The organism is Mesorhizobium sp. P2_C7 (genome assembly GCF_056404515.1).
Map to the genome: position 1 here is coordinate 1 of NZ_JBFUDW010000004.1, position 55,848 is coordinate 55,848.

Sequence of the window (55,848 nt, forward strand, 5' to 3'; positions counted from 1 at the left end):
GACGCGCGTCTCCAGCAGGTGCGACGACGCTTCCATCTGGTCCGCGAACTCGAGGACCTCCTCGCCCGCAGCCGTCAGGCGGTAGCCCGACGGCAGCTTTTCGAACATGTGCACCCCGAGGCGTTCCTCGAGCTGGGCGATGCGTCGCAGCACGGTCGAGTGGTTCACACCGAGGCGCTCGGCGGCAGCCCTCACCGAGCCTCCACGCGCGACGGCAAGAAAGTAGCGAACGTCATCCCAGTCGATCATGGTGCAATCTCGCACCGCGCGGTGCGCCTTTCCAAAGCCCACATCTACCACATCGAACAGCATCTCGTTTGCGGTAGCACGGCGATGATCATAACCCGTGCCGACCAGCGCGGCCCAATCCTGAATGACGGACACCAGTCGTCGCGGCTGGCGTCCGTCGTCCAGCCGGATCGATTTTGCACCACCGATGTGCGCGTTTCCGCACTCAAAGCCTTACCCTGGCAGACCTATTTCGAGGCTCTCGGGGTTCTTCCCGAACGACCAAAGGCAGAGCCTGAAAGGAAAAATCGTGGGAAAACTAGACGGTAAGGTTGCGGTCATCACGGGTGGATCGAGCGGCATGGCGCTGGCGAGCGCCAAGCGGTTCGTTGAAGAAGGCGCCTATGTTTTCATCACGGGACGAAGGCAGGAGGCGCTCGACGAGGCGGTCAAGCTGATTGGCCGGAACGTGACCGGCGTGCGCGGCGACGCGGCCAATCTCGACGACCTCGACCGTCTGTTCGGCATGGTCAAGCGGGAAAAGGGCAGGATCGACGTCCTGTACGCGAGCGCCGGCACGGGCGAAGCCGTCCCACTGAGCGAGATTACCGAGCAGCATTTCGATGCGGCCTTCGACCTGAATACGCGCGGCACGCTGTTTACGGTTCAAAAGGCGCTGCCGCTGTTCAACGATGGCGGATCGATCTTCATGACCGGGTCAGTTGCTTCGGTGAAAGGCTTTCCTGGTTACGGCGTGTATGCGGCAAGCAAGGCGGCGTTGCGCTCATTCGCACGCACCTGGCTCAACGAACTGAAGGGCAGGAATATCCGGGTGAACGTGCTGAGCCCGGGGCCGATCGCTACACCGATGCAGGACCAAGTTCTCACGGAGGAGGCGAAGCGGATGTTCGAATCTCTGATCCCGCGGGGAAAGATGGGGCGTCCTGAGGAAATTGCAGCAGTCGCGCTGTTTCTTGCTTCAGACGATTCGAGCTTCGTGAACGGGGTGGAGTTGTCTGTCGACGGCGGCTTCTCGGCCATCTGAAATCGCGCCCGATCGCCGGAAGTGGTTGACCGTCCGGGCGCGCGGAAGTCGTCACGGCAGGACGACTACGCGTCAATTCAGGAATTCGAACCGATGTCACGCGTCGCTTGCGGTGGCGGTCCGAAGATCTCGCGAAGGTCGCCATGCGGCGAAACGGATAACCCAGCGCTGTCGAAGGCCGGGGTAATCAGTATCAACACCTATAGGAGAAGCATTATGAGCTACGCGATTGTAGGATTCGGTAAGATAGGCCAGGCCCTCGCCCACGCCTTCGCCCGTAAAAGCATCGACGTGACCGTCGCGAGCCGCCGGCCGCCCGAGGCGTTGGCGCCGCACGCTCGGGCGATTGGACCCACGGTCGTCGCCAAATCGCTGCGGGATGCACTCGAGGCCGACACAATCATCTTGGCGGTCCCGTTCGGGGAACATCGCGAGGTTGCGAAGGCCCTGCCGAGCTGGAAAGGCAAGACGATCATCGACGCGATGAACGCGTTAGTTCCCCTTGAGGAACTAGACGGCCTCCCGTCCTCCGCCTTCGTTGCGAAGTCCTTCCCCGGCGCCAAGTTTGTGAAAGGTTTCAATCACCTGGTTGCGGCCACCCTGGCTGCCGATCCGATCGTCGAGGGCGGCCACCGGGTGGTCTTTCTGTCGAGCGACGACGAGGACGCGATCGCTCCCGTGGCGGATTTGGCCAAACAGCTCGGGTTCGCACCCGTCAAGCTGGGAAAGCTCAACGAGGGTGGCGCGCTGGTGCACGCACGCGGCCGCACTTGGGGCCGGCTGATCTTCCAGGACCTGTTCAAGAACGAGCAGTAACGGATTTACTGTCCACTGTCGAAACGCCAGCCGCTCAGTTCACCCGGCTGATGCAGAAATCGATGACGTCGATGAGCGCCGATTTCTGTGGCGTCGCTTCCAGCGGCGCCAGCGCGTCGCGGGCGATCTCGCCGAAATGGCGGGCACGCCCGATCGTGTCGGCGATCGCGCCGTGGCGGGTCATCAGGCCGATCGCCTTTTCCAGGCCGGCGTCATCGACGACATTGTCCTCGATGGCGCGCTTCCAGAAGGTACGCTCGGCCTTGGTGCCGCGCCGGTAGGCGAGGATGACCGGCAAGGTAACCTTGCCCTCGCGGAAGTCGTCGCCGACATTCTTGCCCAGATCCTTGCTGGTGCCGCCATAGTCCAACGCATCGTCGATCAGCTGAAAGGCAAGGCCGAGGTTCATGCCGTAGGAGCGCAGTGCGGCACGGTCGTTGCGTGTCGCCTGGGCAATGACCGGGCCGACCTCGGCAGCGGCCGAAAACAGCGCCGCGGTCTTGGCCTTGATGACGGCGAAATGCTCGTCCTCGGTGGTATCGAGGTTCTTGGCGGCGGCGAGCTGCATCACCTCGCCCTCGGCGATGATCGAGGCCGCACTCGACAGGATGTCCAGCGCTTCGAGCGAGCCGACGTCGACCATCATGCGGAAGGCCTGGCCGAGCAGGAAGTCACCCACCAGGACGCTGGCCTGGTTGCCCCAGATCATGCGGGCGGTCTTCTTGCCGCGCCGCATGCCGCTTTCGTCGACGACGTCGTCGTGGAGAAGCGTTGCCGTGTGCATGAATTCGACCGCCGTTGCGAGCTTGACGTGGCCCTCGCCGGCATAGCCGAACATCTGCGCGGCGGCGAGCGTCAGCATCGGCCGCAGCCGCTTGCCGCCGGACGAGATCAGATGGTTGGCAACCTCCGGAATCATCTCTACGTCAGAGCCGGCCTTGGACAGGATCAATTCGTTGACGCGTCCCATATCGGCCGCCGTCAGATCGATCAAATCCTTGATGGAGGCGGGTTCCCGCTTCCCGTTTTCGATGTTGAGAACGACACCCACGACAATCACTCCCGTCTTGGTATAACGCGTGCGACGGCACCCTTGGTCCCTGCAGGGACTCTAGGGCGCTAGACACGGCCACGGCAAGTGGCGAATTGGCGCGGCGGCGATGACAGCCTGTCAACCCTGCCGAAAGAGCAGGTCTGCTTGATGACGGAAATCCGCCTGCCCGTTTACATATGCGCCGCAAACTGAGAGTTTCGCCCGATGATAGAGCTCATTCGCACCAACGACGCCGTCATCATCTCCTTTGTCGAATCGCTGATGCGCGATGCCGGCATCGGCTGCTTCGTCGCCGACCAGAATATGAGCGTGCTCGACGGCTCGCTCGGCATCCTGCCGCGACGCATCATGGTCGATGCCGACCAGGCCGACGCGGCACGACGCATCCTGACGGATGCCGGCATCGCCAACGAGATCCGCGGGAAATAATGTCCGCCGCGCCGGCCACTCTTGCCCCGGACACGCCGGCCCATACGGTCGATGCCTTCCATCGCGGCCGGTTCTGGCTCGTGCAGCCCAAACAAGGCGGCCATCGCGCCGGCATGGATGCCATGATGCTGGCGGCGTCCGTGCCATCCTCCTTTGGCGGACGTCTCGCCGATTTCGGCGCTGGCGCCGGGGCCGCCGGCCTGGCGGTGCTGTCGCGCTGCCCAGCGGCCGCTGCCGTGCTCGTCGAACGGGCGCCGGAAATGGCTGCCTTCGCCGCAGCAACGCTTGCCCATCCCGGCAATGCCCATCTCAGTGACCGTGCCTCTGTGCTCATCGCCGATGTCACCGTATCGGGACGGGCGCGGGCGGCGGCGGGCCTCGCTGACAACGACTTCGACTTCGTCATCATGAACCCGCCTTTCAACGCCGCACGGGATCGTGCCACGCCCGATCGCCTGAGAAAGGAAGCCCACGTCACGGAGGACGGACTGTTCGAGAGCTGGATCAGAAGTGCTGCCGCCGTGGTCAGGCCGCGCGGTGGGCTTGCCGTGATCGCCCGACCCGAGCAGCTCGGCTCCATTCTCGACGCGATCTCCGGCCGCTTCGGCGATGCCGAGATCCTCGCTGTCCATCCCCGCCCCGACGCGGCGGCGATCCGCATCGTCGTCAGGGCTGCGCTCGGGGCGCGGGGGAAGCTCGCCATTCGCCCTCCGCTGATGCTTCATTCGCAATCGGGCGACGGTCCTGATGAGCGCAGCGAAATGATCGCCAACGGCCTCGCCTCGCTGTTCGGAGATTGAGCTATTCTTACCGGCCACATTGCCGTTGGCTGGGGAGTTCCTACATGCCTGCAACCTATCGACCGGAGACCGCGCCCTCGTGAAACGACTTATCAACCGCCTGCTGCCGAAGTCCTGGCGCTCGACCGTCGTCACCATTCCGGTCATCCGGCTGCACGGCACCATCATGCCCGGGGGTGGCCAGTTCCGGCCGAGCCTGTCGCTGGCTTCGACCGCCGGCCTCATCGAGAAAGCGTTTTCCTACGACGCGCCGGCGGTCGCCATCTCGATCAATTCGCCGGGCGGCTCGCCTGTGCAATCGCGACTGATCTTCAAGCGTATCCGCGACCTGGCGAGCGAAAAGAACAAGAAAGTGCTGGTCTTCGTCGAAGACGTCGCGGCATCGGGCGGCTACATGATCGCGGTCGCCGGCGACGAGATCTTCGCCGATCCGTCCTCCATCGTCGGTTCGATCGGCGTGGTGTCGGCCTCGTTCGGTTTCCCGGAACTGATGAAGAAGATCGGGGTCGAGCGCCGTGTCCACACCGCCGGGCAGAACAAGGCTGTGCTCGATCCGTTCAAGCCCGAGAAGAAGGAAGACGTCGAGCGCCTGAAAGCGCTGCAACTCGAGGTGCACGGCACATTCATCGACCTCGTCAAGGAAAGGCGCGGCACGAAGCTGAAGGACGATCCGGACCTGTTCACCGGTCTGTTCTGGACCGGCATGAAGGGTCTCGAACTCGGCCTGGTCGATGCACTCGGCGACATGCGCACAGTGCTCAAGACCCGGTTCGGAGCGAAGACCCAGCTCAGGCTGGTCACGGCGCCGCGCGGTTTCCTCAGCCGCTTCGGCCTGTTCGGCTCGAGCAAGGGCTTTTCAGCGCCCGATATCGCCGCGGCAGCCGCCAGCGGCGTGATCGATGCGGCGGAAGAGCGCGCGTTGTGGGCACGGTTCGGGCTTTGAAAAACCGGCAAAACCGTCTAGCATGAGGGCTTAAAGCGCGTCACGTTGAAACGGATCGAGCTTTAAGCCTTTGTTTTTATGCATGTCGTTGTCCCAGGGCTACTTTTTGGCGACATGCATCGACCGACCCGACCGGCCGCCGCCCAGCGTGGGAGGAGTTTTGACATGCCGCAGATCATTTTCTTCACCGTCGTTGGCGTCGCCGCCTATTTCGGCTACCGCACCTTCATCCGGGAAGCCGAGCGCGTGACCGCCAAGGTGCGGCGCACGGAAAAGCAGGCGGCCAACGGCGCGATGGGTACGCTGGTCAAGGATCCGAAGACCGGCGAATACCGGCTGGCCAAGGACTGAGCATCATCCCGCATACGACTGACGCCGTGGACACCGAGATCGGGTCGCGCACCTGGCATGCGCACGCCAAGATCAATCTGGCGCTGCATGTCACCGGCAGGCGCCCTGACGGCTATCACCTGATCGAAAGCCTGGCGGTGTTCACGCGTTTTGGCGACCGGGTCGAAATCACACTTGCCGACAGCGATGATCTTACCGTGTCTGGCCGCTATGCGCAGGCCGTTCCCCTCGACGCCAGCAATCTCGTGCTCAAGGCCCGCGATGCGCTGCGAAGAGAGGCTGGCCCCAAGAAAACCCCGCCGGTCGCGATCCGGCTCGAAAAGAACCTGCCGGTTGCCTCCGGCGTCGGCGGCGGCTCGAGCGATGCGGCAGCCGTGCTGCGCGGGCTGGCAGAGACATGGGGCTTGGATATCGATGCCGCCGAGCTGGCGCGGATAGGCCTTTCGCTTGGCGCCGATGTGCCGATGTGCCTGGCGGCCAAGCCGCTGATCGCGCGGGGCATCGGGGACGAGCTGTCGATGGTGCCGGATTTTTCGGCGCTGGGGCTGGTGCTGGTCAATCCCGGAACGGCCATCTCGACCGCCGAGGTGTTTGCAGCGCTTTCCCGTCGCGACAATGAGCCACTGCCGCCTTTGCCGCGCAGCATCGACTTCCATAGCCTGCGCAACTGGTTGGAGATCACCCGCAATGATCTTGAGCCTGCGGCGCTGGCGATGCAGCCCGCCATCGGCAGAGCGCTTTCCTGGCTTAACAAGGCTGGATCGGGATTCTCCCGGATGTCCGGATCCGGCGCGACATGCTTCGGCCTGTTCGAGACCGGCAATGTCGCCAAGCGCGCAGCCGCCGACATCCGCAGCCGCCAGCCCGACTGGTTCGTCGCCGCGACGCGCAGCATGGCATCGGAGGCTGACTGAGATGGCCAGGATTGACGAGAGCCGGCCTTTCATCCCGATCCGCATTGCGGTGCTGACCGTCTCGGACACACGCAGCCTCGCCGACGACAAATCCGGCCAGACACTGGCCGACCGCATCACTGAAGCCGGCCACGTCCTCGCCGCCCGCGATATCGTCACCGATGACCGCGAAAAGATCCGCGACAAGGTGCTCGGCTGGTCGCGGGAAGCTGCGATCGACGTCGTCATCACCACTGGCGGCACCGGGTTTACCGGCCGCGACGTGACGCCGGAAGCGCTGGAGCCGATCTTCGAAAAGCGCATGGACGGCTTTTCGGAAGTCTTCCACCGCATCTCCTACGACAAGATCGGCACCTCGACGATCCAGAGCCGGGCGACCGGCGGGGTCGTCAACGCCACCTTCGTCTTCGTGCTGCCGGGCTCGCCCGGCGCCTGCAGGGACGCTTGGGACGGCATCCTCAAGGCACAGCTCGACTACCGGCACATGCCCTGCAACTTCGTCGAGATCATGCCGCGTCTGGATGAGCATCTGCGGCGCGGAAAATCGGCTCCGTAAAAGTCGAGGCAAAGCGCCCGTTCCACGCCGCATTTGCGAGCCAGAATAATACCGGCGCGCCTTCGAAACCCTATTCAAACCAAAAGTACCCTTGCGTGAAGGCGATCATCGAGCTTCGTTCAGCGGATGACCGGCTCGCCGTGAAAGCGCCGGCGTGAGGGCGGCGACACGCCGAAGCCGACCTCCATCATCAATCTCGGCGTGCGCGCCGGCACCGTGCCCATGTGGAAGCCAAACGGATCCTCGACGAAGCCGAGACCGGCTTCACCGGTCAGCGTCACCGGGCTGTGCTCGCCATAGACATCCAGAACCTCTTGTGCGGGATGGCCGACCAGCAAGGTCAGCTGATGCTTGAGGCTGCGGCGCTTGTGACTGCCCCGGACATAGACATGCGGGCCGGTGTCGGCGTCGACCGGCTTGAGATAGAAGAAGAATTTCAGCATGCGCCAGTCGTCGAGGTCGAAATGATACTTGCCGAGCGAGGCAAGGTTCTTGTCGGCGTCCGAAGCCTCACCCGTCGGAAAACTCCACCAGACGCGCGTGGTGATGAGTTTTGCCTGGCCGCCGAGATAGTGCGCCGCAATATCCAGAAGCAGCGGATCGCGCTGGATGGCGAGTGCCGCCCGGCAGTCGAGGATGCGCTCGAAAAAATGTCCGCTGAGCAGCGAGCGGCCGAAGCGCTTTTCGGCCTCGGCATGTTCACCCGGCATGAATTCGAGACGGCGGTCGAAATTGCCGAAGCAAGGCGTGCGCTGGGCGAAACTGGCGATCTCTTCGTGGATCGCGCGCGGCAGCACCAGGCCCGAAAAAAGCCCGTCGGAGCGCAGTGCGTCGACCACGGCTTCGCGGTCGACGCCGGCAAACATCGTATCCTCCGAATTTTGGGCCGAACGAGCGCGTTTTGCACCCAGCCAATGCATGCGGCGTCCTGGCATTGTGCGCGCCAGCACGAACATCGGCAGCCAGGCAGGGTTTTCGCGCAGGTCCGTCAGATAGGTCGGAATGCGCACGGCGATGCGGCGCAGCAGACTGCCGTTTCGCGCAACGGCCTCAAGACTGGCAGCGCCGGATTTGTCGGGGGTTGAAAGCTTCATCGGGTCCTCGGCTATGAGCGTGGGCGCCGATGCCGCATCGGTGCTCATCACTCGGCATGACCCAAACCCAATCCACCCGTCTGATCAGGAAACTAACCTCGCGTCAGATTTTGTGCAATGCACAATGAAGGCAGCAGCTGCAAAAAAATCACTCCGGGGAGCGCTGCTTCGGCGGCGCCACCCAGATTTCGGCGTCGAGCCGCTTTGTCGCGAGGCCGCGTGCAATGGTCTCGGCGCTGCCGGCCCGCTTCGACGCTGCCGCGGCCTGAAGCTTGCTGATCAGCAATCCATCGGCCATGGCGCGGTTTCCCGAAAACACCCGGGCCAGGAACGGTGTGCGGCTGCCCCGCGCCCGCGAGAAGCGTGCCGCCATGGTCTGCCTGGCCGTGTGGGCAACGACCGCATCGATCCAGCCGTCCACCAGTCGCGAGCCCGGCTCCATGAGCAGCAGCCAGTCACCCTTGGCCTGGCGGATGCCGGCAGCGATACCGCCAGTTACGAACTGACAGCCGGCATGCTCGGCAACACGATGTGTCTGGTCGGTGGAACCCGTGTCACAGACGATGACGTCACGCACCACGCCCTCGACCGCACCGCCAATCAGCGAGGCGAGCGTGCGGGCGAGGCCCTCCTCGTCATTGCGGGTTTCGATCAGGACACTGAGCATCATTAGCCGAATAGCGGAAAGCCGAACGCAGCGCCAGTTTTTGCAGCGCACCATAAAAAGTTCTTGCTTTGTTCTCATCGGCGAAATAGGAATAATTTCATGAACAGAGCGATTCGACACAACATGGACAGTCCCTGGGAGCGGGCGAAGATGGAACAGATCGTGCGCGCCGACATTGCAGCTTTCGGAGCTGGAAGAGCCGAGATGGCCAATGCGATGATCGAGCAGAGTGGCGTGCGTGTCCGTCCGGACCGCAATCGCGGCAGGTCGGCGGGCATCAATCCATCCGGCCGGTTCGAGCCGGTCAGCCGGCATGTCTTCGATGATGGCTGGAATTCGCTGGAGGAACTGCCGCCCTTCAAGACCGAGGTGCAGGTCGAGAAGCCACGCACCATCATCACCCGCAACGAATCGCCCGACATCTCCTTCGACCGGTCGATCAATCCCTATCGTGGTTGCGAACATGGCTGCGTCTATTGCTTTGCCCGGCCAACGCACAGTTTCATGGGCCTGTCGCCGGGCCTCGATTTCGAATCGAAGCTGTTCGCCAAGCCGGATGCGGCGCGACTGCTCGACAAGGAACTGTCGAAGGACAGCTACCAGCCGCGCACCATCGCGATCGGCACCAACACCGATCCGTACCAGCCGATCGAGAAGCAATACCGGATCATGCGCGAGATCCTCGAAGTGCTGGAAGCGCGCGGCCATCCGGTCGGCATCGTCACCAAGTCCGCATTGGTGACGCGCGACATCGATATCCTGTCGCGCATGGCCGAGCGCGGGCTGGCCAAGGTGGCGCTGTCGGTGACGACGCTCGACCGCATGCTGGCCAGAACGATGGAGCCCCGCGCCTCGACGCCGACCAAGCGGCTGGAGGCGATCCGACAGCTTTCGGATGCCGGTATTCCGGCCTCGGTCATGGTGGCGCCGATCATCCCCGGCCTGACCGACCAGGAGATGGAACGCATCCTCGATTCGGCACGCGCCGCTGGTGCGCGCGAAGCGGGTTATGTCGTGCTGCGCCTGCCGCTGGAGGTCAGTCCGATCTTCAAGGACTGGCTGCTGCGCCACTATCCCGACCGCTACCGCCACGTGATGTCGCTGATCCGCTCGATGCGCGACGGCAAGGACTACGATTCGGAATGGGGCAAGCGCATGAAGGGTGCTGGTCCCTACGCCTGGCAGATCGGCCGGCGCTTCGAGATCACCGCCAAGCGGCTCGGCCTCAACGTCGAACGGCGCACGCTTCGGACCGATCAGTTCGTGGCCGGCGGCAAGGACCAGGTGCAGCTGACCCTGCTTTGAAAACAATTCACCGCGGCGGTTTGACCTGTCGCGACACAAGAATCCCGTCCGGCCTGCCCCGGCCTGCAGACGGTGCCCTCCCGGTCCGGCGCCCCACCCGACCCGGAGGGACTTGCGGAGAATCGGAGCCGATGCGAACCTCGCCGCAACATGGCTCGCGCGCGTTCCGATTCTCCGCTTCTCTTTGAGATCATCGAGAAACCCGATTTCTCCTTCGAGACGAAGGCGATGGCCGATGGACTGTGGCCGGTGGCGGGCATGGACGAGGCCGGCCGCGGTCCGCTGGCCGGGCCGGTGGTCGCGGCGGCGGTGGTGCTCGACCCCGCCAACATTCCGGACGGGCTCGACGATTCCAAACGTCTCAGCCATCTGCAACGCGAAGCGCTGTTCGTACGAATTCTTGGCTCGGCGCTGGGCGTTTCGATGGCGTCCATCAGCGCCGAGGGCATCGACGGCAGCAACATCCTCAAGGCCAGCCTGGAAGCGATGCGTCGCGCCCTGGTCGGGCTGTCGGTCCAACCGAAGCTCGCGCTCGCCGACGGGCGCGACGTGCCGCCAGGGTTGCCCTGCGCGGGGCGCGCACTGATCAAGGGCGACCAGCGCTCGCAATCGATCGCCGCCGCCTCGATCGTCGCCAAGGTGATGCGCGACCGCATGATGTGCGGCTGCGGCAACCATCACGATCGCTACGGGTTCGAGGTCCACATGGGCTACGCCACGGCCCGCCATCGCACGGCGATCGAAGCACATGGGCCGGTGGCGCGGCTGCACCGCGTTTCCTTCGCGCCGTTCAGGCTTGGCGGGACGGAAGTGGCGGAAGACGAGAGCCTCGCCGGCCTGGATTGAGCGGATAGTTTTCCACAACAAAAAAGCCGCCAGGTTGCCCGGGCGGCTTTTAATTAGACTGCGTCTTCTAAGGCCTAATTCAGCTTGGATTTCACATCCGCCAGCGATGCCTTGAAGAGGTCGGCGCCGGCCTTGGCGTCCATCTTGCCGGCGAGCAGCGCACGCGCAGCCTCGACAGCGATGTCGACGGCGCTGGCACGGACTTCGCTGATGGCGTCGCGCTCGGCCTGACCGATCTTCTGTTCGGCAAGTGCTGTGCGCCGAGCGACATAGTCCTCGGTCTTCTTGTGCGCTTCCGCGGCAAGCATGTCGGCTTCGCGCTTGGCGGCCGCAACAATGTCGGCGGCCTCCTGCTCGGCTTCCTTGCGCTTGCGCTGGTACTGGCCGAGCAGTTGCTGGGCCTCCTCGCGCAGCCGGCGCGCTTCATCCAGCTCGTTGCTGATCCTGGCGGCGCGGGCGTCGAGCGCCTTGGCGATCATGCCAGGCACCTTGATGTAGACGGCAACGCCGAGGAAGATGATGAGGGCTATCGTTGCCCAGAGCGTCGCGAGAGATGTGTAGTCCATGATGAGCTCCTCACCGGGCCACGGATTTGACCGCGGCCGCGATCTCGGCCTTGCTGACCTTGCCGCCGACCAGTGCCTCGACGATCGCCGAAGCGGTGTCCTCGGCAATGCTGCCGACTTCCTTCATGGCATCGGCCTTGATGGAAGAAATGCGGGCTTCGGCCTCGCCAAGCTTCTCGTCGAGGGCCGCCTCGACCTTCTTGCGTGCGGTCTCGGCTTCGGCCTTGGCCGCATCGCCGGCCTGCTGGCCGATCGCGTTGGCCTTGGTCTTGGCTGCCGCCAGTTCCTGCTCGTAGGCAGCAACGGCAGCGTCGGCCTCGCCCTTCAACTTGCTCGCCTGGTCGAGGTCCTGGGTGATGCGGTCGTTGCGGACCTCGATGATGCCCGCGACGCGCGGCATCGCGACCCGCTTCAGGAAGAGGTAGAACAGCCCGAAAGTGATCGCCAGCCACAGAAGCTGCGACGGGAACGTCGCAGGATCGAATGGTGGAAACGTGCCGTGCGGTTCGGCAGGCACGCTGGTGCCGGAATGCGTGTCGCCTTCCGTCGCAGCGTGGCTGGTGTCGGCTGCAGGTGCGGACTCTTGCGCGAAGGCAGATGTCACGAACATGGACTATCCCCGAAATTCAGGCCTGCCGCTCGCGCGGCCGACCTGTCCAATCTTCCCAACGCTTAGCTCAGCCGAACAGGGCCAGAAGCGCGATGAGAAGCGAGAAAATGCCCAGAGCTTCGGTCACGGCGAAGCCGAAGATCAGACGGCCGAACTGGCCATCAGCAGCCGACGGGTTGCGCAGAGCGCCCGCCAGGTAGCTGCCGAAGATGTTGCCGAGGCCAATGCCCGCGCCACCCATGCCCAGGCAAGCGATGCCGGCGCCGATGTACTTTGCTGCTTCTGCGTCCATTTGTTCAACTCCTTTGGATCTAAAATTCCGTTGCGATTCAATCCGGCGCCAATGTTGGAAACTCTTGGGCCGGAAACTCTTGCTCAGTGCCCGGGGTGCAGGGCGTCGTTCAGGTACATGCAGGTCAACACCGCAAAGACGTAAGCCTGCAGGAAAGCGACCAGCAGTTCCAGTGCCGTCAGCGCCACCGCCATTGCCAGCGGCAGGACCGAGCCAGCCACACCGACCGCGCCCAGCGCGCTCAGGCTGACGACAAATCCAGAAAACACCTTCAGGGTGATGTGGCCGGCGAGCATGTTGGCGAACAGACGAACCGAGAGGCTGACCGGGCGCGACACGAAAGAGATGACCTCGATCAGCACCACCAGCGGCAGCAGGAAAACCGGCACGCCATGCGGCACGAACAGCTTCAGGAAGCCCAGACCGTGCTTCATGAACCCGTAGACGACCACGGTTCCGATCACCAGGGCGGCGAGGCCGAAGGTGACGATGATGTGGCTGGTGACGGTGAAGAAATACGGGAACAGGCCAAGCAGATTGGCGACCAGCACGAACATGAACAGCGAGAACACGAACGGGAAGAACTTCATGCCCTGCGTGCCGGCGGCATCGCGCAACATGTTGCCGACGAACTCATAGGCCATCTCGGAGACCGACTGAAGCCGGCCCGGAACCAGGCTGCGGCTCGAGGTGGTGAGAAACAGAAATGCCGCCGCAACGACCACGGTTGCGACCATGAACAGTGCGGAATTGGTGAAAGACAGGTCGTAGCCGCCGATCTCGATCGGTATCAGCTTGTTGATATGGAACTGGTGGATCGGATCGACCTTGTCAGCTGCCACGTTCAAACCCCGTCAATGCCGCGTACGGCTTCGTTACCATTACCACACATGAAGCGCGGTCATTTCCTGTCGTCCTGGTCACGGCGCGATTTATCGCCCTGTCCGAATTCTGCCACAACGCCCGCGGAACGCATCACATTGAGCACGCCGGCGCCAAAACCCAGCAGCAGAAACACGATCAGACCCCATGGCGATGTTCCCGCCAGACGGTCGATGATCCAGCCGATGCCGGCACCCACCACCACCCCGGCGATGAACTCGCTGGAGAGTTTGAGCGCCTGGCCATAACCGGCCACACTGCTCGCTTTCGCGTCGTCTTTCCCCTCGAGCCGGTCCGGCCGCCTTGTCGCAAGCGATGCTTCAAGTTCACGCCGGCGGCGCTCAAGATCGTCGTCGCGGATTTCGGCTTCATGCTGCTTGCCGCGGCCGGTTTCTCCGGTTCCGTCTGGCCTGTTTTTATCGGCCATCGCAACCCCCCTGCCCGGTCAGACCGTCACCGTCCGTCCGCTTCTAAAGTCGCCGGCAACATAGTTAGAGGGTTTGCGCCAGTCAAGCCACGGGCGGAAGTTCATTGTCATGTATTTTAGGCAACAAAATCAATTGGTTATAAAGGTGCGACATCGTGCCCGCCACGGCGACGGGGATGCGCTGCACGAATCCCCCCGGCATTGGCTCTTCGATCGGCTGCACGCAGCGCGAAAAGATCGGTGACTGTGCGGTGCTCAGCTCCAGCCGCCGCCATAGGTGCGGTAGAAGATATGCAGGCCGATCTTGGTCATCTTCTGCATCGTGCGCGCCCAGCCGGGATGGACATATTGGGCGTAGTAGTGGGTCGACGATCCGACTTCGGGGATGAAGATCTTGCCCGCGGTGACGGCCATGGCGATATCCTGCGCGGTCTTGTAGGCGGCGGGACTGTCGATGCGCTTCCTCCTGCCGTCGCAAGCGAAGGAGAACTGGCAGCGGTTGAACCAGCTGTCGTTCTGGTAGACGACGCCGCAGATCGAATTGGGATAGGCCGGGTTGCGGACGCGATTGAGGATGACCTGAGCGACGGCGGCCTGGCCGCGCACGGATTCGCTTCTCGCCTCGAAATAGATGCCGTTGGCAAGGCATGCCTGCTCCTTCTTGGAGAAGACACTCGCCGGCAGCGGGTTCTGGATCCAGGAATGGTCGCCCTTGGCCATCGGCGGGATGAAGCGACCGTCATTGGGCTGCTCGTCCTGAAGCAGGGCTTCGAAGGGCGATGCCTTGGCATAGTCGGGCTCGGCCTGCGCATAGGCGGTCGCCAGCACATCGGGATGGTCGTTGTTGACCAGCGCGGCAAGCATGGCCGGCACGCCGGGATCCGGCTTCTTGTCCTCACGCGCATGGAATGCCGCGGCGATCTGGATTTCCTTGCCTTTGATCTGCGGTTTGGCGAAAGCCATCTTCAAGCCGCTATCCATGCTGGGCCGCAGCAAGGAGGAGGTGCGCTCGAAGATCGAGCCGGCATTGAAATTCTTCGGCGGCGCGACGGGAGAAACCTGGACGATGCGGCCCTTCTTGTCGGCCCGCACGATGCGATCCTCGTCGGGCGTGCCGCTGACCTTGCCGCCCTTGCCACGAAACGACACGTTGCCGACGCCGGCCAGATGGACGCCCGATCCGGAGATGGAGCCGGTGACGTCGGAATCGACAAAGGGCATCTCGGCCGCATGGGTCGAGCCGGCGACGGATTTCTCGACATAGGAATTCCAGCGGGTGTTCGACGCTTCGAGGCCCGAGACAAAGCTGGTCATGTCCTGGTAGGCGGCGACGGTCGGAAAGCCGATCCAGATGCCGAGACCGATGACGAACGGGGTCAGAAAGCCACGTTTTTTCTCACCGGCGGCGGCCGCAAGCCGCTTCAACACACGTCGATGCACGGAACTCTCTCCAGGAACGCGACTGACCCCACTGGAGAGCAAAATGATGCATTAACCTTGATGGGACGTTAACAGGTTCGATCGGGTTTTCTCAGTCGGCTCAAGGTCGTGGTTCCGAAGTCGGGCGATTTTGCGGCCGGCCAACGAAGTCAGGCCGGCCGCAGGAAGATCGGCCGGGCGATCAGCGCGCAGATGGCGGCCGAAAGCCAGACGCCCGTCCATGATCCGACAACCAGAAGCCCGGGGATGGCGATCGGCACCAGGAAGAAGGCGACGAAGACAAAGCTGTTGGCCAGACCGAGCGCCGTCCCGGCATTGCTGGCGCCGGCAAGCGTGGCGATCTCGGTATAGGCAACGCCGTGCCACGCTGAAACACAGATGCCGGCGACGATCAGGATGGCAACGATCGTTGTCGCGAGCATAGGCTGCCAGCCGGGTACGGTGGTCACGACAAACACAAGCAACGTGAGGGTGGCGAAGGCCGCCGCGCTCAGCATGCTGAAAAAGCGGAGGAACGAGCGGCGGTTGCCGCGTCGATCGGTGAAGCGGCCGCTCCAGACGCGCATGACCATGGCGCCGACCTGCACGGCTGCCAGGCTGGCGCTGATCACTGCCGTTCCCATGCGGCCGAAATCATGCAGGAAGACGGAGGCGAAGGTGAGCACCGCCACTTGCGGGACGCAGAGCAGGCCGATGGCCATTGTGATGCGCCAGACGTCCGGATTGCGCAGCGGCGCCGGTCCGGCCGACACGATGGCGTCGCTGGCGGACGTTGCGTCTTCGCCGATTGGTGGCTGATGCAACCAGCGCCATGCGAAAAGCGCCGTGACGGCGGAGAATGCGGCCAGCAGGCCGTAGACCGCTGCAAAGCCATGCGCCGAGGCAAGCGACGGCAGGACAAGGGCGCCGAGCCCGCCGCCGAGCGGCACCGCGGTCTGCCTGATGCTCATGGCGAAGCCGCGCTCGCCTTCACGGAACCAGGCCATGATGGCGCGGCCGCTTGAGCCATTGACGCTGCCGCCAAGCAGGCCAGTGACAAGCAACACGGCGGCCAAAAGCACAACCCCGGGAAGGCGTGCCGGCGACGGCACGACCAGCAATGCCATGAGAAGCAGCCATGCCGCGGTGGCACCGAGTCCGGTCAGCAGCACGCGGCGATCGCCCCAGCGATCGGTGAGCAATCCCCACGGCAGTTCGCTCAGCGCCACACCCAGGCCAAGCAGACCGAGAACCAGCCCGAGCTGACCATTGCCGAGCTGGTAGCCAGAGCGCAAGAAGACCGCCGTCGCCGGGATGCCGGAGAAGGTCGCGGAAAAGCTGGCATTGGCGGCAACACCGATGCCCAGCACCTTCCAGCGATGGTTGGAGCGGACTGTCGCGGCACCAGCGGCGGCTGCGCCAGCCTGTTGCCGAGGCCTGCCCTGGCTGCATTTCAAATCCGTAGCGACGAGCGACATGGCTGAGTTTCCCTTGATGGTCCGACTGCATCCGGACCTTGACGCCTCGTCTTTACCGCCATAGGTTCATGCTGAATATCGGGAAGTTTTTTACTTACTATCCTGAAAATCGGGACTATTGCCATGCGACGCGTGACATTCGACCTCGACGTTCTTCGCAGTTTCGTCACCGGCATGGAGCTGGGCAGCTTCGCCAAGGCTGCCGACCGGCTTGGCCGATCGACGTCGGCGGTCAGCGCGCAGTTGAAGAAACTGGAGGAGCAGGCGGCGACGCCGATCTTCCGCAAGTCGGGACGTGGCCTCGCCTTGACCGAGGCCGGCGAGACCATGCTCGGCTATGCGCGGCGGCTGATCGAGCTCAATGACGAGGCGGCATCCGCCATCCATGACGTCGAACTGGAAGGCTGGGTACGGCTTGGGCTGCAGGAGGATTTCGGCGAGGCGGTRCTGCCTGACGTGCTCGGGCGCTTCGCCCGCGCCCATCCCAAGGTCAAGATCGAAGCCAGGATCGCGCGCAGCTACGAACTTGCCGAGCGCGTCACTTCAGGCAATCTCGACATCGCGCTCGCCTGGCACAGCGGCGAGACCCTGCCCTACAGCGAGCACGTCGCCGACGTGCAGATGCGCTGGATCGGCCCGGCAAAGCGCATCGCGACCAGCCTACGCAACGGCGAGCCGCTGCCGCTTGTGGCGCTTGAAGCACCCTGCCTTTTGCGCACGGTGGCAACCGAAACGCTCGACCGCGCCGGTCTGTCGTGGCGGATGGCCTTTTCCAGCCCAAGCCTTGGCGGCATCTGGGCAGCCGTTGCGGCGGGACTGGGGCTGACCATCCGCACCGACATCGGCCTGCCGGCCAGCGTCAGAGCGATGACACCTGAGATCGCCGGGCTGCCGGCACTGCCCAAAATGGCGTTGTTCCTGCACCGCAAGGATGCCGAACCCGAGCCGGTGGTCGCGCGCCTCGCCGAGATATTGCTGCAGGCGGCACGGCAGGCGCTTCCCGACAATACGCGGACCAACGAAAACGGTTTGCGCGAGGTGGCGTGATCGTAGCGCCAGGCAGGCGCCGACGCTCAGCTGCGTTTCTTGGCCCTGCCGGCGAACGGGTTGTCCGAGGTGCGCAACGCGATGCGGATCGGCACGCCGGGCATGTCGAAGGCTTCACGCAGACTGTTGGAGAGATAGCGGACATAGGATTGCGGCATCGCCTCCGGCCGTGAGCACTGGACGACGAAGCCCGGCGGCCGCGTCTTGGCCTGGGTGACGTATTTGACCTTCAGCCGGCGGCCGGCGACGGCAGGCGGTGGATGATGCGCCAGGATGCTTTCCAGCCAGCGGTTGAGCTTGCCTGTCGAGACGCGGCTGTTCCACACCTTGTGGGTCTTCAGCACCGCATCCATAAGCTTGTCGAGGCCGCGCCCGGTTTCGGCCGAGACAGGCACCGCCTGGATGCCGCGGACCTGCGGCAGCAGCCGCTCGGTCTTCTCACGCAGTTCCGCCAGAAGCTCCTGGGGATGGTCGATCAGGTCCCATTTGTTGAAGGCGATCACCGGCGCCCGCCCCTCGCGGATGATCAGGTCGGCGATCTGCAGATCCTGCTTCTCGAAAGGAATGGTGGCGTCGAGCACGATGATGACGATCTCGGCGAAGCGGATGGCGCGCAAGCCATCCTGCACCGACATCACTTCCAGCTTTTCGTGGATCCTCGCCTTGCGGCGCATGCCGGCCGTGTCGAACAGTTTCAGACGACGGCCATGCCAGTCCCAGTCGACGGAGATGGAATCACGGGTGATGCCGGCTTCCGGCCCGGTCAACAACCGCTCCTCGCCGATCAGCGCGTTGATCAGTGTCGATTTGCCGGCATTCGGGCGGCCGACCACGGCGATGCGCATCGGCTTGGTGTCGTCGTATGAAGGCACATCCTCCGCATCCGGGTCGACGATGTCCTCGCCGATCAGCACCTCACCGGCGACGACCTCTTCGCCTTCGCCGTCTTCTTCTTCACCAAAGGCGCGCGCCTCGCCAAGCGCTCCGATCACCGCGTCGCGCAGGTCGGGCATGCCCTGGCCGTGTTCGGCCGATACCGGGATCGGCTCACCGAGGCCGAGCTCCCAGGCCTCCAGCATGCCGCCCTGGGCGCCTTTCGCCTCGGCCTTGTTGGCGACCAGCACGACCGGCTTGCCGGACTTGCGCACGATCTCGGCGAAAGTCTTGTCATCGGGCATCAGGCCGGACTTGGCATCGACCGTGAAGAAGATCAGGTCGGCCTCTCGGATGGCAATCTCGGTCTGCGCCCGCATGCGGCCCGGCAAGGTCGAGGCGGCGGCATCCTCGAAGCCGGCGGTGTCGATGACGTCGAAATGCAGATCGTAAAGCTTGGCGGCATGAACACGGCGATCGCGGGTGACGCCCGGCGTGTCGTCGACAAGCGCCAGCTTCCTTCCCACCAGCCGATTGAAAAGAGTCGATTTGCCGACGTTAGGTCTGCCGATGATGGCGACTTTGAAGGTCACGACGCACTGCCCGACCCGCGGATCAGCTCGGACATCAAGGTTGCCCGCTCACGGGTGTTGCGCGGGGCGCCGTCATCGGCGGCAATCTGGTCGAACAGCTTCAGCGCATCCTGGGTCTTGCCTTCCTTCCAGGCGGAAAGACCGAGCGCCTCGCGCGCCGTGTGGCGCAGCGTGTTGGTGTCCGACGTAAGCGCCTCGACCCGGCTGGAGACATCGGCGAAGGAGCCATGGTCGACAAGCAGGAGCGCTGCCCTGAGGCGGGCCATGTCGCGAATGCCTGAAGGAATGGCCGTGTCGGCGGCGACATCGTCGAAGTCCTTGACGGCAGCGTCGACGTCGCCCTTGCTGGCCTTGACGGTCGCGGCGCGCATGCGGGCAAGCAGCGGATAAGCGCCGTAGCCATCCTTCTCCAACTGGTCGAGAGCGGTCAGCGCTTCGTCGTTCTTGCCGTCATTGGCAAGCTTCAGCGCCTGCGAGAACGCATCGCCGGAGCGGTTGGCGCGCGTCTCGTCCCAATAGCGATAGCCGACGAAGGCGGCTGTGCCGAGCACCACGAGGATCGCGAGGACAAGCAAGGCGGGACCGAAACGGTCCCATAGCTTCTGCGCCTGTTCGCGACGCATCTCGTCGTTGACTTCACGGATAAAACTGTCGTCGGACATCAATCAAACCATTCCTGCCCTCTCGGGCCGTTGTCAGCCCGCGTTTTAGCGAAATTTTGTCGGCATGGAAGGGGTTCGACGGGAAAATCGCCCAATCCCAGGGCCGGCCGCCCAAAAGGCCAATCGTACCCGCGCCACATTTGCGCGATAGCCGGCTTCCAGACATCCTCCGAGTTAAGATCAGATTGCCGATGTATCGTCCGTTCCGCGCTGTAGCGTTTTCCCTCGCTTCGCTCGCCACTGCCGGTGTGGCTTTGGCCGATCCGCCGGCGCCACCGACGCCGGCAAAGCCCAGGCAGGTCGTCATCATCTCGTTCGACAGCGCCCGCGACATTTCGCAATGGAAGCGCAGCCGCGCGCTGGCGCAGCGCACCGGCGCGCATTTCACCTACTTTCTGTCCTGTGTGTTCCTCCTGTCGCCGGAGACGCGCAAGGAATACACGGCGCCCGGCAAGACATCAGGCAAATCCAACATCGGCTTTGCCGCCTCCAAGCAGGAAGTGGGCGAGCGGCTCGAGCAGATCGGACTTGCCGCGCGTGAGGGCCACGACATCGCCAGCCACGGCTGCGGCCATTTCGACGGCAAGGACTGGAGCAAGGCCGACTGGCTGAAGGAGTTCGGCTCGTTCGAGCACATTCTCGAGAACGCCTACGCGATCAACGGCATCGCGCCCGAGCCGGAGGGCTGGCGGGATTTCGCAAGGCATGCAGTGGTCGGGTTCCGCGCGCCGTATTTGTCGACGGGCAAGGCGCTCTACGAGGCGTTGCCGGCGGCCGGCTATCAATTCGACGCCAGCGGTGTCTCACAGGGCCCTGCCCGGCCGACGGCCAGCCACGGCATCATGTACTTTTCACTGCCGCAGATTCCGGAAGGACCGAAATCGAGGCCGGTGATCGCCATGGATTACAATCTCTATGTCAGACATTCCGGCGGCTTCGAGCGGCCGAGCAAGGCGGACGAGTTCGCCAACCGAACCTATGATGCCTTTCGCGCCGCCTTCGATGCGCAATATCAGGGCAAGCGCATTCCGCTGGAACTCGGCTTCCACTTCGCCCTGATGAATGACGGCGCCTACTGGAACGCGCTGGAGCGCTTCGCCGGCGAGGTCTGCGTCAAGGCCGATGTCGAATGCATCAGTTTTCGCGACTATGTTTCGCGGCAGAAAGCCGGCGAGACACAGGCATCGGTTGGCGGCTGAGCCGCCAACCCGGTTCCAAACCTGAGCTCTTTAAGCCGGGTCCTCGGCGCCTTGGCGTTCCAGATAGCGCTGATCGATCGGCGGCAGCGGCTCGCCTTGCAGCGTCGCTTCAAAGGCGCGCAGGCGTTTGTGGACCGATTGCAGCTCGACGATGGTCGACCAGGAGGTGAGCAGAAACTGCAGCGAACTCGTCACTTTGCCGAATGCGTTCGAGATCTGGTTCAGTGCGCCGAAGGTTATCTTGTGCGCCACCAGTGACGGCCCCAGGATCAGCAGCGAGAAGATGTTGTCGGCCTGCAGATACGTATACCGGACCACGTTGAAATATATGTAGTGGAAATAGAGCCTGAAATAGTTGTGACGAACGTTCGCGAACAGCTCGGCGGTGGTAGCTGGCTGGGCCCTCTCCGCATGATCCTCGCCATAGACAAGTTCCTTGCGATAGGCGGCCTCAACACGCTGGTTGCGAAACTGCAGTCCCGGAAGTTTCAGCCCGGCAATCATCACCGAGATCGTCCCGAACAGACACCAGGCCAGGGCTGCGACAACCAATGGCTGCGGGATCGCGCCGACAATCGGCAACTCGCTGATGTGAGCCTGCAACTGGATCATGACCGGCAGGAATGCGATCAATGTCATGATCGACTGGACGAAGCTCGAGCCGAGATCCTCCATGATCTGCGAGAACCGCATCGTGTCTTCCTGGATACGCTGCGAGGCGCCCTCGATATGGCGTAGCCTGCCCCAGTTCTCGACGAAATAATTGTTCATCGCGGTGCGCCAGCGGAAGATCCAGTGGCTGACGATAAAGGCGTTGACCACCTGCACATTCATGCCGACGAGCGCGAGCCACGAAAAATCGGCCAGCCCGATGTAAAACTCACCGTTGGTCGACTTTCCAGTCCCCGACATCAGCCCCTGCACATAGTCGAAGAAGGGACCGTACCAGGCGTTGACCGCGACGCTGACCTGCACATTGAAATAGATGAAGAACAGGATGACCGCCGTCATCAGGATCGACCAGCGCTGCCAAGGATGCGGCGAATACCAGCTCCAGAACGCGTAGAAGACGAGCACGCAAAACGCGAAGTAGAGATAAAACCAGAGAAACGGCGGCGACAAAAGGATGGCGATGCCGATGATGGGGGGCGCGCCAGCCGCGGCCGGCGGCAGTCCGAAAACGGCGCCCAACTGCTCGCCGCCGAAAAACCAGAACAGGATCGCCGCAAGGCTCCAGATGGCTGCCGAAGAGAAAAAAAGCTTCGGCTGCGGGAAGAAGGATACGAACACTGTGGGGGATTCCTCGGTCGATGCGCAAATCAGCGGGGTTTAGCGGGCATAAAGTCACATATTAGGTTGAAAGCAAATGCCTACCCGATGCCCGGCATCGAGCAACCCCACAATCATGGCGATTTTGGCGCAGCCGACCATGTGATGGCGCCGGAGACGACCAGCATCACTGCGGCCGCAATAGAGGCGAGGAAGAAATCGCCCGACATTTGCGCCAGCAACCCGGCGGCGATCGGGCCGATGATCTGGCCAAGGCCGAAGGACGCCGTCATCAAGGCAAAGATACGCCGCGGCGCTTTTGGCGCCTGTTGCCGCGCGGCCTGCAGGCCAAGTGCCGTGATGGCAATGAAGGTGCCGCCGAGCAGCAGGCCGCCAAGCAGCGGCCCTGTGCGGCCGCCGATGGCCACGCTGGCGGTGACGCCCGCAACTTCGATGAAGCATGCCAGAGCATAGGCTGCGTAAAGCCCGATCCGGGCGGCGATCTTCTGCCAGAGCCAGGTCGAGGGAAAACCGGCAAGGCCGGCTACCATCCACACCATCGCCTCGAAGACGCGGCTGCCGCCGCCTTGCCGGACGATGGCGACCAGGAACGTCGCCGTGACCACATAGCCAAAACCGAACAGGCCGTAGGCGACGATGATCTTCATCAGCGACCAGTCCTTCGGAAGCGCCGGCTCGCGCGTGGCGTCGCCATTGGCGAGAGGGCCTTCGTTCGCCAACAGCGCGACGACGACGAAACCGCAGGCCGAAATTGCCGCCGACCAGAGCCAGCCAGCCGCCCAGCCGGCATGTTCGGTGACCAGCGCCGCCATCATCGCCGCGGACACCGCGATGCCGAGACCAACGCCGCCAAAATGCCACGCCTGCAGGTCGCCGCGGCCGGCAGCGTTTATATGGCTGAAGACGATGCTGGCCATGAACACCATGACGAACGCGCTGGTCAGGCCGGCCAGAAAGCGGATGACGAGAAAGGCGACCATCGTGTCGGACAGGCCCATCAACGCAGCAAGGGCCGTGCTGGCGCCGAGACCCACCAGCATCAGCATGCGTTCACGTCCCTGCGCCCAACCGCCCGCAGCCGCCATCGCGCCGACGAGGTAGCCAAGATAGTTGGCGGAGGCGATCCACCCGGCATCGGCCGGCGACAGATGGAGCTCCTCCATCATGCCAGGCAGGATCGGCGTGTAGACAAAGCGCCCGATGCCCATGGCAACAGCCATGGCGATCATACCCGCGATGGCGAAACGCAGTGCTGTCGAGGTGGGTGTCATTGCAGTGCACAATAAGTGCGCGAGCCGGTGAAACAATCCACCTTTGGTTGGGCCAGCGCGGTCGCAATGCGCGGCGCTCGCCTCGACTTTTGCTTAAGCCGGAAAGCGAGGCGTCCGTTTAGAGACTGCTTCGAAATTCGCTCTGGCGAGTCATATGGTGGTGGTTTCGAGAACCGTAGCGCAGCGGACATTTGGTCCGTGAGCAACGGAAGCGCAGAAAACGCCATCGGATGGCCGCCAGAGTAGAATTTCCAAACAGGCTCTCAGCGGCGTCCACCGAAACCGGCATGCAATGAAGCAGTCTCGTGCACCGTGCGGAGCGCCGTCAGCCTGAACGGCACATCACCCAATTCGCGCTCCGACATGGTGTTGAACACAGGATGCGAAAGCGGATCGGTCAGCCATCTCTGCGTCACGCTCTCCCGGCTTGGCTCTTGCGGAGCATGGGTCGAGAATAAGATCTTCAGCGATGACAACATGCTCAGCATTTTCGGCTCCACGGGTCTGGCTCCCTCCGTAAAGTGTGCCGTTGCGATGTGTCTTTCAATTGAGATTTCAGCCGGATCGGTTTAGAAAAACTCAAATGGCCATGCTCAATCGCGTCCATCTCAACGGGCTTCGCGCCGTCGAAACCGTCGCCCGTCTCGGCTCGCTCGCGGCGGCCGCCGGAGAACTCAACGTTTCCGTCAGCGCCGTCAGCCAGCAGATCAGCCGTACCGAGAAGCAGCTCGGCCAGGCGCTGTTCGAGCGAACGGCGAGCGGCCTGGTGCTGACCGAGTTCGGCGCCGTGTTCGCGGCCCGCCTCGGTGCGGGGTTTCGCGAGCTTGCCCACGCCGTGGCGCTGGCCGACGAGGCGACGCAATGCACATTGGTGGTTTCGGTGGCGCCGGCCTTTGCCTCGAAATGGCTGCTGCCGCGGCTGTCGCGTCACTTCGCACGGCATCCCAACGTGCTGTTGCGCATCGATGCTTCGGTGCGGCTGGCCGATCTCGACCACTCCGACATCGATATTGCCATCCGGCTCGGCGACGGCAAATGGCCGGGCGGGAGGGCGGAACTGCTTTTGGCCCAGGAAGTTTTCCCAGTCTGCGCCCCGGCGATCGCCCGAAAACTGAAATCGATCGAGGATCTTGCCCAGACCTGCGCCATCACCGACGAACGGGCCATGATCAATTGGGAAAGCTGGTTCGAGGCAGCCGGCGTTCCACCCGTCACCTTCCTGAAGGGCGCGCGCTTCACAGATCCGATGCTGTGCCTGGAATCGGCGATCGCCGGCCATGGCGTGATGCTCGGCTGGCAATTGCTCACCGCCGATGCGCTGGCCGACGGCCGGCTCGTGGCGCCGTTCGGAATCCGCGCCCAGAGCGGCCTCGGCTATTGGCTGGTGACCTCCTCGGCCAAGGCCGAAAACCGCAAGGTCCGGGATTTCAAGGCCTGGATCAAGGAAGAGATCGAGGCGACGATGGCACAGTTCGGGTCGCCGAATGCGGCCACCGCACCCACAGGTGGGATCGCGGTGGAAAGCACCGTGGCACCGGTCTATGTAGAGTGAGACATCAAACTACGGCAGGCAGGATCATGACCACACATTCGCGCGGCGTTGCCGCATCGATCGACCCGGTGAAGCTCGACAGGCTGGCGGAAGTCGCCATCAAGGTCGGGCTGCAGTTGCAACCCGGACAGGACCTGGTGCTGACGTCGTCGATCGCGGCGCTGCCGCTGACCAGACGGATCGTCGAGCATGCCTACAAGGCCGGCGCCGGGCTGGTGACGCCGATCTTCAACGACGACGAGATGACGCTGGCGCGCTATCGCTTCGGCGCCGATGCCAGTTTCGACCGCGCCGCCGGCTGGCTTTATGAAGGCATGGCGAAGGCCTTCGCCAACAATGCGGCGCGGCTTGCCGTGCGCGGCGAGGATCCGTCGCTGTTGTCGGCGCAGGATCCGGCGAAAGTAGCGCGCGCCAACAAGGCGAATTCGATGGCCTATCAGCCGGCACTGGAGAAGATCACCGGCTTCGATATCAATTGGAACATTGTCGCCTACCCCGATCTCGCCTGGGCCAGGCAGGTCTTCCCAGATGATGCCGACGACGTTGCCGTGGCGAAGCTCGCCGACGCCATCTTTGCGGCGTCGCGGGTGGACGTCGAAGACCCGATCGGCAACTGGAAGGCGCACAATGCAGCACTTCGTGGCCGCACCGAATGGCTCAACGGCCACAATTTCCATGCGCTGCATTTCACCGGGCCGGGCACCGACCTGACCGTCGGGCTGGCGGACGGCCATGAATGGATGGGCGGTGCCTCGACCGCCAAGAACGGCACTACCTGCAACCCGAACATCCCGACCGAGGAAGTCTTCACCACGCCGCATGCCAGGCGCGTCGAGGGCCATGTCTCCTCGACCAAGCCACTGTCCTATCAGGGCACGCTGATCGACGAGATCTCGGTGCGTTTCGAGGGGGGCCGGATCGTCGAGGCGAAGGCTTCGAAGGGCGAGGACGTGCTGAAGAAGGTGCTCGACACCGACGAGGGCGCGCGCCGACTCGGCGAGGTGGCGCTGGTGCCGCATTCCTCGCCGATCGCGGCCAGCGGCTTGTTGTTCTTCAACACGCTGTTCGACGAGAACGCCGCCTGCCACATCGCACTCGGCCAGTGCTATTCGAAATGTTTCGTCGATGGCGCTTCGCTCAGCCAGGACGAAATCGCCGCACGCGGCGGCAACAAGAGCTTTATCCACATCGACTGGATGATCGGCTCGGACAAGATTGACATAGATGGCGTCCACAAGGATGGCGCCCGTGTGCCGGTGATGCGCAAGGGCGAGTGGGCCTGACAGGCACTTGAGGAGGGTCCGATGGCCTTCGACCTGGCGGTAAAGCGGATCTACGAGCCGCCGGCGCCCGACGATGGGCAACGGGTTCTGGTCGACCGGATCTGGCCACGCGGCGTCAGCAAGCAAGAGGCCGTGCTGGCGCTATGGCTGAGGGAGATCGCACCGACCGACGGGTTGCGCGGATGGTTCGGCCATGCGCCGGAGCGCTGGGCGGAGTTTCAGAAGCGATATCGGGCTGAGCTGGACGGGAATGCAGAGGTGGTCGGGCAGTTGCGTGCGCTGCTCGACACCGGAAGGGTCACGCTGCTCTATGGTGCGAATGACGAGGCGCACAACAATGCGGTGGCGCTGGCGGCGTATCTCAGAAAGTCGGATTGAAGGGCGCCTATTCCCTGCAACGGTGGCGATTGGTCGATCTCCCCACTTGCGGGGGAGGTGCCTCAGACAAGTTCGATTTTGGAACAACCAACGGTTGGCGATCCTTCCCACCCCCCTCTGGCCTGCCGGCCATCTCCCCCGCAAGGGGGGAGATCGGCAGCTTCGCCGTCCTGCTGCTCCTACTTAAAACTGCCCACCGCCTGCTGATAAACATCCGGCTTGAAGCCGACCAGAATCCTGTCGCCCAGGTCCAGCACCGGCCGCTTGATCATGGTCGGCTTGGCCAGCATGAGCGCCTTGGCCTTCTTCTCGTCGAGGTTCTGCTTGTCCGTGTCGGCCAATTCGCGAAAGGTCGTGCTTGCCTTGTTGAGCAGAATTTCCCAGCCAACCTTGCCGACCCAGCCATCCAGCCGCTTCGCCTCCAGCCCTTCCACCCTGTAGTCGTGAAAACGATAGGGCACATCATGACCTTCCAGCCAGACGCGTGCCTTCCTGATCGTGTCGCAGGTGGTGATGCCGCACATTGTGATCGTCAAGCGCACTTCCCCAAACTGACAGTCGAATCCGCTCCCAGCCTAGAACCGCCCTTCCCGCTTCGCTAGCACCCCTGGTTGGCATCCTTCGAATTTTGGCTGTTGCCAACACTAAGGAATTTTCCTAAGTAATGGCCAAAGCCGGAAAGGAATGACCATGGCCAGGATCGTTGTATCGGAATTCATCTCCATCGATGGCGTGATGGAAGCGCCGAGAGGCGAGCCGGGCTACCGGCACACCAACTGGGTCGGCAAACGCCACGAGGCCGGACAGATCGAGTACAAATTCCAAGAGGTACTGGACCACGAAGCGCTGCTGATCGGCCGGGTGACCTATGAAAGCTTCGCGGACGCCTGGCCGACCTACAAAGGCGCCTTTGCGGATCGGATGAACAGCATGCCGAAATATGTGGTGTCGGCGACGGTGAAGACCCCGGCCTGGAACAACACGACAGTCCTTCAAGGCGAGCCGATGGCCGCCATCCGTAAACTCAAGCAGGATCTGAAAGGCGATATCGTCGTTGGCGGCAGCCGCACGCTGGTCAATGCGCTCAAGCAGCACGACCTTGTCGACGAATACCGGCTGATGGTGTTCCCGGTCATACTCGGCAGCGGCACGCAGCTTTTCGACAGGACCGAGGACGCGACGGACCTCAGGCTGGTCGACACACGCTCCTTCGCCAACGGCGCCGTGGTGCTCACCTATCGTGTCGAGCGGTGATCGCCATGACAAGTCTGCAATCCGCGACACAAACACCGCCACCAATCGACGGCATCTTTCGCGCCCTGTCGGACCCGACGCGGCGACGCGTGGTGGAGCGGTTGAACCGCAGCCCCGCCTCGGTCAGCGAACTCGCGCAGCCCTTCGACATGGCCCTGCCCTCGTTCATCGAGCATCTGCGGGTTTTGGAGGGCTGCGGGCTGGTGCGTTCGCAAAAGACCGGCCGGGTCAGGACCTATCAACTGGCGCCGGAGCCGCTGAAGCTTGCCGAAAACTGGCTGGCCGAACAGCGCACGCTCTGGGCGCGCCGCCTCGACCAGTTCGACGCCTATGTGATGACCCTGAAGGAGAAAGACGCATGAGCTATCCGTTCAAGCCGGACCCCAGGCTGGACCTCGTGCTGGAGCGTGTCGTCGATGCGCCGCGCGAGTTGTTGTGGAAAGCCTGGACGACGCCGGCCCATGTCAAGCAGTGGTTCACGCCGAAGCCGTGGACCGTCACCGACTGCGAGATCGACCTCAGGCCGGGCGGGCTGTTTCGCACGCGCATGCAGTCGCCTGACGGCAAGGAGGTCAACGACCGCCATTGCTGCTATCTGGAAATCGTGCCGAACGAGAGGTTGGTGTGGACGGATGCGCTGCTGCCGGGTTATCGGCCGTCAGGGGAGCCGTTCATCACCGCGGTCATTTCCTTGCACCCGGACGGCAAGGGTACGCGCTACACCGCCACCGCCATCCACCGCGACGAAGCGACCCGCAAGAACCATGAAGAGATGGGCTTCTTCGATGGCTGGGGCACGGTGGCGGATCAACTGGCAGAGTACGTGAAGACGATCTGAGCTCTCACATGCGGCCGGGCTATCGTCCCGGCCGCCATGCTTATTTTCAAGCCTGCAGCGAAGTGAGCAGGCTCCCGGAGTCCGGTATTATTTCCGGCCTCAATAGTAGAAGCGCTCTTCGGTGATCTTGCCGTTCTTGACCGTGTACACGCCGACCTCATCCATGGTGACACGCTCGCCCGTAGCCTTGGGCGTTATGTCAAACTTGAAGCGCACTGCGAACTGGTCGCCGTTGACATAGGGGCCTTCGACCGAGCCGCCGTGGACTTCGTGGTTCTCTTGCCACCATTGGCCCTTCTGCTTGAGGGCCTCCTTGCCATGGGAGACGGCCATCGGCCCCTCCATGGCTTCGTAGCTGACGATTTCGTCGGCATTGTATTTCTCAGCGGCACCGTGGTGGTCGCCTTGCTGTAGGAGTTCGGTGAAATCCTTGGCAATTTCCGCGATGGTCATTTGTGTTCCTCCTGTTCTGACGCATTGCAATTAGGGGACAGCTTGCTGCCTGCCATCATCAATCCGCTTGGTAGCTGACAAGCCATGTCAGGATGATGATATCGCGCGGGGTATGTGACGACGATTTGAGGGAGCGATCGGCGGATCACATCGCCCTCAGCGGCCGGCCGTTTAGGCCACCATGACGGCTTTGGAATGCCGAAGTCGATTTTGCCTTGCAGATACATGCGCATACGCCCGCAGAAGTACGCTCCTGCCTTGTACGACAAAGAACAAAACAGGAACTTCGCTTCGAGTCAAGCGTGGAATTTCCACGCCTACGCCCCGTAGCCGACGATGCCGTTGACATCGAGGAGTGGCGGCCAATGTCGGTGAAACTAGCTTGGCAGCATAGGGCAGTTGGCACCCCGGCGCAGGCTGATATGCGCCACATCGCCGACGCTGAATTGAAAACCGTCGGCCTGGCGCGGCGCGTCGATGACAACGGGTGCGCCCTGCCCGAGTTCGGCATGCAGGCGCAACGTGCGGCCGTGAAAGACGATGCTGTTGACGCGCGCTGGCGCCGTACCGGGTGCCGCCTCGGTGGCCGTGAGCAAATCCTCGGGCCGCACGCCGACAGTGCGGATAGTGCCCTCGGCCGGAGCTTCGCCGGTTTCGGAGGTCGCTTCGAGCGGCAAGGCACCGGCGGCGAACCGCAAGCGGTCGCCATCGCGCCCGATAAAACGCGACTGCAACAAGTTCATGGTACCGATGAAACTGGCGACGAATGTGGTCGCGGGCCGATCGTAGAGCGTTGCCGGCGGCGCGATCTGCTCGATGCGGCCCTTGTTCATGACGACGATGCGATCGGAGATCGACAGCGCTTCGGTCTGGTCGTGGGTGACCATGACGAAGGTGGTGCCGAGCCGCGACTGCAGCCGCTTCAGCTCGACCTGCATCTGTTCGCGCAGATGCGCGTCGAGCGCCGACAGCGGCTCGTCGAGTAAGAGCACGCGCGGCTCGCAGACGATGGCGCGGGCGAGCGCCACGCGCTGGCGCTGGCCACCCGACAGTTCGGAGACGCGTGCGCCGATCTTGTCGGCCAGACCGACCATATCGAGGGCTTCACCGACGCGTTTTGCCTGCTCGGCGCCGGAAAGTTTTCGCAAGGACAGGCCGAAACCGACATTCTCGGCAACGTTCATATGCGGAAACAGCGCGTAGTCCTGGAACACGGTGTTGACTGGCCGGTCGTAGGGCCTGAGTGCGGTGATATCACGGCCGTCGAGCAGCACCTTGCCGCTTGACGGGCTTTCGAAGCCGGCGATGACGCGCAGGCTGGTGGTCTTGCCGCAGCCCGACGGCCCAAGCAGGGTGAGAAACTCGCCGCGGACGATGTCGAGATCGACGGCGTCGAGGCCGACAATGCCGCCTGGAAATATCTTCGAGACCGCCTGCAGCCGGACAAGAGGATCAGGCGCCATCGCGAACCTCGGACGGCTTGGTGGTGTTGACCCAGAGGATCTGGCAGCGCTCGGCGCCCGGATTGCGGAAGGCGTGCAAAAGCGTGCTCTTGAACGCAAAACTGTCGCCGGTCTTCAGCACGTAGTTCGTCGAATCCACCACCAGTTCGACCTCACCCGAAACGACGAAGCCGAATTCATGGCCGGCATGGGCATAGGCCTCGGCGGTGCCGCCGCCTGCTTCCACCGACACGAGCATGCCAGTCAGCGTCGCACCCGGCGGCGACAGCAGCGCCTTGGCAATGCCTTCAGATTTGACCGGAATGGCGCGGCGGCTGTTGGCACGCACGCAATAGAGATCGCTAACGGCATCGTTGCCGTCGGCGATCAGCGCCGACGGCTCGATATCGAGGGCGGCCGCGAGCGGCCAGATCACCTTGACGCGCAGCGAGGACATGCCGCGCTCGATCTGGCTGAGCGCGCCGATCGACACGCCGGCCCTGGCGGCCAGATCGGCCAGCGACAGGTTGCGCTCAAGCCGCAGCGCCCGCACGCGCCGGCCAACCCGCACATCGGCATCGTCCTTCGGCTTTTCAGCCGCTTCGTCCAGCATGTCCATGCATTCGTCCTCGTTGCAGTCAACTTTTGGGCGGGGCGCTTGCTGGGCTTCCCTTCTCCCCTTGTGGGAGAAGGTGGATCGGCGCGCAGCGCAGAGACGGATGAGGGGTGTTGGACGGATCACCGTCTTTGCCAAGCTGGAACACCCCTCATCCGTCGCCTTCGGCGACACCTTCTCCCACAAGGGGAGAAGGAAGAACCAGGCTCAGCCGCCTGCCTTGACCTTTTCGAACATCTTGGCGAGTTCGTCATTCTGTTTCATCGGTCCGGTGAAGATGGTGGTCTTCAGCATCACCTCCGGGTCGGACGGCAGCTGCAGTTTTTCCAAATCCTCCTTCGGCACGGTGGCAAAGGCAGAGCTCAGCGAACTGCCATAGCCATAGGACTCGATCAGGTATTTGCCCGAGTCGGCGTCCAGCCGGCTGTTGATGAAATCATAGGCGAGATCGACATTCTTGGCGTCCTTGAGCATGACGAAGCCGCAGGACCAGGTCAGCATGCCCTCCTTCGGTTTCATGAACTCGACCGGCACCCCTTGCTTCTTCAGCGAGGTGGCCGACGCGTTCCAGGTCATGGCGGCGACCAGCTGGCCGCTGGCCAGCGCCTGTTCGACCGAAGTCATGTCGGTGGTGTAGTTGGAGAGCAGCGGACGCTGCTCGCGCAGCTTCTCCGCCACCTTGTCCATTTGCTCCGGCGTCATGTCGAACGGATTGACGCCGGCCAGAAGTGCCGCAACGATCGGCGTGTCATGCACGGCGTCGATGGTCGCCATGCGACCGGCATACTGCTTGTCCCACAAAAGGTTCCAGCTCGCTTCCGGGTTCTTCACCAGATCGGTGCGGTAGAGGATCGAGGTGTTGCCCCAGTCCCACGGCACCATCCAGACCTTGCCGTCACCGGCCTGCAGGTCGGGCAGGTTCTTGAACACCGGGAAGATCGAATCCCAGTTCTTGATGCGCTTGGTGTCGATCGGCTGCAGCAGGCCTTCCTTGTTCCAGCGCGCCACCTTGTCGTAGCAGGGATGGGCGATGTCAGGGCGGAAGCCCGCCTTGACCTTGGTGAAGGCGTCATCATCGTCACCGAAGATGGAGGCCTCGACGCCATCGGGGTGCGCGGCAAGGAAGCTCTTGTTGAAGTCGGGCAGCTCATAACCCGACCAGGTGAAATATTGCAGCTTGTCGCCGGCGAAAGCCACGGTCGACGACAGCGCCAAAGCCAGGGCGGCCAGGCCGGTCCGGGCCATCTTTCCAGATATCAGGTCGAATGCCATTGCAGTTCTCCTCTCTTGGTTTGTTTTGGTTGTGATGGATCCGCGGGTCGTGGCGCCGTTGCGGACAGGCCGCGATGGCGCAGGATTTCGGCGATTGCAGCAATGACGAAGGAGACGGCCAGGATCGACGTGCCCAGCGCCATGACGGTCGGCAGCGATTTCGGGAACCGAAGCTGGCTCCAGATGTAGAGCGGCAGCGTCGGCTCGGTGCCGGCGAGGAAGAAGACGACGATGAACTCGTCGAAGGAGATCAGGAAGGCCAGCATGAAGGCCGAGACGATGGCCGGCAGGCTGAGCGGCAGCATCACCCGCCGGAAGGTCGTCCAGTCGGAAGCGCCGAGGTCGAGTGCCGCCTCGCGAATGGTCTTTGGGATGGCGGCAAAGCGGCTGCGCATGATCACCACCGTCGTTGGCAGCGCCACCAGTATATGGCCGAGAACGATGGCAATGCGCGACGGCCCGAGACCGATGAGGTTGATGAGGATCAGCAGCGATATGCCGACGATGACACCCGGGATCAGGATCGGCAGCCGCGCGACAGCGCTGATGACGGCGGCCAGCGGCGAGCGGCCATAGAGATCCATGTAGGACACGGTGATGCCGCACAGCGTTGCCCCCGTGGCGGCAATCGCTGCGATGACAAGGCTGTTGACGAGCGCGCCGGACAGCACCGAATTGCCGTAGAGCGTCGTGTACCATTGCAAGGTGAAGCCCTGAAGCGGAAATGCTGCCTGGATCGAGTTGTTGAAGGAAAACAGCGGGATCAGCAGCACCGGCAGATAGAGAAAGACCAGGTAGGCGATGACATAGACGCCAAGCCAGCGGCCGGCACCCTGCGTGTGCGCGATGCTCATGTGCGGCTGCCAAATCTGCGGTCGGTGAAGCGTGCGACCAGCACCACGGCAAGGATGACCAGCATGACGGCAACGGCGAGCGCGGCGCCAAACGGCCAGTCGTTGGCCTTGCCGAACTCTGCCTGGATCAGCGTACCGATCATGGTGCTGGCCGGGCCGCCGACGAGCGCTGGCGTGACATAGTCGCCGACCGTCGGCACGAAGACGACGAGTGCGGCCGCCAGCACGCCGGGCATCGAGTTGGGCAGCACGACCCGGCGGAAAGATGTGAAGGGTCTGGCGCCGAGATCGGAAGCGGCCTCGATCAGCGACTTCGGGATGGTGTCCAGCGCCACATAGATCGGCAGGATGGCGAACGGCGCATAGGCGTGGGCGAGCGTGACGACGACAGCGGCCGGCGTGTTGAGAAAGGCCAATGTCGGCTCGGACCAGATGCCGCTTTCGATCAGCGCCGAGTTCAAGACGCCATTGTAGGCGAGCACGATCTTCCAGGCGAAGACGCGCAGGAGATAGCTGGTCCAGAACGGCAGCGTCACCAGGAACAGCAGCAGGCCGCGCCGCCGTCCGGCATGGAAGGCAAGGTAGTAGGCAACGGGATAGGCGGTGACGACGGTGGCCAGCGTCACCAGCGCGGCAATGACAAGCGAGCGCAGCGTCACCGTCCAGTACAGCGGATCGGACAGCACGGTGGCGAAATTCGCCAGGCTGAAACCGGTGCCGAGCAGCGAACCGTCGTTGTTGCGGAAGGCAAGGAAAAGTACCAGGCCGAGGGCGAACAGGATCAGCAGGAAGGTGACCAATGCGCCCGGCAGCAACATGGCCACCCGAAAGCCCGATGAAGACCGGGCCTCTGGCGCTTGCGTTGCAACAATGGTCGACATCGACCTGCTCATCGAAATTTTGAAATTACCTGAGAATTTTTCATATTCATGAAACTGTCAAGCGGAATCCCGCTGGCATGCTGCGTCAACGCTCCAGCGCATCGAGCAGGCGATACCAGGCGATGGTCGCGGCAACGCCGACCTGCCGGAAGGCGTGGAACGGGATCGGCCGGATCGGCGTGAGCGGAAACGGCAACTGCCTGGCGTCGCCACCGGAAAGATAGGTCGCGATGCGCTCGCCAAGCGCCGTCATCAGGCCGACGCCACGGCCCTGGCAGCCGACCACGGCGACAAGGCCTTGCTGCGGCTCGTGGATGTGCGGCAGGTGATCGGGCGTCATCGCCACCCGACCGAACCAGCGCTTCTCGATGGCGACACCGGACAGGCCGGGATAGAGCCGCCGCAGCGCCCGCTCGAGATGCGCCCAGTCACTGGCGCTCGTCGGCAAGGCCATGCGGCCACGCCCGCCCAGCACCAGACGGCCATCGGCGCTCTTGCGGTAGTAGACGAGGATGCGACGCGAATCCGACACCGCCTGCCCTTCCGGGAGGATCGTGGCCGCCAGCTTGGGCGGCAACGGTGCCGTGGCGATCTGGAAGGAATGCAGCGGCACGATCGTCTCGGCGAGGCCAGGGATCAAACCATCCGTATAGGCGTTGGTCGCCAGCACGACCGCCTTCGCCTGCAATTCAGCGCCGCTTTCGGTCGAGACACGCCAAACGCCGCCGGCGTTGACGAGCTTTGCGACCTTCTGGCGCTCCGCTATCCCGACACCGGCCGCCGCTGCGACCCGGGCCAGTTCCGATGTGTAAGCGAGCGGATCGATGACACCGGCGCGGCGGTCGAGCCAGCCACCGAGATACCCTCGAGCGCCGGTCATCGCCGCGATCTCGGCCTCACTCAAAAGCTTGACGTCGGCACGACGCGCCCGCCATTGCCGGTCACGGTTTGCCGCCGCCTTCAGCGCGACCTCGGTGTGCGCCGCCTGGATCCAGCCATCGCGGACGAAGGGAACCGCCAGTTTTTCATCGCGGATCAGTTCGAACACGGCATCCGCGGTCGAAGCGGCGAAATCGACCAGCGCCTCGCCGCGCTCCGGGCCAAAATGCGCGAGCAGCCATTCCGGATCGTATTTCAGGCCGGGAATGACCTGCCCGCCATTGAGCCCCGAGGCGCCGCGGCCGATGTCGCCGGCCTCCAGCACCTGCACGGACATGCCAGAGCGGGCCGCATGCAAAGCCGTCGACAGACCCATGATGCCGCCACCGACAATGACGACATCGACAGGTCCGCCGCCGGCAAACAGCGACTGAAACCTGGAGGCCGCTTGCGGCTTGCGCCAGACGGGATCGGAGAACGGTGCGGGCAAGGGTCACCTGGATGGGCTGCGATGAATGAAAACTCTAGTCAGAATTTCACAGTTTTGAAATAGTATTTGCGGCCCTGACATTTGGACCAACGCCAACGGACCGTTCGGACCAGGCACTTGCCGATCGAACACGGCAATGCAGATTGCCAGCCAACGGGATAGACCTTTGACCGGAATCCGGTGAAAGTGCCGCGCCGATGCGGCCGGCCCGCATTGTCGATCATTTCAGAGGACCGAACGCCATGACCAACCCCACGCACCTGCCCGCTGAAGGCCTTTTTGTCGGCCGCGCCAGGAGCAGCGATGTCTCGTACCCCATGGTGGTCACGGTGCGCGATGGCACGGTCCTCGACATCACGTCGAGCGCGGCACCGACCGTGCGCGATGTCTGCGGGATGCCTGATCCGGCCGGCCATGTGCGGTCGGCCAAGGGCAAGCCGATCGGCTCGCTCGATGCCGTCGCCGCCAACAGTTTTGCGGCCACGCGCGATGCGAACAAGCCGTATCTGCTGTCCCCGGTCGACCTCCAGGCGGTCAAGGCCTCGGGGGTCACCTTCGTTGTCAGCCTGCTCGAACGGGTGATCGAGGAACAGGCGCGCGGTTCGGCCGAAAAAGCCGACGCAATCCGCGCCGACATTGCCGGGCTGATTGGCCACGATCTGTCGAAGCTCAAGCCCGGTTCGCCAGAAGCGATGGAGATCAAGGCCAAGCTCATCGCACGCGGCGCCTGGTCGCAATATCTCGAAGTCGGCATCGGTCCCGATGCCGAGATCTTCACCAAGTGCCAGCCGATGGCCTCGGTCGGCTTCGGCGCCGATGTCGGCCTGCACCCGGTGTCGACCTGGAACAACCCCGAGCCCGAGATCGCCATGATCGCCGCCGGCAGCGGCAGGATCGTCGGCGCCACCATCGGCAACGACGTCAATCTGCGCGACGTCGAAGGGCGTTCGGCGCTGCTGCTCGGCAAGGCCAAGGACAACAATGCCTCCGCCGCCCTCGGTCCCTTCATCCGGCTGTTCGACGACACATTCTCGATCGATGACGTCAAGCGGGCCGTCGTGCGCCTGAAGGTCGAAGGCGAGGACGGGTTCTCGCTGGAGGGCGCAAGCTCGATGGCCGAGATCAGCCGCTCGCCGGAAGAGCTGGTTGCCGCCGCCATGGGCCCTCACCACCAGTATCCGGACGGGCTGGCGCTCTATCTCGGCACCATGTTCGTGCCGTCGAAGGATCGCGGCGAAAAGGGCAAGGGCTTCACCCACAAGGTCGGCGACATCGTCACGATCTCGTCGGAGAAATTCGGGGCGCTGGTCAACCGCGTGCGGCTGTCGCCCGACTGCCCGCACTGGACCTACGGCGCCAGCCATCTGATGCGCGAACTCGCCGGGGCCAAGCTTATCTAAACGGCCTCTGCTCGCACGCCGCCGTCCACGCCGGCATTCCGACCGCCAAGGTGCGGCGGCTGACGCTGGTGCTGGTGGGCGCGATGGCGGAGGTTGCCGGAGTGATCCACGTCGGCGCCGGCGGCATCGTCGACGCCAATCTTTCGACCGCCGCGAAAAACCACCGCAACTGATGCAATCTGATGGGAGCGTTGATGGCGCCCCGTCAGGCGCCCACTACATCTGCAGATGGAGGCTTGCCATCCGTCGAAAAAGGGAATGCTCTGACGCATCCAACCGGCGCTGGCAAGTACGCGATCCGGCGGTCGCCGGAACAAGGGACGGATAAGGAACTGACCATCTACAAACGGGAGGAAATCAAATGCTGACACGGCTAAGACTCGTTCTATATGGCCTGTTGGTGGCGCTGACGATTGTTCCGGCAGCGGCACAGGCCAAGACCTTCTACTGGATTTCGCATGGCGGCCCGGCTGACCCAGTCTGGACCTACTTCCTGGCCGGCGCGAAGCAATGGGCCAAGGACACCGGCAACACCGTCAACACCTCGTTCCACAATGGCGACGTGGCCTCGCAGCAGGAAGCGGTTCGCGCCGCCCTCTCCGCCAAGGCCGACGGCATCGTCACCACCAGCCCCGATCCGGGCAGCCTTGTCGAGATCGTCAAGGAAGCCCGCGCGGCCAACATCCCGATCATCAACTTCAACACGCCAGATCCCAAAGCCAATTTCAACGCCTATGTCGGCGGTGACAACGTCACCTTCGGCAAGCACTGGGCGCAGTATCTGGTCGACAAGGGCCTGGTGAAGAAAGGTGACTTCGTCTGGATGCCGGTCGAGGTTCCCGGTGCCACCTATGGCGTCCAGGAAGAGGAAGGCATCAAGAGCGTCTTCGGTCCGCTCGGCATCACCTATGAGATCACCGAGGCGACGCTTGACCAGGCCGAAGTGATCAACCGCATGGTCGACTACCTCACCGCCAACAAGGCCAAAGTCAAGGCGATCATCGGCCTCGGCGACCTGGTGACCGGCTCGATCAAGCGGGTCTTCGACCAGGTCGGCATCAAGCCGGGTGAAATTCCGGTCGTCGGCTGGGGCAATTCGCTCGACACCACCCAGGAAGTGCTGAACGGCTACGTCAATGCAGGCCAATGGCAGGACCCGCAGGCGACCAGCTATGTCGCCCTCTCCCTGGCCAACATGGCCGCTGCCGGGATTCCTCCGGGCTTCAACGTGATCACCGGTGCGCTCTACGAAAAGGATACCGCCGCGGTCTACGACAAGATCCTGTCCGGCAAATAAGATTCCAAACTCAAACAGTCGCGACTGCCCCGGCGGTCGCGACTGACTTCTCCGTTTTCGCCGAGCCCTTCGCTGTGCAAGGCTCAGCCTTTCCAATCCTATCGCGGGTTGCTCGTGGAAAATCGTTCGCTCATCCAACACCTGATCGCGCGGCCTGAGTTCGGCCCCTTGGTGCTGCTCGTCATCGAGATCGCCGTTTTCTGGAGCATCAACCACGACTTCCTGTCGCCGCAGAACATTTCGAACACGCTGGCCTTCACGGTCGAACTCGGCCTGATCGCTCTGGCGATGACGCTGTTGATGACATCGGGTGAGTTCGACCTTTCGGTCGGTTCGCTGTTCGGCTTCTCGCCGGTGCTGATGTGGACGCTGTTCAACAGCGGCCTCACTTCGCTTGAGGTCGGCTTTGTCGCGGCACTGCTGGTCGCCGCCTTCATCGGGCTGATCAATGGCTGGTTCGTCACGCAGCTCAAGATCCCGTCCTTCCTGGTGACGCTCGGCATGCTGCTGGTGGTGCGCGGCACCGCCCTTTTCGTCACCGACGGGTTTCCGCAGCGCACCTGGAGCGCCGAAGGCAGCTGGCTGGCGGAGGCGCTGGTCGGCGACTTCTTCATCGGACCGTTCCGCATCTACATGTCGCTGTTCTGGTTCATCGCCGCGGCCATCGCGCTCGGCTATGTCCTGACGCAGAGCCGCACCGGCAACTGGATCCAGGCGGCCGGCGGCAATCCCAATGCGGCGCGCGCCCGCGGCGTCAATGTCAGCGGCGTCAAGATCGGCCTGTTCGTGCTGTCATCGCTGATGGCCTCGCTTGCCGGCGTCATCTCTTCGCTGCGCACCTCGGCCGCCAACCCCAACAGCGGCACCGGCTATGAGCTGGAAGTCATCGCCATGGTGGTGATCGGCGGCACGGCGCTGACCGGCGGGCGCGGCACGATCATCGGCACCGTGCTCGGCATCCTGATCCTGCGCGTCATGCGCAACGGCATCGTGCTGATCGGCGTGCCGGGCCTTGCCTACAACATCTTCATCGGTGCGATCATCCTTGGCATGATGGCGCTCCATTCATGGCTGGAACGCCGGCATCAGGCAGGGACTTGAACCATGGCCGAGCCACTGATCCGCATGCAGAACATCCGCAAGTCCTATGGCCGCGTGCAGGCACTCGAGGACGCCAGTTTCCATGTCAATGAACGGGAGATCGTCGGCCTGCTCGGCGACAATGGCGCCGGCAAGTCGACGCTGATCAAGGTGCTCTCGGGCGCCGTTCCGCTGACCAGCGGCGACATCTTCATCCGCGGCAAGAAGGTGAGCTTGCGCAACACCAGCGACGCCATCGCCCACGGCATCGAGACGATCTACCAGGACTCGGCACTGGTCACGCAATTGTCGATCGCCCGCAATTTGTTCCTCGGACGCGAGCCGATCAAGCCRCCGCGCTTCCTCAATCGGATGGACCAGGACGCCATGAACACGGTCGCACGCGACCTGCTCAAGCAGGTCGGCATCTCGAAGAACATCCCGCCGACGACACCGATCGGCTCGCTCTCCGGCGGCGAGCGGCAGGCGGTGGCGATCGCGCGCGCCATGCATTTCGACAGCGACCTCATCATTCTCGACGAGCCGACCAACAATCTCGGCGTCGCCGAAACACAGGGCGTGCTGAGCTTCGTGCGCAACGCCCGCGATTCCGGTCATTCCTGCATTTTCATCGCCCACAACATCCATCATGTCTTCCAGGTGGTCGACCGCATCGTCGTCATGCGCCGGGGCAAGGTGGTCGCCGACGACATCGACCCGAAGAAGACCAGCGTGGCGGAAGTCGAGCGGATCATCACCGGCATGTCGGACAAGGAAATCCGCGATGCCATCGCCGATGGCAAGCCATCGCACTGAGTCCGGACAGCCGTCTTGTCGAGGCGGCCGAATGACTGTCCGGCTGATGGGCGGCAATCAGCCGTCACCTCAAATCGCATCGCTCGACTGGCGCGGCATCGCATCGGGACATAGGGTTAGGGCATGAAAGCCACCGTCTCGGATATCGCCCGCAATTGCGGGCTGTCGACAGCAACGGTCGACAGGGTGCTCAACAACCGGCCAGGTGCGAGTGCCGCCAACCGCCAGCGCGTCATGGAGGCCGCCAAGCAACTCGGCTATCTGCCGGTCGCCGATCAGGTGACGCTGCCCTCGCGGCCCGCCCATCTCGAATTCCTGCTGCCGATCGGCAGCAATGCCTTCATGCGCGATCTCGCCGGACATATCGAGGACTACGCCGCGCGGCTGCCGCTTGTCGCCTCGTGCCGGATCCACAACCTCGCCGGAATCTCGCCGAGCGCGCTGCAGACCGCCGTCGAAAACCTCTCGCTCAGGGCCAATGGCGTCGGTGTCATCGCCGTCGACCATCCGCGCACACGCAACATCCTGCGCGACATCGTCGACGCCGGCATGCGCCTGGTCACGCTGGTATCGGATGTCCCGGCCGCACCGCGATCGGCCTATGTCGGCATCGACAACCGGGTGGCGGGACGAACCGCGGCGCTGTTGATGGGACGCTTCCTGGGCGGTCGCACCGGCCATCTGGCGATGGTCGTCGGCTCGCGCTCCTATCGCGGCCACGAAGAGCGCGAAATGGGTTTCCGCTCGGTGCTCAACGAAGAGTTTCCCAACCTGACCGTCAGCAGCGCGGTCGAGATCAATGACGAGCCCGACGTCAGCTATGCCGAGACCATGAAGGCGCTGCACAACGAGCCCGAACTGCTCGGCATCTATTGCGTCGGAGCCGGACATTCGGGCGTTGCAAAGGCGATCCGGGAATTAAGGCCGAACCGCAAGCCGGTGTTCATTTGTCACGACCTCACAAAGGACACGCGGGGCTATCTGGTCGACGACCTGCTCGATGTCGTCATCGACCAGAATGCCAGGCTGATCGCCGAGCAGTCGGTCATCCGCCTGCTCGGCTCGATTGCATCCTCGGCGCCCTATCTGACGCGGAAGTTCATCGAGCCGCGCCTGATCTTCAGGGAAAACGTTCCGGTGCAGTGAAGCTTGCCTGCGCTTTTCCGGTCACACTCGGCAACTTTCGCGGGTGATACAGCGAATCTGCACAGCTGCTATGCACGATCCACGATTGCCGAATCATTGGGCAGCCCCTAATTTGCAGTTGTCGGCCATCTACTCCTCCCAGATGCGATGCCGACGCTGAGTGGGGTGCACCTCCTCCCGCGCCACACTCGAAATCGAGCCCGCTGCCACCTCCTCCCGGCAGCGGGCTTTTTTCGTTCCAGTCAGTGGCGATTGCAATGGCGCTCACGCCAAAGGCGTGACGGATCGTCCATTCTCGGTCACGAGATCGAATAGATTGCCGGGGAGAATTCAGCCGGCAGCAGTGCCGCGGAAGGAGACGATCAGCCCTTCAGCCATGCGGACGAACTGCGCGCTGGGGCCTTCGGTACCAACGCTTTGAACGCTGACACGGGCGCCTTCAAGCAGAAGCGACAGCGTATCGGCAAGCAGCTCGGCCTGGCCGATGCCAGCGTCCCGGCACAGCGTGACAAGGCGATCGCGCTGGGCTTCCTTGAGTTCCTTGATGACGCGCCGGGCCGGATGATCCGCGTCGGTCAGCTCGATGGCTGCGTTGGCCATGTCGCAGCCGCGGCCGTCAGCCGTCAGGCAATCGGCGGCCATGCGAACCCAGGCATGCAATTGCGCCAGCTTGTCGCCGGGATGCTGTATCTCGAATTTCTCCCAGATCGCACCCGCCTTGCAGGCGGTGGCGCGCAGGCATTGGATGATGAGATCGTCCTTGGAATCGAAATGACGATAGAGCGTCATCTTGTTGGTTCCGGCGGCCTCAGTGATGGCGTCGATGCCGACGCCCTTGATGCCATGCTTGTGAAACATGTCCTGCGCCGTCTCCAGGATCCTGTCCCGGGGACGAACGCGTTCCACAGTGCCGTCTTCCATCAAAACCTCCTTGGTTTCCCAAAAATCCCTCGGTACGCCTCTTGACTAGGGTGTTACCGGTCTGTAACGTCACGAATGTTACTTACTGGTAACACCTATGTCGCCCTCCGTCAATCACAAGACCGTGAACTGGTCCTGCCAGATCGAGAGGGACCTCAGCGAGATGGGCGAACAATTGCAGTTCATGCGGCCTCGGCCGGTGAAGAGATGAAAACGGTTCGTGAGCATGGGCTGCGAACCGACAGACAAGGAGCCGGCCAATGCCACAGCGCCGCGATCTTACCATAGATGAAGCCGTCCGGGATCCGATGATCCGGCTGGTCATGAAAGCAGATGGCGTCGACCCGCGCGCCTTCGAAAGGATGCTGCGCTCGCTCGCCGATGCGCAGCACAGCGAGATGCCGTTGCTGCGTTCGCTGGGAGAGCCCGGTGACGGGCGCGGCCAAAGGCTGTCCAGGGTTGCCAGCGCCTTCGGCAAGGCAAGAGCGGCCGGGGAGGCGTGTGTTTCGTGGTAAACTTTTTCATCCATCGTCCGATCTTCGCCTCGGCGATCGCCATCATCATGGTGCTCGCCGGGACGATTTGTTATTTCCTGCTGCCCGTTTCGCAGTTTCCCGACATCACACCGCCGCAGGTCGTGGTCAGCGCCCATTATCCGGGCGCAAGCGCGCAGGTGGTGGCCGACACCGTGACGACGCCGCTGGAGCAGCAGATCAACGGCGTGCAAGGCATGACCTACATGTCGTCGACGAGCTCCAATGACGGCTCCTCGACCATCACCATCACCTTCGATGTCGGCTATTCGCTCAGCACCGCCGCCGTCGACGTCCAGAACCGCGTCTCGCAAGCGGCCTCGTCGCTGCCGGCGATCGTCAATCAGGGCGGCGTTACGATCAAGAAACAGAATCCGAACTTCGTCCTTATCGTCAACCTGACCTCGCCCGACAGTTCGGTCGATCCGGTGGCGCTGAGCAACCTTGCCTATCTGCAGGTGGTCGATCCGCTGAAGCGGCTGCCCGGTGTCGGCGACGTGCAGATCTTCGGCGAGCGGCGCTATTCGATGCGCGTCTGGCTCGATCCGGACAAGCTCGCCAATCTCGGCATCACCGCCGTCGACGTCCAGAATGCGATTGCCGAGCAGAACGTCCAGGTGGCGGCCGGCAAGATCGGCCAATCGCCGGCCCCGGCCGGCACCGCCTTCGAGATGCAGGTCAACGCCGTCGGCCGCCTGAGCGATCCCAAGGAGTTCGGCGACATCGTCGTGCGCGCCAACACCGACACCGGCTCGCTGGTGCGGCTGCGCGACGTCGCCCGCATCGAGCTCGGCGCGCTGCAATATTCATCGTCGGCCTTCTTCGGCAAGGATCCGACCGTGGTGCTCGCCGTCTACCAGATGCCCGGCTCCAACGCGCTCGATCTTCAGCAGCGCGTCAAGGACAAGATGCAGGAACTGTCGGCCCGTTTCCCGAAGGGCGTCTCCTATGCGATGCACTACGACACGACCCGCTTCGTCTCGGCGTCGATGCATGACGTGCTGATCACGCTCGGTGAAGCGCTGGTCCTCGTTGTCGCCGTGGTGTTCATTTTCCTGCAGAGCTGGCGCACGACGATCATCCCGACCATCGCCATTCCGGTGTCGCTTGTGGCGACGCTCGTCGTCATGGAGATGCTTGGCTTCTCGCTCAACATGCTGAGCCTGCTCGGCATGGTGCTGGCGATCGGCCTGGTCGTCGACGATGCCATCGTGGTGGTCGAGAACGTCGAACGACAGCTGGAGGCAGGGCTCAAGCCACTGGCGGCGACCAAGGCCGCGATGGCCGAGGTCACCGGTCCGATCATCGCCACCACTGCCGTGCTGATGGCGGTGTTCGTGCCGGTCGCCTTCATTCCCGGCGTCTCCGGCAAGCTCTACAACCAGTTTGCGCTGACGGTGGCGATCTCGGTCGGCATCTCCGCCTTCAATTCACTGACGCTGAGCCCCGCGCTCAGTGCCGCCTTCCTGCGGCATCGCCAGCCAACACAGTTCGTGCTGTTCCGCTGGTTCAACACGGGCTTCGACCGGCTGTCGCATGCCTATGCCCACGGCGTGCGCATTCTCATCCGCTTGCGCTGGATCATGCTTGGCCTGTTTGCAGCCGGACTTGTCGCCACCTACTTCGTCTGGCAGCGCCTGCCCTCGACGTTCCTTCCGGTCGAGGACCAGGGCTACTTCTTCGTCGTCATCCAGCTGCCCGACGGCGCTTCACTGGAGCGCACCGACGCCGTGGCGCAAAAGGCGCGCGACATCCTGCAGGCGACACCCGGCGTCGACATCGTCGGCTCGATCAGCGGCCTGAACTTCCTGACCAGTGCGGCGCAGTCGAACTCGGCGGTCGAATTCGCCATCCTCAAGCCCTGGGAGGAACGCAGTCCCGACCAGAGCGCGTCGAAGCTCGTCGCCGATGTGCGCGGCAAGCTGCTGCAGATCCCGGAAGCCTTCGCGTTGAGCTTCGATCCGCCCTCGATCCCCGGTATCGGGACCACGGGCGGCTTCGAATTCGTTGTTGAGGATCTCACAGGCCGCGGCAGTTCAGCCCTCAATGACGCGACGCAAGCCGTGATCGCCGAGGCGCGCAAGCAGCCCGAGATCAATCCGCAGCAGCTGTTCTCGCCGTTCTCGACCTCGACGCCGCAGTTCAACTACGACCTCGACCGCAGCAAGGCGAAACTGCTCGGCCTCAGCCTGCCGGATGTGTTCAACACGCTGCAGATCTATCTCGGTTCGCTCTACGTGAATGACTTCAACCTGTTCGGCCGCACCTTCCGGGTGACCATCCAGGCCGACAAGGATGCACGTGCGGGCGCTGCCGACATTTCACGGCTCTATGTGCGCAATGCCTCCGGCGGCATGGTGCCGTTGAGCACACTGGGCAAGCTCGTGCCGTTCGTCGGCCCCGAAACCGTGCCGCACTACAACAACAACGCGTCGGCCTCGATCAATGGCGGTGCCGCACCGGGCTTCTCCTCGGGCCAGGCGGTTGCTGCGATGGAACGGGCCGCCGCCACGGCACTGCCCAGGGATTTCGGTTTCGAATGGACCGGCATCACCTTCCAGGAACTCAAGGCAGGATCGATCGCGTCCGTCGTCTTCGGCCTCGCCATCGTCTTCGTCTTCCTGATCCTGGCGGCGCAGTATGAGAGCTGGGCGATGCCGTTCATGGTGCTGCTGGCGGTGCCGCTCGCCCTGTTCGGCGCGTTCGCGGTGCTGTGGGCGCGTGGCATGCAGATCGACGTCTACTCGCAGATCGGCTTCGTCATGCTGATCGGCCTGGCGGCCAAGAACGCCATCCTGATCGTCGAATTCGCCAGGAGACGACGCGAGGAAGGCCTCAGCATCGTCGACGCGGCGATGGAGGCGGCACGGCTGCGGCTGCGGCCGATCCTGATGACGGCTTTCGCCTTCATCCTCGGCGTGCTGCCGCTGATGTTCGCCACCGGAGCCGGTGCCGCAAGCCGTCAGTCGATCGGCACCACCGTCTTTGGCGGCATGGTGGCGGCCACCATCCTGTCGCTGGTGTTCGTACCGGTCTTCTACGCGGTCATCGAACAGCTGCGCGAACGCGGCGGCAATGACGAGCCCGCCGCTGACGAACACACTGAACCAACTGCCGAAACCGCCTTCCCTCCCCTGGCGGAAGCGGCCGAATAAGATTGGAGACTAATCATGCGTAAATGGAAAATCGCGTTGGGAACGGCTGTCGCGCTGGGAGCGATCTCGGTGGCCAGCGTCCATCTGCTCGACATGGGCAACGTCAGCCTCAATGCCGGCACCGCTGGTGCGGCGCCCGCCCCGGCGGCGTTCGTCATGCCGGTGCCGGTGGTCAGCGTCGTCAAGAAGACGATCCCGATCTACCTCGACTACGCCGCGCGGACGGAGCCGATCCGCAACATCACCTTGCAGGCCAGGATTCCGGGCTATCTGCAGGAGCAGGCCGCTGCAGACGGTGTCGACGTCCGCCAGGGCGATCTGCTCTACAAGATCTCGCCTGATGACTTCCAGGCGGCTCTAGACCAGGCGAAGGCGCAGGTGCAGCGCGATACCGCAACGCTCGACTATGCCCAGTCCAATCTCGGACGCGGCACCGAACTTGCGAAGAGCGGCTATCTCGCCAAGGACGGGTTCGACCAGCGCACCAGCACCTTGCGCGAAGCACAGGCGTCGCTGGCGCTCAACCAGGCGGCGGTCCGCACGGCCGAGCTCAATTTGAGCTATGCCGAAATCCGCGCGCCGTTTGCCGGACGCCTGGGTCGCAACCAGGCCTCGGTCGGAACGCTGGTCAGCGTTGCCGGCACCGTGCTCAACACGTTGGTGCAGCTCGATCCGATCTACGTCACCTTCAATCCGAGCGAGACGGACCTGGCTGAGATCGAGCAGGCTCGCGCGGCCGGTCCGATCGAGGTCGAGGTCCTGCTTCCCGGCGAGACCGAGGCCAGCCAGAAGGGCGAACTCACCTTCATCGACAATACGGTGGACCGTTCGACCGGCACCATCACGGCGCGGGCGACGATCGGCAACGGCAAGTTCACGCTGCTGCCGGGCCAATATGTACGCGTCCGGCTGCATGTGAAGGAGCAGGCCGATGCGCTGATGGTGCCGCAGACGGCGCTGGGCTCGAGCCAGCTCGGCAAATATCTCTACGTCGTCGGCAAGGGCAACACGGTCGACCAGCGGCTGGTTTCGCTTGGCCCGACCAGCGGCAGTCAGGTGGCGATCCTGACCGGCGTGGCCGAAGGCGATCAGGTGATAACAGGCAATCTGCAGAAGATCGGACCCGGAATGCCGATTTCTCCGCTGCCGGAAAAGCCGGCCACCTGAACACCCCCGTCAGGTCCGGCCTCAGCGCGGCGCCCCGACCTTCCCATAGGTCGCGGGCGCCGCTTTCGTGAGCAGCTCCACCAGGCCCGCGACATCGGCACGATCAGCCTTGGCCGGCGGCATGAACGCGCAGTAGGGATGCCCGAGGCGGACCGAGACGGGTGACAGCGCGATCAAGCGGCCCGCCTCCAGATCGGCGCGCGCCATGACCTGCTGACCAAGCGCAATGCCGAGACCCAGCCTCGCCGAGGTGATTGCCAGGCTGGACAGGCCGACGCGCCGCCCATGCGACGGGTCGGGCGAGCGACTGCCGCCGGATGCCGCGAACCAATCGGCCCAGGTCGGGTGAGAGGCATAGTTCGGCCCCCAATTGGTGTGGATGAACAGGCTTTCATGCAGGTCCGCCAGACCCGGATCGCCATTGCCGTGCCGGTGCCAGAATTCGGGCGCGCAGACCGGCAAGACATCATCATGGACAAGCCGGACGAGCTTCAATCCGGGATAGTGATAGTCACCGTAGCTGATGCGCAGGTCGATGTTCTGGCGCATCAGGTCGACCGGATCGTCCTCGACCCGGACATCGATCGCCATCTGCGGAAAGGTATCGAGAAGCACGGCGAGCTTCGGGGCCAGCCACAGTTCGGCCAGCGAAAACGGCACGCTGACGACAAGGCGCGTCCGCAAGCCGCCTTCCAGCATGCGCCGGCCGATCGCCGCTATGTCGCCCAGCGCCCGCGCGGTTTGCGGATAGATGGCGTGGCCGGCGTCGGTCAGCGCAATGCGGTTGCCGCTGCGCACGAACAACTGCTTGCCGAACCAGGTTTCGAGATTGCGTATCTGCTGGCTCACCGCCGCCGACGACACGCCAAGCTCGGTCGCAGCCAGGGTAAAGCTGCCGGCGCGCGCCGCGACCTCGAAGGCCTTGATCGCATTCAGCGGAGGCAGCCGTTCCACATCGATCCTCCAAAAGTTTTTCTTGTCCAATCCTAATTATTTTGCGCGTTGAGAGAAAGATTTTTTTGCCATCTCATAGGCTCGGAAACTCGGAGCCCACGACCATGAAAGACATCCTCGATCTCGACCGCTATCCGCTCGACCGCGAAGGCAGCGCCGAATGGCAGCGCCTCGTCGACCAATCCATCGCGGCACTGGAAGCCGACGGCATGTTCAACCTCGAGGGGTTCTTACGGCCCGGCGTCGCTGAAAAGGCGGTGGGGGAAATCCAGCCTGTCATGGCTGCGCGCTCGCATGTGCACAAGCGGATGCACAACATCTATTTCAAGCCTGACATTCCCGAGCTTGCGCCTGACCATCCGGCATTGCGCAAGGTCGAGACCATCAGCCACACCGTTTGCGCCGACCAGATCCCCGGCAGCGTCGTGCTCGCCATTTACGAATACGAACCGCTGCTGCGCTTCCTGGCGGCGGCGATGGGCAAGACCAGGCTGCATGTCATGCAGGACCCACTGGCGCGCACCAATGTCATGGCCTATCGCGCCGGCGAGGCGCTCAACTGGCATTTCGACCGTTCGGAATTCACCACAACCCTCCTGCTGCAGCAGTCGCAACGCGGCGGCGACCTCGAATACCGCACGGACCTGCGGTCGGACGACAATCCGAACTATGACGGCGTCGCCAGGCTGCTCGAAGGGCGCGACCGTGAAGCCAAGATCCTGCGCATGAAGCCCGGCACGCTCAACGTCTTTCGTGGCAAGAACACCGCGCATCGCGTCACCACCGTCGAAGGCGAACGCGAGCGCATGATCGCGGTGTTCTCCTACTACGAGAAGCCCGGCGTGATGTTCAGCGCCGAGGAACGGGTCGGCTTCTACGGTCGCGCGGCCTGAGGCCGAAGAGGCAGACATGCCAGCGGTCCCCCAAGCGGTCCCCAAGAATCCGAAAATGACCTCTTGTTAGATTGTCGACAATCTGCTTGTCTTGCTCTCGGTTTCCTTGGGAGTGGCCGAATGGCGAAAGTGGATTTCAGTCCGATCGCGGATACGACGCGGCGCGCCGAGATCGTCGCGCTGCTGCGGCGCGCGATCCTGACCGGCCAGCTGGAACCGGGCCAGAAACTCAACGAGCTCCGGATCTCCGAACAGATGCGGGTCAGCCGCGCGCCACTGCGCGAGGCGATGCGCGAGCTGGTGCAGGAAGGCATCCTGACCAGCATTCCCTATGCCGGCACTTTCGTCGTCGACGTCACCGCCAAGGACATCGACGATGCCTATTCGCTCAACAAGGTGCTCGACGAATTCGCCATCGAGCGCACCTGGCCGTTGCGCGACCAGCGTTTCTTCGATGAGCTTGACCAGCGCCACGAGGCGGTGAAACAGGCGACCCGCAACCGCGACACCACCCGCCAGATTGAAACGGCGCTGCAACTGCATGGCCTGATCTACGAATGGGCCGACAATTCTGTGCTGCTGGAAACCTGGCAGCGGCTGACCAGCCGGTTGCAGATGTATTTCGCCCTGCACCAACAGGCCCGCAACGAAGCGGTGCCGGCTGAAGACGTTCACGAGACCTATGTGTCGCTGCTCAAAGGGGCCGACATGCGCGCTGCCCAGCGCCATGCCCGCGAGCATATCGACCTCGATTTCGAGGAGCTTCTTTCCTACGCGCGCGATCTCGAACAGCGCCCGTCGAAAGGCGCCTGACCCGTTCCTCACCACCGCAGACAATGGACAGACACGTGCAGATCGAAACCATCAAAGCCTACCATGTCGTGCAGCCCTTCGTGGACGGGCCTTACCGCATGTCGAAAGGACGCGTTGCCGATGCCTTCGACGCGGTGATCGTCGCCATCACCTCGGATAGCGGGATCACCGGCTGGGGCGAGATGGCGCCGCTCGGCAATTTCTACTCGCCCGCCTTCGCGGCCGGCGTGCGTGCCGGCGTGGTCGAGATCGCGCCGCATCTCATCGGCCACGATCCGCGCGGGCTGGCCGGCATCGGCCGGCTGATGGATACGGTGTTCAAGGGCCATCCCTACATCAAGTCGGCGCTCGACATGGCCTGCTGGGATCTGGCGGCGCGCGCCGCCGATGTGCCGCTGGTGACGCTGCTCGGCGGCCGGGAGAGCGAGACGGCGGAGCTCTACAAGGTCGTCACCCACGGCAGCGTCGAGGCCATGGCGGCGCTGGCCAAGCGCATCGTAAAGGACGGCTTCCACCGGCTCCAGGTCAAGGTCGGCGGCAATGTCCATGACGACATCGAGCGTGTGACGGCGGTCGCCGCTTCGGTGCCGAAAGGCACAGTGATCTTCTGCGATGCCAATGCCGGCTGGACCCCCTACCAGGCGCGCCAGTTCGCCGACGCGACGCGGGCCATCGATTACACGTTCGAGCAGCCCTGCACGACCATCGACGAATGCATGTCGGTGCGCCGCTCGCTCGACAAGCCAATGGTGCTCGACGAATCCGTCGCCTCGCTGGACGACATGCTCGATATCCATCGCAAGGGTGCCGCCGACGGGCTGACGTTGAAGATCTCGCGGCTTGGCGGCGTGACGAAGACGCGGCAGATCCGCGATCTCGCCGTCGACCTCGGCTTCATGATCACCGTCGAGGACACTGGCGGCGCCGAGATCGACACCGCGGCGATGGCGCATCTGTCGCTGTCGACGCCGGAGGAACGCCGCCTGCACGCCATCGCCTTCCACGAATGGGTGACGGTGCGCACGGCGTCGAACAAGCCGCCTGTCACCGGCAGCCGCATGGGCGTTCCGGATGGACCCGGCCTCGGCATCGACGTGGTTCCCGACCTGCTCGGGGCGCCGTTCTTCGAAATCGGCGGCTGAGATGAAAATCCGCGGCATTAAGGCCACGCCGATCAACCTGCGCCTCGAGGCGCCCTACGCCTGGGTGTTCGGCGAACTCGATGGGTTCTCGCCGACCATCGTCGAGGTCGAGACCGAGGATGGGCTGATCGGCCTCGGCGAGGCGCCGACGCCGGCGGCCGCCGCGATCATCAATGATGTCCTGGCGCCGCGCCTCGTCGGCCGCGATGCCTTCGACATCGCCGGCGCCGAGAATGTCTGCCTGCCCTACTGGACTGGCGTGCAGTCGATCAATGACCGCACCCGCATCATGGCCTTCGGTGCCATCGAGATGGCGTTCTGGGACCTGCGCGGCAAGGCGTGGAACCAGCCGCTCTACCAGTTGCTCGGCGGCGCCGTGCGCAAGGACATCCCGTTCACCGACTATTTTTCGCTGCGCGGCGACGGGCTGAAGGTCAAGGGCGAGACGACGCCGGAAGAGGTCGCCGACTATTGCGTCGAGCTGCACGAGACGCATGGGACAACCTTCTTCGAAGGCAAGTTCTCGACGCAGGATCCAAAAGTCTCGCTGAGAATGGTCGAGCTGATCCGCGAACGACTTGGCGACGATGCGATGATCCGTATCGATTCCAACCAGGCCTATTCGCTGGCGACGGCGCGTCGCCTGGCGCGGCCGCTGGAGGAGCTGGGCGTGCGCAATTGGGAGGATCCGGTGGCGACGATCGAGGAGATGCGCGAACTGCGGCGCCACTGCTCGATCCCGTTCTCGACCCACAACATCGACATTGCACGCGCGATGGACATGAAGGTGCCGGACGCTTTCGTCGGCAACCCGACGACGCATGGAGGCATCGGACGCATGCTGCGTTTCGTCGGCGCCTGCGAGCATGCCGGCATCGACTTCTGGTGCTACAGCGGCGACAGCGGCATCGGCAGCGCGGCCTATCTGCATCTGTGCGCGGCGCTGGGCTGGATCAGGGAGCCTAACCAGTCGCTGTTTCGCATGCTGCCGATGGATGTCACCGAGGAAGGGCCGTTTTCGCCGAAGAACAACGTCGTGCGCGTTCCCGAAGGCCCCGGTCTCGGCGTCACGTTGTCACGGGAAAACCTCGCTGCCTGTCACAGAGACTTTATCGAGAAAGGACCGTGCAACAAGTATCATGACCCGGCAAAGCCCGGAACCTATCGCCGTTTGCCGCTGAACTAGATGACGGCAGGCGACCAAGAAACGAGAAGCCAACCGCCGCGACTTCGGTCGGGAAGATTGGACAAAGACGGGTGAAAGCAGTGCAGCCAGGAATCCGGCGCATCCACGCCAAGGACTGGATGGACCGGACAAGATCGCATGCTACAGTCCCGGTCACGGGCTATTCTGGCGGCCGGAAAATGGAGCTATCCGCAAAATTCGTCAGCCATAAGAACATAGGGGAAAGGGTAAAAACCCATGAGCAAGAATTATCACATTCTCGACCTGATCCGGCGCAATCGCTCGCCGCTTGAAAATCACCTGATCGATGGCCTCGTCGACGGCAGGGTCAGCCGCCGCGACTTCATCCGTCACGGCAGCCTGCTCGGCCTGTCGCTGCCGCTGCTGGGCCGCATCGGCGCGGCAGCCGGCCTCGGCGGCATGCCATCGCTGGCTCGCGCCCAGGGCGCGCCCGGCGCCACCATCCGAGTCGCCAGCAGCGTGCCGGCGGCAACGATCGACCCGGTTACCATTGCCGACGCCGGCGGCCTCCTGGTCATGCAGCAGGTTGCCGAGTTCCTCTGCGTCGACGGCCCCGACCTGGTGCTGCAGCCGGCGCTGGCCGAAAGCTGGAAGCCGAACGACAACGGCACGGTGTGGACGTTCAAGCTGCGCAAGGGCGTGAAATTCCACAGCGGCGGCGAGATGAAGGCCGATGACGTCGTGGCCAGCATCGACCGCCTCGCCGATCCGGCAAACTCGTCCAACGCGCTGTCGGTGTTCAACGGCATCCTGCAGAAGGGCGCCAGCAAGAAGGTCGACGACTACACGGTGGAGTTCCACCTCGACGCGCCGAACGGCAACTTCCCCTACATGCTGTCGTCCGACAACTACAACGCCGTCATCATCCCGGCGAGCTACAAGGGCGACTACGAGAAGAGCTTCGACGGCACCGGGCCGTTCAAGATCGAGAAATACACGGCAAAGGTCGGCGCCTCCTTCGTCCGCAACGAAGACTATTGGGGCACGAAGGCGTTGCCGGAGCGCACCGAGTTCACCTTCTTTACCGACACGCAGCCGCAAATCCTGGCACTGCAGGGCGGACAGGTCGACATCATCAACCAGCTGCCGGTGCTGTCCGGTGTCGCGCTGCTCAACGACCCGAATGTCGACATCATCAGCCTGAAGTCGGTCGCTCACCAGCAACTGCATATGCGTTGCGATTCCGACCCCTTCAAGGACCCGCGCGTGCGCCGCGCCATCGCACTCAGCCTCGACCGTGACAAGCTGGTTGCCGGTCTGATGAAAGGCCGGGCTTCGCCAGGCAATGACAGCCCGTTCGCCCCGGCCTATCCGTCAACCGATGCGAGCGTGCCGCAGCGCAAGCAGGATATCGCGCAGGCCAAGCAGCTGATGGAAGCGGCGGGCGCCGGCAAGGGCTTCAAGGTGACGCTGACCACCGAGCGTTACCTGGAAATCCCCGAATACGCCCAGCTGATCCAGAACTGGGTCAAGGAGATCGGCATCGAGCTCGAGCTCAATATCCTCGACCAGGGCGGCTATTACGGAGACGCGGTGTTCGGCAAGTCGAACTGGCTGGATTCGGTGATGGGCATCACCGACTATGGCCACCGCGGGGTGCCGAATGTCTATCTTGCAGCACCGCTGAAGAGCGACGGGACTTGGAACGCCGCGCATTTCAAGAAAGGACTACGACACGCTGGCGACCAGCTATATCGCCGCACTCGACCTCGAGGCGCAGAAGGCGACGGCAGGCAAGATCCAGAACCTGCTGCTCGAGGAAACGCCGGTCATCTTCGGCTATTTCTACGACTATCTGACAGCGACGGCGAAAGGCGTGGCCGGCGTGCAGCCGACCGCGATGTCGCAGCTGTTCCTAGACAAGGCATCGAAGGCCTGAACGGAGGCAGACAAGCCCATCCCGCAACTGCCAGCCCCTGCGGGGGCTGGCGCTTTCGCTGCCAGGCCGAGACAAGGCGCTACGCGTCGGCCTGACGCGAAACCCCGCGTTGCGGGGCGATTTATCATTGTCCCATGGAGTCCGAGACCCTGCTTACCACCATGCATTGGGGGACCTACGAAGTCCGTGCCGAGAACGGCAGGCTCGTCGGCGTCGAGCCATGGAGCGGCGACCCCGATCCATCGCCGATCGGCAAGTCCATGCTTGGTACGGTACAGGGTGACCTGCGCGTCTCCCGTCCCGCCATCAGGCGCGGCTGGCTGGAGGGGGACAAATCCAGCGCCAAGGGCGGGCGCGGCAGCGAACCCTTTGTCGAAGTCCCATGGGAAACCGCACTGGATATCGTGGCGGCCGAACTGGACCGAATTCGCGTTGAGCATGGGAATGCCGCGATCTATGCGGGGTCCTACGGATGGGCGAGTGCGGGGCGATTCCACCATGCCCAAAGCCAGGTCCACCGTTTCCTCAACACGATCGGCGGCTATACAAGCTCGGTCCTCAGCTATTCCTATGGCGCTGCCGAGATCATCCTGCCGCACGTGCTTGGCGGGACCGATGGCCTGACGGGCAATCATTCCACCTGGGACGGGATCGAACGGAATAGCGAGTTGATCGTCGCCTTTGGCGGCCTGCCCTGGCGCAATGCGCAGATACAGGGGGGCGGCGCGGCACGTCACGAAGCGTCGGCGGCCTTACGCAACGCCGTCGGCAACGGCGCCCATCTGATCAGCGTTTCGCCCGTGCGCGACGATGCACCGCGCGACGTCGAGACCGAATGGCTGCCGCTTCGGCCAAACAGCGACACCGCCTTGATGCTGGCTCTATGCCATGTCCTCATCACCGAGGCCCGTCATGACGAGACATTTCTGGCGCGCTACTGCATCGGCTTCGAGGTCGTGCGGGCCTACGTCCTGGGAGAAACAGACGGCCAGGAGAAGAGCCCGGCATGGGCGGCTGCCCTGAGCGGCGTGGGAACAGAAAAGATTGTCGCGCTGGCCAGGGAAATGGCCGCCAAACGCACCATGCTGATGGTCAGTTGGTCGCTGCAGCGCGCCGACCATGGCGAGCAGCCATATTGGGCGGCAATCACGCTTGCCGCTCTGCTGGGCCAAATCGGATTGCCGGGCGGCGGCCTTGGCTTCGGCTATTCGTCGACAAATGGCGCCGGAAGACCGGAGATGGGATTCCGGTGGCCGTCCGTGCCGCAAGGCAGGAACCAGGTGCCGGATTTCATCCCGGTCGCGCGGATGGCCGACATGCTGCTCGATCCGCGCGGCTCGTTCGACTTCAACGGCGCCGCGCTTGTCTACCCCGACATCAGGCTCGTCTACTGGGCCGGCGGCAATCCGTTCCACCATCACCAGGACCTGAACCGGCTGGTCGAGGCTTGGCGCCGGCCTGAAACGATCATCGTCAACGAGCCCTTCTGGACGGCGACGGCGCGCCATGCCGACATCGTGCTGCCAGTCACCACACCGCTGGAGCGAAACGATCTCGCCTTTTCGAACCGGGAAAACCTCGTCGTCGCCATGAAGC

General features: G+C 63.4%; 58 protein-coding genes and 1 pseudogene (1 of these 59 only partly in view). 33 read left to right on the forward strand and 26 right to left on the reverse strand.

The annotated features are described in order from the left end of the window. Positions 1-384, reverse strand: a 384-nt coding sequence (locus AC1D2G_RS09985; protein ID WP_477413621.1) for a LysR family transcriptional regulator, incomplete at its 3' end; no start/stop codon positions are given. 154 nt (positions 385-538) lie between these two features. Here AC1D2G_RS09985 and AC1D2G_RS09990 point away from each other — a divergent pair. Further along, on the forward strand, positions 539-1,273 hold the full coding sequence (locus tag AC1D2G_RS09990) for an SDR family NAD(P)-dependent oxidoreductase (protein WP_477413623.1): 735 nt from the start codon (positions 539-541) through the stop codon (positions 1,271-1,273). A 216-nt stretch (positions 1,274-1,489) separates the two neighbouring features. Further along, the gene (locus AC1D2G_RS09995; protein WP_477413625.1) at positions 1,490-2,089 is read left to right on the forward strand and encodes an NADPH-dependent F420 reductase; all 600 of its coding nucleotides are present in this window, start codon (positions 1,490-1,492) and stop codon (positions 2,087-2,089) included. A gap of 34 nt (positions 2,090-2,123) precedes the next feature. Here the strand turns inward: AC1D2G_RS09995 and AC1D2G_RS10000 are convergent, their stop codons facing one another. Next, positions 2,124-3,140, reverse strand: a complete 1,017-nt coding sequence (locus tag AC1D2G_RS10000) for a polyprenyl synthetase family protein (RefSeq protein WP_095091894.1) — start codon at positions 3,138-3,140, stop codon at positions 2,124-2,126. A gap of 207 nt (positions 3,141-3,347) precedes the next feature. On the opposite strand from AC1D2G_RS10000, the gene AC1D2G_RS10005 reads away from it, so the two are divergent. From AC1D2G_RS10005 to moaB, 6 genes are all read left to right on the forward strand, one after another. Then, positions 3,348-3,572: a putative signal transducing protein gene (locus tag AC1D2G_RS10005; protein ID WP_091576439.1), complete on the forward strand. Its 225-nt coding sequence runs from the start codon at positions 3,348-3,350 to the stop codon at positions 3,570-3,572. Continuing rightward, a complete protein-coding gene (locus AC1D2G_RS10010) occupies positions 3,572-4,372 on the forward strand; it encodes a tRNA1(Val) (adenine(37)-N6)-methyltransferase (RefSeq protein WP_477413627.1) in 801 nt (266 codons plus the stop codon). Before AC1D2G_RS10005 ends, AC1D2G_RS10010 begins: the two co-directional genes overlap by 1 nt. A gap of 79 nt (positions 4,373-4,451) precedes the next feature. Next, entirely contained in the window at positions 4,452-5,315 is an 864-nt protein-coding gene (locus tag AC1D2G_RS10015) for a S49 family peptidase (protein WP_477413629.1), read from the forward strand. Positions 5,316-5,480: 165 nt separating this feature from the next. After that, a complete protein-coding gene (locus AC1D2G_RS10020) occupies positions 5,481-5,666 on the forward strand; it encodes a membrane protein (RefSeq protein ID WP_027023000.1) in 186 nt (61 codons plus the stop codon). Positions 5,667-5,692: 26 nt separating this feature from the next. Further along, on the forward strand, positions 5,693-6,580 hold the full coding sequence (locus AC1D2G_RS10025; protein WP_477413631.1) for a 4-(cytidine 5'-diphospho)-2-C-methyl-D-erythritol kinase: 888 nt from the start codon (positions 5,693-5,695) through the stop codon (positions 6,578-6,580). 1 nt (position 6,581) lies between these two features. Next, the gene (gene moaB, locus AC1D2G_RS10030) at positions 6,582-7,136 is read left to right on the forward strand and encodes a molybdenum cofactor biosynthesis protein B (RefSeq protein ID WP_477413633.1); all 555 of its coding nucleotides are present in this window, start codon (positions 6,582-6,584) and stop codon (positions 7,134-7,136) included. Positions 7,137-7,255: 119 nt separating this feature from the next. Here moaB and AC1D2G_RS10035 read toward each other — a convergent pair whose 3' ends face one another. Next, on the reverse strand, positions 7,256-8,230 hold the full coding sequence (locus AC1D2G_RS10035; protein ID WP_477413635.1) for a hypothetical protein: 975 nt from the start codon (positions 8,228-8,230) through the stop codon (positions 7,256-7,258). 148 nt (positions 8,231-8,378) lie between these two features. Further along, the gene (locus AC1D2G_RS10040) at positions 8,379-8,897 is read right to left on the reverse strand and encodes a glycosyltransferase (RefSeq protein WP_477414102.1); all 519 of its coding nucleotides are present in this window, start codon (positions 8,895-8,897) and stop codon (positions 8,379-8,381) included. Between the two features lie 150 nt (positions 8,898-9,047). On the opposite strand from AC1D2G_RS10040, the gene AC1D2G_RS10045 reads away from it, so the two are divergent. After that, entirely contained in the window at positions 9,048-10,202 is a 1,155-nt protein-coding gene (locus tag AC1D2G_RS10045) for a PA0069 family radical SAM protein (RefSeq protein ID WP_477226421.1), read from the forward strand. Positions 10,203-10,352: 150 nt separating this feature from the next. Further along, a complete protein-coding gene (locus AC1D2G_RS10050) occupies positions 10,353-11,048 on the forward strand; it encodes a ribonuclease HII (protein WP_477413637.1) in 696 nt (231 codons plus the stop codon). A gap of 74 nt (positions 11,049-11,122) precedes the next feature. On the opposite strand, the gene AC1D2G_RS10055 is transcribed toward AC1D2G_RS10050, so the two are convergent. The 7 genes from AC1D2G_RS10055 to AC1D2G_RS10085 all read right to left on the reverse strand — a co-directional run bounded on the left by AC1D2G_RS10055 (position 11,123) and on the right by AC1D2G_RS10085 (position 16,722). Further along, positions 11,123-11,614: a F0F1 ATP synthase subunit B gene (locus AC1D2G_RS10055; protein ID WP_095091887.1), complete on the reverse strand. Its 492-nt coding sequence runs from the start codon at positions 11,612-11,614 to the stop codon at positions 11,123-11,125. Between the two features lie 10 nt (positions 11,615-11,624). Continuing rightward, the gene (locus tag AC1D2G_RS10060) at positions 11,625-12,224 is read right to left on the reverse strand and encodes a F0F1 ATP synthase subunit B (protein WP_477413639.1); all 600 of its coding nucleotides are present in this window, start codon (positions 12,222-12,224) and stop codon (positions 11,625-11,627) included. Between the two features lie 67 nt (positions 12,225-12,291). Beyond that, positions 12,292-12,516: a F0F1 ATP synthase subunit C gene (locus AC1D2G_RS10065; RefSeq protein WP_006206606.1), complete on the reverse strand. Its 225-nt coding sequence runs from the start codon at positions 12,514-12,516 to the stop codon at positions 12,292-12,294. A gap of 83 nt (positions 12,517-12,599) precedes the next feature. Next, entirely contained in the window at positions 12,600-13,358 is a 759-nt protein-coding gene (locus tag AC1D2G_RS10070) for a F0F1 ATP synthase subunit A (RefSeq protein WP_095091979.1), read from the reverse strand. A gap of 59 nt (positions 13,359-13,417) precedes the next feature. Continuing rightward, positions 13,418-13,825 (reverse strand): AtpZ/AtpI family protein, encoded by a 408-nt coding sequence (locus tag AC1D2G_RS10075; protein WP_477413641.1) that lies wholly within the window; start codon positions 13,823-13,825, stop codon positions 13,418-13,420. A 255-nt stretch (positions 13,826-14,080) separates the two neighbouring features. Then, the gene (locus AC1D2G_RS10080; RefSeq protein ID WP_477225993.1) at positions 14,081-15,265 is read right to left on the reverse strand and encodes a cell wall hydrolase; all 1,185 of its coding nucleotides are present in this window, start codon (positions 15,263-15,265) and stop codon (positions 14,081-14,083) included. 149 nt (positions 15,266-15,414) lie between these two features. After that, the gene (locus AC1D2G_RS10085) at positions 15,415-16,722 is read right to left on the reverse strand and encodes an MFS transporter (RefSeq protein ID WP_477413643.1); all 1,308 of its coding nucleotides are present in this window, start codon (positions 16,720-16,722) and stop codon (positions 15,415-15,417) included. A gap of 123 nt (positions 16,723-16,845) precedes the next feature. On the opposite strand from AC1D2G_RS10085, the gene AC1D2G_RS10090 reads away from it, so the two are divergent. Beyond that, positions 16,846-17,769 carry a LysR substrate-binding domain-containing protein gene (locus AC1D2G_RS10090; protein ID WP_477413644.1) on the forward strand — a complete coding sequence of 308 codons (924 nt, stop codon included), beginning with the start codon at positions 16,846-16,848 and terminating at the stop codon, positions 17,767-17,769. Between the two features lie 26 nt (positions 17,770-17,795). On the opposite strand, the gene der is transcribed toward AC1D2G_RS10090, so the two are convergent. Next, positions 17,796-19,235 carry a ribosome biogenesis GTPase Der gene (gene der, locus AC1D2G_RS10095; protein WP_095091882.1) on the reverse strand — a complete coding sequence of 480 codons (1,440 nt, stop codon included), beginning with the start codon at positions 19,233-19,235 and terminating at the stop codon, positions 17,796-17,798. After that, positions 19,232-19,897, reverse strand: a complete 666-nt coding sequence (locus AC1D2G_RS10100; protein WP_095091881.1) for a tetratricopeptide repeat protein — start codon at positions 19,895-19,897, stop codon at positions 19,232-19,234. Before AC1D2G_RS10100 ends, der begins: the two co-directional genes overlap by 4 nt. A 191-nt stretch (positions 19,898-20,088) precedes the next feature. Between AC1D2G_RS10100 and AC1D2G_RS10105 the strand changes: the two genes are divergently transcribed. Continuing rightward, positions 20,089-21,096, forward strand: coding sequence for a polysaccharide deacetylase family protein (locus tag AC1D2G_RS10105; RefSeq protein WP_477413646.1), 1,008 nt, complete (start codon positions 20,089-20,091; stop codon positions 21,094-21,096). 30 nt (positions 21,097-21,126) lie between these two features. Here the strand turns inward: AC1D2G_RS10105 and sbmA are convergent, their stop codons facing one another. The 3 genes from sbmA to AC1D2G_RS10120 all read right to left on the reverse strand — a co-directional run bounded on the left by sbmA (position 21,127) and on the right by AC1D2G_RS10120 (position 24,145). Next, positions 21,127-22,386, reverse strand: a complete 1,260-nt coding sequence (gene sbmA / locus AC1D2G_RS10110; protein WP_477413648.1) for a peptide antibiotic transporter SbmA — start codon at positions 22,384-22,386, stop codon at positions 21,127-21,129. A gap of 113 nt (positions 22,387-22,499) precedes the next feature. Further along, positions 22,500-23,657, reverse strand: coding sequence for a YbfB/YjiJ family MFS transporter (locus tag AC1D2G_RS10115; RefSeq protein WP_477413650.1), 1,158 nt, complete (start codon positions 23,655-23,657; stop codon positions 22,500-22,502). Between the two features lie 263 nt (positions 23,658-23,920). Then, positions 23,921-24,145 carry a hypothetical protein gene (locus AC1D2G_RS10120; RefSeq protein WP_477413652.1) on the reverse strand — a complete coding sequence of 75 codons (225 nt, stop codon included), beginning with the start codon at positions 24,143-24,145 and terminating at the stop codon, positions 23,921-23,923. Between the two features lie 95 nt (positions 24,146-24,240). On the opposite strand from AC1D2G_RS10120, the gene AC1D2G_RS10125 reads away from it, so the two are divergent. Genes AC1D2G_RS10125 through AC1D2G_RS10135 form a run of 3 tightly spaced genes read left to right on the forward strand, consistent with a single transcriptional unit; the run spans position 24,241 to position 26,870 of the window. After that, a complete protein-coding gene (locus tag AC1D2G_RS10125; protein WP_477413654.1) occupies positions 24,241-25,209 on the forward strand; it encodes a LysR substrate-binding domain-containing protein in 969 nt (322 codons plus the stop codon). Positions 25,210-25,235: 26 nt separating this feature from the next. After that, the gene (locus AC1D2G_RS10130) at positions 25,236-26,492 is read left to right on the forward strand and encodes an aminopeptidase (RefSeq protein WP_477413656.1); all 1,257 of its coding nucleotides are present in this window, start codon (positions 25,236-25,238) and stop codon (positions 26,490-26,492) included. 21 nt (positions 26,493-26,513) lie between these two features. Beyond that, entirely contained in the window at positions 26,514-26,870 is a 357-nt protein-coding gene (locus tag AC1D2G_RS10135) for a DUF488 domain-containing protein (protein ID WP_477413658.1), read from the forward strand. A gap of 179 nt (positions 26,871-27,049) precedes the next feature. On the opposite strand, the gene AC1D2G_RS10140 is transcribed toward AC1D2G_RS10135, so the two are convergent. Beyond that, positions 27,050-27,406 (reverse strand): ArsC family reductase, encoded by a 357-nt coding sequence (locus AC1D2G_RS10140; RefSeq protein ID WP_477413660.1) that lies wholly within the window; start codon positions 27,404-27,406, stop codon positions 27,050-27,052. Between the two features lie 154 nt (positions 27,407-27,560). On the opposite strand from AC1D2G_RS10140, the gene AC1D2G_RS10145 reads away from it, so the two are divergent. From AC1D2G_RS10145 to AC1D2G_RS10155, 3 genes are read left to right on the forward strand one after another with little or no spacing between them, the layout of a single operon-like run. Further along, positions 27,561-28,124, forward strand: a complete 564-nt coding sequence (locus AC1D2G_RS10145) for a dihydrofolate reductase family protein (RefSeq protein WP_477413662.1) — start codon at positions 27,561-27,563, stop codon at positions 28,122-28,124. 5 nt (positions 28,125-28,129) lie between these two features. After that, positions 28,130-28,486, forward strand: coding sequence for an ArsR/SmtB family transcription factor (locus AC1D2G_RS10150; protein WP_477413664.1), 357 nt, complete (start codon positions 28,130-28,132; stop codon positions 28,484-28,486). After that, positions 28,483-28,962, forward strand: a complete 480-nt coding sequence (locus AC1D2G_RS10155; protein WP_477413666.1) for an SRPBCC family protein — start codon at positions 28,483-28,485, stop codon at positions 28,960-28,962. The genes AC1D2G_RS10150 and AC1D2G_RS10155 overlap by 4 nt, the downstream gene beginning before the upstream one ends. Positions 28,963-29,061: 99 nt before the next feature. Here the strand turns inward: AC1D2G_RS10155 and AC1D2G_RS10160 are convergent, their stop codons facing one another. The 7 genes from AC1D2G_RS10160 to AC1D2G_RS10190 form a co-directional block, all read right to left on the reverse strand. Next, positions 29,062-29,415 carry a SnoaL-like domain-containing protein gene (locus AC1D2G_RS10160; protein WP_477413668.1) on the reverse strand — a complete coding sequence of 118 codons (354 nt, stop codon included), beginning with the start codon at positions 29,413-29,415 and terminating at the stop codon, positions 29,062-29,064. 377 nt (positions 29,416-29,792) lie between these two features. Then, positions 29,793-30,878 (reverse strand): ABC transporter ATP-binding protein, encoded by a 1,086-nt coding sequence (locus AC1D2G_RS10165; protein ID WP_477413670.1) that lies wholly within the window; start codon positions 30,876-30,878, stop codon positions 29,793-29,795. Further along, on the reverse strand, positions 30,868-31,476 hold the full coding sequence (locus tag AC1D2G_RS10170; protein WP_457153034.1) for a cupin domain-containing protein: 609 nt from the start codon (positions 31,474-31,476) through the stop codon (positions 30,868-30,870). Before AC1D2G_RS10170 ends, AC1D2G_RS10165 begins: the two co-directional genes overlap by 11 nt. Before the next feature lie 204 nt (positions 31,477-31,680). Beyond that, positions 31,681-32,745 carry an ABC transporter substrate-binding protein gene (locus tag AC1D2G_RS10175; RefSeq protein WP_457153033.1) on the reverse strand — a complete coding sequence of 355 codons (1,065 nt, stop codon included), beginning with the start codon at positions 32,743-32,745 and terminating at the stop codon, positions 31,681-31,683. Further along, the gene (locus AC1D2G_RS10180; RefSeq protein ID WP_477413672.1) at positions 32,730-33,599 is read right to left on the reverse strand and encodes an ABC transporter permease; all 870 of its coding nucleotides are present in this window, start codon (positions 33,597-33,599) and stop codon (positions 32,730-32,732) included. Before AC1D2G_RS10180 ends, AC1D2G_RS10175 begins: the two co-directional genes overlap by 16 nt. Continuing rightward, complete coding sequence (locus AC1D2G_RS10185) at positions 33,596-34,480, reverse strand: ABC transporter permease (protein ID WP_477413674.1); 885 nt, start codon at positions 34,478-34,480, stop codon at positions 33,596-33,598. Before AC1D2G_RS10185 ends, AC1D2G_RS10180 begins: the two co-directional genes overlap by 4 nt. A gap of 85 nt (positions 34,481-34,565) precedes the next feature. After that, positions 34,566-35,849 (reverse strand): NAD(P)/FAD-dependent oxidoreductase, encoded by a 1,284-nt coding sequence (locus AC1D2G_RS10190; protein WP_477413676.1) that lies wholly within the window; start codon positions 35,847-35,849, stop codon positions 34,566-34,568. Between the two features lie 242 nt (positions 35,850-36,091). Here AC1D2G_RS10190 and AC1D2G_RS10195 point away from each other — a divergent pair, with 242 nt between their 5' ends. From AC1D2G_RS10195 to AC1D2G_RS10220, 6 genes are all read left to right on the forward strand, one after another. After that, positions 36,092-37,249 carry a fumarylacetoacetate hydrolase family protein gene (locus tag AC1D2G_RS10195; RefSeq protein ID WP_477413678.1) on the forward strand — a complete coding sequence of 386 codons (1,158 nt, stop codon included), beginning with the start codon at positions 36,092-36,094 and terminating at the stop codon, positions 37,247-37,249. 50 nt (positions 37,250-37,299) lie between these two features. Next, positions 37,300-37,422 (forward strand): hypothetical protein, encoded by a 123-nt coding sequence (locus AC1D2G_RS10200; RefSeq protein WP_477413680.1) that lies wholly within the window; start codon positions 37,300-37,302, stop codon positions 37,420-37,422. Between the two features lie 188 nt (positions 37,423-37,610). Then, the gene (locus AC1D2G_RS10205; RefSeq protein WP_095091864.1) at positions 37,611-38,546 is read left to right on the forward strand and encodes a substrate-binding domain-containing protein; all 936 of its coding nucleotides are present in this window, start codon (positions 37,611-37,613) and stop codon (positions 38,544-38,546) included. Between the two features lie 114 nt (positions 38,547-38,660). Then, complete coding sequence (locus tag AC1D2G_RS10210; RefSeq protein WP_477413682.1) at positions 38,661-39,647, forward strand: ABC transporter permease; 987 nt, start codon at positions 38,661-38,663, stop codon at positions 39,645-39,647. 3 nt (positions 39,648-39,650) lie between these two features. Further along, positions 39,651-40,442: an ATP-binding cassette domain-containing protein gene (locus AC1D2G_RS10215; protein WP_457154340.1), complete on the forward strand. Its 792-nt coding sequence runs from the start codon at positions 39,651-39,653 to the stop codon at positions 40,440-40,442. A gap of 123 nt (positions 40,443-40,565) precedes the next feature. Beyond that, complete coding sequence (locus AC1D2G_RS10220) at positions 40,566-41,588, forward strand: LacI family DNA-binding transcriptional regulator (RefSeq protein WP_457154341.1); 1,023 nt, start codon at positions 40,566-40,568, stop codon at positions 41,586-41,588. Between the two features lie 330 nt (positions 41,589-41,918). On the opposite strand, the gene AC1D2G_RS10225 is transcribed toward AC1D2G_RS10220, so the two are convergent. Continuing rightward, a complete protein-coding gene (locus tag AC1D2G_RS10225; RefSeq protein ID WP_095091861.1) occupies positions 41,919-42,509 on the reverse strand; it encodes a TetR/AcrR family transcriptional regulator in 591 nt (196 codons plus the stop codon). A 260-nt stretch (positions 42,510-42,769) separates the two neighbouring features. Here AC1D2G_RS10225 and AC1D2G_RS10230 point away from each other — a divergent pair, with 260 nt between their 5' ends. From AC1D2G_RS10230 to AC1D2G_RS10240, 3 genes are read left to right on the forward strand one after another with little or no spacing between them, the layout of a single operon-like run. Next, complete coding sequence (locus tag AC1D2G_RS10230) at positions 42,770-43,024, forward strand: hypothetical protein (protein ID WP_477413684.1); 255 nt, start codon at positions 42,770-42,772, stop codon at positions 43,022-43,024. Continuing rightward, positions 43,018-46,197: an efflux RND transporter permease subunit gene (locus tag AC1D2G_RS10235; protein WP_477413686.1), complete on the forward strand. Its 3,180-nt coding sequence runs from the start codon at positions 43,018-43,020 to the stop codon at positions 46,195-46,197. The genes AC1D2G_RS10230 and AC1D2G_RS10235 overlap by 7 nt, the downstream gene beginning before the upstream one ends. A gap of 15 nt (positions 46,198-46,212) precedes the next feature. Further along, positions 46,213-47,364 carry an efflux RND transporter periplasmic adaptor subunit gene (locus AC1D2G_RS10240; RefSeq protein ID WP_477413688.1) on the forward strand — a complete coding sequence of 384 codons (1,152 nt, stop codon included), beginning with the start codon at positions 46,213-46,215 and terminating at the stop codon, positions 47,362-47,364. A 21-nt stretch (positions 47,365-47,385) separates the two neighbouring features. Here the strand turns inward: AC1D2G_RS10240 and AC1D2G_RS10245 are convergent, their stop codons facing one another. Then, positions 47,386-48,318 (reverse strand): LysR substrate-binding domain-containing protein, encoded by a 933-nt coding sequence (locus AC1D2G_RS10245; protein WP_477413690.1) that lies wholly within the window; start codon positions 48,316-48,318, stop codon positions 47,386-47,388. Between the two features lie 104 nt (positions 48,319-48,422). Here AC1D2G_RS10245 and AC1D2G_RS10250 point away from each other — a divergent pair, with 104 nt between their 5' ends. The 6 genes and pseudogenes from AC1D2G_RS10250 to AC1D2G_RS10275 all read left to right on the forward strand — a co-directional run. Then, a complete protein-coding gene (locus AC1D2G_RS10250) occupies positions 48,423-49,211 on the forward strand; it encodes a HalD/BesD family halogenase (protein WP_477413692.1) in 789 nt (262 codons plus the stop codon). 120 nt (positions 49,212-49,331) lie between these two features. Further along, entirely contained in the window at positions 49,332-50,024 is a 693-nt protein-coding gene (locus AC1D2G_RS10255; protein ID WP_477283824.1) for a GntR family transcriptional regulator, read from the forward strand. Positions 50,025-50,059: 35 nt separating this feature from the next. Continuing rightward, on the forward strand, positions 50,060-51,166 hold the full coding sequence (locus tag AC1D2G_RS10260) for a mandelate racemase/muconate lactonizing enzyme family protein (RefSeq protein WP_477413694.1): 1,107 nt from the start codon (positions 50,060-50,062) through the stop codon (positions 51,164-51,166). A gap of 1 nt (position 51,167) precedes the next feature. Continuing rightward, complete coding sequence (locus tag AC1D2G_RS10265; protein ID WP_477413696.1) at positions 51,168-52,352, forward strand: mandelate racemase/muconate lactonizing enzyme family protein; 1,185 nt, start codon at positions 51,168-51,170, stop codon at positions 52,350-52,352. 237 nt (positions 52,353-52,589) lie between these two features. Beyond that, a pseudogene (locus AC1D2G_RS10270) lies at positions 52,590-54,252 on the forward strand (ABC transporter substrate-binding protein). Positions 54,253-54,386: 134 nt separating this feature from the next. Then, positions 54,387-55,848, forward strand: the 5' portion of a protein-coding gene (locus AC1D2G_RS10275) for a molybdopterin guanine dinucleotide-containing S/N-oxide reductase (RefSeq protein WP_477413698.1). Its footprint extends 890 nt past the window's final position; 1,462 of the gene's 2,352 nt are visible here — the first part of the coding sequence; it begins with the start codon at positions 54,387-54,389; its stop codon lies beyond the right edge, outside the window.

What these genes read in the sequence shown, in the direction of transcription:
- AC1D2G_RS09995 (WP_477413625.1), top strand. Translation starts at nt 1,490, where the DNA reads ATGAGCTACGCGATTGTAGGATTCGGTAAGATAGGCCAGGCCCTCGCC.
- AC1D2G_RS10005 (WP_091576439.1), top strand. Translation starts at nt 3,348, where the DNA reads ATGATAGAGCTCATTCGCACCAACGACGCCGTCATCATCTCCTTTGTC.
- AC1D2G_RS10010 (WP_477413627.1), top strand. Translation starts at nt 3,572, where the DNA reads ATGTCCGCCGCGCCGGCCACTCTTGCCCCGGACACGCCGGCCCATACG.
- AC1D2G_RS10020 (WP_027023000.1), top strand. Translation starts at nt 5,481, where the DNA reads ATGCCGCAGATCATTTTCTTCACCGTCGTTGGCGTCGCCGCCTATTTC.
- moaB (WP_477413633.1), top strand. Translation starts at nt 6,582, where the DNA reads ATGGCCAGGATTGACGAGAGCCGGCCTTTCATCCCGATCCGCATTGCG.
- AC1D2G_RS10035 (WP_477413635.1), bottom strand. Translation starts at nt 8,230, where the DNA reads ATGAAGCTTTCAACCCCCGACAAATCCGGCGCTGCCAGTCTTGAGGCC.
- AC1D2G_RS10040 (WP_477414102.1), bottom strand. Translation starts at nt 8,897, where the DNA reads ATGCTCAGTGTCCTGATCGAAACCCGCAATGACGAGGAGGGCCTCGCC.
- AC1D2G_RS10045 (WP_477226421.1), top strand. Translation starts at nt 9,048, where the DNA reads ATGGAACAGATCGTGCGCGCCGACATTGCAGCTTTCGGAGCTGGAAGA.
- AC1D2G_RS10050 (WP_477413637.1), top strand. Translation starts at nt 10,353, where the DNA reads ATGGCTCGCGCGCGTTCCGATTCTCCGCTTCTCTTTGAGATCATCGAG.
- AC1D2G_RS10055 (WP_095091887.1), bottom strand. Translation starts at nt 11,614, where the DNA reads ATGGACTACACATCTCTCGCGACGCTCTGGGCAACGATAGCCCTCATC.
- AC1D2G_RS10060 (WP_477413639.1), bottom strand. Translation starts at nt 12,224, where the DNA reads ATGTTCGTGACATCTGCCTTCGCGCAAGAGTCCGCACCTGCAGCCGAC.
- AC1D2G_RS10065 (WP_006206606.1), bottom strand. Translation starts at nt 12,516, where the DNA reads ATGGACGCAGAAGCAGCAAAGTACATCGGCGCCGGCATCGCTTGCCTG.
- AC1D2G_RS10075 (WP_477413641.1), bottom strand. Translation starts at nt 13,825, where the DNA reads ATGGCCGATAAAAACAGGCCAGACGGAACCGGAGAAACCGGCCGCGGC.
- AC1D2G_RS10085 (WP_477413643.1), bottom strand. Translation starts at nt 16,722, where the DNA reads ATGTCGCTCGTCGCTACGGATTTGAAATGCAGCCAGGGCAGGCCTCGG.
- AC1D2G_RS10100 (WP_095091881.1), bottom strand. Translation starts at nt 19,897, where the DNA reads ATGTCCGACGACAGTTTTATCCGTGAAGTCAACGACGAGATGCGTCGC.
- AC1D2G_RS10105 (WP_477413646.1), top strand. Translation starts at nt 20,089, where the DNA reads ATGTATCGTCCGTTCCGCGCTGTAGCGTTTTCCCTCGCTTCGCTCGCC.
- AC1D2G_RS10115 (WP_477413650.1), bottom strand. Translation starts at nt 23,657, where the DNA reads ATGACACCCACCTCGACAGCACTGCGTTTCGCCATCGCGGGTATGATC.
- AC1D2G_RS10120 (WP_477413652.1), bottom strand. Translation starts at nt 24,145, where the DNA reads ATGCTGAGCATGTTGTCATCGCTGAAGATCTTATTCTCGACCCATGCT.
- AC1D2G_RS10125 (WP_477413654.1), top strand. Translation starts at nt 24,241, where the DNA reads ATGGCCATGCTCAATCGCGTCCATCTCAACGGGCTTCGCGCCGTCGAA.
- AC1D2G_RS10130 (WP_477413656.1), top strand. Translation starts at nt 25,236, where the DNA reads ATGACCACACATTCGCGCGGCGTTGCCGCATCGATCGACCCGGTGAAG.
- AC1D2G_RS10135 (WP_477413658.1), top strand. Translation starts at nt 26,514, where the DNA reads ATGGCCTTCGACCTGGCGGTAAAGCGGATCTACGAGCCGCCGGCGCCC.
- AC1D2G_RS10145 (WP_477413662.1), top strand. Translation starts at nt 27,561, where the DNA reads ATGGCCAGGATCGTTGTATCGGAATTCATCTCCATCGATGGCGTGATG.
- AC1D2G_RS10150 (WP_477413664.1), top strand. Translation starts at nt 28,130, where the DNA reads ATGACAAGTCTGCAATCCGCGACACAAACACCGCCACCAATCGACGGC.
- AC1D2G_RS10155 (WP_477413666.1), top strand. Translation starts at nt 28,483, where the DNA reads ATGAGCTATCCGTTCAAGCCGGACCCCAGGCTGGACCTCGTGCTGGAG.
- AC1D2G_RS10160 (WP_477413668.1), bottom strand. Translation starts at nt 29,415, where the DNA reads ATGACCATCGCGGAAATTGCCAAGGATTTCACCGAACTCCTACAGCAA.
- AC1D2G_RS10165 (WP_477413670.1), bottom strand. Translation starts at nt 30,878, where the DNA reads ATGGCGCCTGATCCTCTTGTCCGGCTGCAGGCGGTCTCGAAGATATTT.
- AC1D2G_RS10170 (WP_457153034.1), bottom strand. Translation starts at nt 31,476, where the DNA reads ATGGACATGCTGGACGAAGCGGCTGAAAAGCCGAAGGACGATGCCGAT.
- AC1D2G_RS10175 (WP_457153033.1), bottom strand. Translation starts at nt 32,745, where the DNA reads ATGGCATTCGACCTGATATCTGGAAAGATGGCCCGGACCGGCCTGGCC.
- AC1D2G_RS10180 (WP_477413672.1), bottom strand. Translation starts at nt 33,599, where the DNA reads ATGAGCATCGCGCACACGCAGGGTGCCGGCCGCTGGCTTGGCGTCTAT.
- AC1D2G_RS10185 (WP_477413674.1), bottom strand. Translation starts at nt 34,480, where the DNA reads ATGTCGACCATTGTTGCAACGCAAGCGCCAGAGGCCCGGTCTTCATCG.
- AC1D2G_RS10195 (WP_477413678.1), top strand. Translation starts at nt 36,092, where the DNA reads ATGACCAACCCCACGCACCTGCCCGCTGAAGGCCTTTTTGTCGGCCGC.
- AC1D2G_RS10205 (WP_095091864.1), top strand. Translation starts at nt 37,611, where the DNA reads ATGCTGACACGGCTAAGACTCGTTCTATATGGCCTGTTGGTGGCGCTG.
- AC1D2G_RS10220 (WP_457154341.1), top strand. Translation starts at nt 40,566, where the DNA reads ATGAAAGCCACCGTCTCGGATATCGCCCGCAATTGCGGGCTGTCGACA.
- AC1D2G_RS10225 (WP_095091861.1), bottom strand. Translation starts at nt 42,509, where the DNA reads ATGGAAGACGGCACTGTGGAACGCGTTCGTCCCCGGGACAGGATCCTG.
- AC1D2G_RS10230 (WP_477413684.1), top strand. Translation starts at nt 42,770, where the DNA reads ATGCCACAGCGCCGCGATCTTACCATAGATGAAGCCGTCCGGGATCCG.
- AC1D2G_RS10240 (WP_477413688.1), top strand. Translation starts at nt 46,213, where the DNA reads ATGCGTAAATGGAAAATCGCGTTGGGAACGGCTGTCGCGCTGGGAGCG.
- AC1D2G_RS10250 (WP_477413692.1), top strand. Translation starts at nt 48,423, where the DNA reads ATGAAAGACATCCTCGATCTCGACCGCTATCCGCTCGACCGCGAAGGC.
- AC1D2G_RS10255 (WP_477283824.1), top strand. Translation starts at nt 49,332, where the DNA reads ATGGCGAAAGTGGATTTCAGTCCGATCGCGGATACGACGCGGCGCGCC.
- AC1D2G_RS10265 (WP_477413696.1), top strand. Translation starts at nt 51,168, where the DNA reads ATGAAAATCCGCGGCATTAAGGCCACGCCGATCAACCTGCGCCTCGAG.